The sequence below is a fragment of the Brevundimonas sp. genome, from assembly GCF_051858995.1.
Taxonomy (GTDB): domain Bacteria; phylum Pseudomonadota; class Alphaproteobacteria; order Caulobacterales; family Caulobacteraceae; genus Brevundimonas.
Genome location: NZ_JBHYGN010000014.1, coordinates 1 through 54705, shown reverse-complemented (window position 1 = coordinate 54705; position 54705 = coordinate 1). Strand labels below are relative to the sequence as shown.

Genomic DNA, 54705 nt, shown 5'->3' with positions numbered 1-54705 from the left:
CGCGTACATCAGATAGCCGCCGACCATGAAGGCCACGAACCAGGCCAGCAGGCCGCCCTGCCACAGCAGATCGGCCACCATGACCGCGTATTTCGGCTGGAAGGCCGCCAGGGCGCCCACGCCCAGCCCGCCCCACGCCACCAGCATGGTCAGGGTCAGCAGGGCCACGCCCAGCACCTTGCCGGTCAGGATTTCCGTCGTCGACGCCGAGGACAGCAGGACCTCGAGGATCTTGTTCGACTTCTCCTCCATCACGCTGTTCAGCAGGATCGAGGCGCCGGTGATGATGAGCGACCACAGCAGGAAGCCCCCGCCCAGCCCGATCAGCATCGGCAGCTTGTCACGGAACGAGACCGCCCCATCGCCGGTCGATTGGGGCGAGAAGGCCTTCACCTCGGGGCGGAACTTCTCGGCCGCCTCGACAACGGCGCCGTCGATGCCGGCGCCCTCGAACACCGTCTTGCGGTTGGCCGAGCGCAGCGCGTCGCGAACGAAGTCCTCGACCGTGTCGTCGGTGGCGCGGGCGCTCCACACCCGGGCGGCGGGCTTGCCATTCTGATCGCGGGTCAGGAAGACCACGGCGTCCAGTCGCTGGTCCTTGGGCGTCTCGTCGGTCAGGTGACGACGCACGGCGGCGTCCTGCGCCTGTCCCGGCGCGGCCGAGGCGATGTCGGCGGGCGTCGGCACGATCTTCAGAGTCGGACGCGACAGCGAGGCCATGGCCCCCTGCGCCGCCGCCGGATTGGCCGCGCCGCCGCTGGCGGCCGAGGCCTTCTTCAGGGCCTCTTCGGTCCGTTCGCGCTGGCGTTCGGCGTCACGGCGCAGCGAATCCTGGATGGAGGCGGCCAGGCCGGCGGCCTGCGCCCCATCCTCGATCACCACCACCTCGCGCACGGGCTCGGACGACTTGATCAGCGCCGGGACGACGCCGCCCAGCACCGCGAAGATCGGGAAGGCCAGCATCGAAAGCCAGAAGCCGACGGTCATGGCGTATGCGGCGTACTCACGCCGCGCGATCAGGAACATACGGCTCATCGGGCGGCCTCCACGGCGGTCGGCTTCACGGACTGGTCGACATCGGGGCGATCCCCGGTCAGGTCGATGAAGGCGTCATGCAGGGTCGGCTCACGCAGTTCGAAACGGCGCACGTCCAGACCGGTCAGGAAGGCGGCCTTCAGGGCCTCCTGCCCATGCGCGCCTGGGGCCATCGCGGCCTTCAGCACCCGCACCCCATCCTGATCGGAGACGACCTCCACCGTCGTCACCCCCGGCAGGCGCTCGGCCTGATCCGGAGCGATCTCGCCTTCCAGCTCAAGGAAGCGCCGCGAGGTCGCGCGCGCCTCGGCGATGGTGCCCTCGAAGGCCTTCCGGCCCCGCGCCAGCAGCACGACCTTGTCGCACAGCCGCTCGGCGTGCTGCATCACATGGGTTGAGAACAGGACGGTGGCGCCGTCGGCGGCCAGCCCGCGGATCATCTGCTCCAGCCCCTGCTGGTTCACCGGGTCCAGCCCGGAGAAGGGCTCGTCCAGGATCACGAACTCGGGCCGGTGCACGACAGATGAAATAAGCTGGACCTTCTGGGCCATACCCTTGGACAGCTCCTTCATCTTCTTGCGCTTGGAGGCGCCCAGCCCTTGGGCATCCAGCATCTCCTTGGCGCGTTTGCGGCCCTCGCTGAGCGGCAGGCCCTTCAGCGAGCCGAAGAAGGCGATGGCGTCCACCGGCGTCATCTTCTTGTAGAGGCCGCGCTCCTCCGGGAGGAAGCCGATCCGGTCACGCACCTTTCGCCCGTCATCGGCGCCCAGAATGGTGATCCGCCCCGCCGTCGCCGGCTGCAGGCCCAGGATCATGCGCAGGGTCGAGGTCTTGCCCGCTCCGTTCGGCCCCAGGAACCCGCAGATCGAGCCCTTGGGCACCTCGAAGCTGAGATCGCGCACGGCCTGAAACTCGCCGTATCGCTTGCTCACGCCTTCCAGCGTCAATGCCGTTGTCATCAAGCCCCCTCCAACAAACAGAAGGGAATCCTAGAAGTGTAAAGGACGTTTGACAACCCGAGTCCGTGCCTTTCGCGGATCGATTGTCATGAATTCCATGTCATGGTCGTGCATAGCGAGTCGCCCCCGAGCGCACGCTCCAGTGGAAGCGCTATGCCTTACGAAGCCGCCCAGTCTCCCGTCGCCCCGTCCGCGGCCTCCCGCCTCTGGACGGTGGGCGCCAGCGCGGGCGTGTCGGCGGTCGTGCTGCTGACGCTGGCGGTCTTCCATCAGGAGATCGCGCATTGGCTGATCGGCGCCGCGCTTCTGGTGGGGGTCTTCACCTGGGCCGTGAACCGTCGCCCTCGTCCGACCCTCAGCACCGAGGCCGCCCAGGCGGCCGAACCCCTGCCCTGGCCCGCCGCCGACCAGCGGCTGCTCGACAGCGCTTTCGAAGCCCTGGCCGATCCGGTGCTGGTCGTCTCGGGCGGCGAGGCTGACGACATCGCGGGCCGCCGCGTCGTCCTGGCCAACGGCGCCGCGCGTGAGCTGTTCCGCATCCAGCGCGAGGGCGCCCTCCTGGTCTCCGCCGTGCGTGAACCCACGGTGCTGGAGGCGGTGGACGAGGCCCTGTTCGGCGGCGTCGCCCGCACCACCGACTATTCCGGCGTCGGCGCCCAGACCCGTCACTGGCGCGCCCTGACCCGCCCCCTGCCCACGCCCGGTGAAGGCGCCACCCTGGCCCTGCTGGTCCTGCGCGACGAGACCGATGTCCGCCGCATGGAGCTGATGCGCGTCGACTTCCTGGCCAACGCCTCGCACGAGCTGAAGACGCCGCTGGCCTCGCTGGCCGGCTTCATCGAGACGCTCAAGGGCCACGCCAAGGACGATCCCAAGGCGCGCGATCGCTTCCTCGACATCATGGCCGTGCAGGCCGACCGCATGAGCCGTCTGGTCGCCGACCTGCTGTCGCTCAGCCGCATCGAGCTGAACGAGCACGTCCCGCCGTCCGGCCGCGTCGATCTGGCCCGCGCCACCGTGGACGTCATGGACGCCGTCAGCATCCTGTCCGCAGAGCGGTCGGTGACCGTGCGTCTGGACGACCGCGACCTCTCCGCCCCCGTTCACGGCGACCGCGACGAGATCGTTCAGGTGGTCCAGAACCTCGTCGACAACGCCATCAAATACTCCCCCTCCGGCGACACGGTGGACATCGTCATCCGCCCGGACGTCTCCCTGGACGAAGCCGCAGCCCCCTGGTCGGGCGGCAATCGCGAGGGCGGGATCACCCGCCTGCCACTGGTCACGCCTGATCGAGAGCCGGGCAACCGCTACGCCGCCATCACCGTGCGCGACCACGGCCCCGGCATGGCCCGCGAACACCTGCCCCGCCTGACCGAGCGCTTCTATCGGGTCGAGGGCCAGAAGAGCGGCGAACGGCAGGGCACGGGCCTGGGCCTCGCCATCGTCAAACACATCGTCAATCGCCACCGCGGCGGCCTGACGGTTGAAAGCGCGCCGGGACAGGGCGCCGTCTTCACGGCCTACTTCCCCATCGCCCGGAAGGTCGAGAAAACGGCGGCGTGACGCCCCCGCGACAATGGGCCTTGCGACGTAACAGAACTGTCACGTAGCCGTCGTAATCCGCTGACCATTCCGGGGCAGTTTCCGGCGCGGGCGAACCGGGTGACCGGGAACGTTCCGATTCTCCCTCCCGGATCCCCATGACCTGGCTCTTTCTGCCGATCCTGATCGCCGCAGCCGTCGCCGCCTATTTTGGCGCGCGCAAGCTGGCGGCTCGTCGCGCGCAGGGCGCCAAGGCCCATTCGCGCCCGGCCCAGCACGGGGCCTACGCCCTGATCTGGACCGCCATTCCGGCGCTCGTCGTCCTGCTCGCCGCCTCCATCTTCGCCGGCCCCGTCCAGCACCAGCTGATGGCCTCGGGCGCGCCGGAGGCCGTGCAGCAGCTTGAGCCCTTCCGTCGCCAGGCCTTCTACGCCGACGCCCATGCCGTCGGCGCGGGCCAGCCGACCATGCAGATCTGGGCTGCCCCCTACGCCGAGCTCCTCCCCGCCGAGGGCCGTCGCGCCGCCCGCATCGAGACCATGCTGAGCCTCGCCGGCATCGTCGGCGCCGCCCTGGCCGCCCTGCTCGGCGCCCTGTTCGTCTTCAGCCAGATCCGCCCCCAGATGCGCGCCCGCAACCGGGTCGAAGGCTGGATCGTCGGCGCCCTGTTCGCCTGTTCGGCCGTGGCCGTCCTGACCACCGTCGGCATCGTCGCCTCGCTGGTCTACGACTCCTTCCGCTTCTTCTCCTCGGTGCCGGTCACCGAGTTCCTGTTCGGAACCCAATGGAGTCCGCAGACGGCCATCCGCGCCGATCAGGTCGGGTCCTCCGGCGCCTTCGGGGCCCTGCCGCTCTTCGCCGGCACCTTCCTGATCATGATCATCGCCATGGCGGTCGCCGCCCCGGTCGGTCTGTTCTCGGCCATCTACCTGTCCGAGTACGCCGGGCCGACCTTCCGCGCGACGGTCAAGCCGATCCTCGAAATCCTCGCGGGCGTCCCGACCGTCGTCTACGGCTTCTTCGCCGCCCTGACCGTCGGCCCCTTCATGCGGGTCTTCTTCAACACCATCGGCAGCTGGTTCGTCGGCGGACCGCTGGATGGCCTCGGCCAGTATCTGATGCTGGTCCAGAACCAGATGGCCCTCGTCGCCGGCGGCGTCATGGGCATCATGCTGATCCCATTCGTCAGCTCCCTGTCGGACGACATCATCAACGCCGTGCCCCAGACGCTGCGCGACGGCTCCTACGCCATGGGCGCGACCAAGTCCGAGACGGTGAAGCGCGTGCTGCTGCCCGCCGCCCTGCCCGGCGTCGCCGGCGCCATGCTGCTGGCCATGTCGCGGGCCATCGGCGAGACCATGATCGTCACCATGGCCGCCGGCCTTGCCGCCCGCCTGACGCTCAACCCGCTCGAGACCGTGACCACCGTCACCGTCCAGATCGTCACCCTTCTGACCGGCGACCAGGAGTTCAACAGCCCCAAGACGCTGTCGGCCTTCGGTCTCGGTCTGACCCTGTTCCTCGTGACCCTGCTGCTGAACATCGTCGCTCAGCGCATCGTCCAGACTTACCGGCAGCAATATGACTGACGCCGCCGAGCCCACCCCCGTGGCCGCCGCTAACGCCGCCACCGCCGACGCCCAGCGTGTCGACCGCCTGCGCGCGGGCCTGAAGAAGCGCTATGCGCGCGAGAACCGCTTCCGCCTGTACGGCCTGCTGGCCATCGGCATCGCGGTCGGCTTCCTGCTGCTGCTGCTGGGCCGGATCATCGATCAGGGCCACACGGCCTTCTACACCCACACGGTCACCACCCCGGTCTACATGGACCCGGCCCGCGTCGACCGCGCCTATCCGCAGGGCACCAATTTCGAACAGCTGGTCGCCGAGCAGCAGCTGCGCCGCATGGGCATCCAGGACGACGCCAACGGTACGCTCTCCACCCAGATGCGCGGCCTGTTCTCGTCGGAGCTGAAGTTCACCGCCGCCGAGCGCATCCAGAAGCAGCCCGGCCTGATCGGCCAGACGGTGATGATCGCCGCCCCGGCCTCGGATGACGCCGACCTCTATTTCAAGGGCGAGATCTCCCGCGAGACGCCGTCCGACCAGCGCCGCCTGTCGGACCAGCAGATCGCCTGGCTGGACCAGATGAAGGCCGACGGCCACGTCTCGGCCCACTTCAACACCGCCCTGTTCACCAAGGGCGACTCGACCGAGCCGGAACTGGCCGGCGTCCTGGGCGCCGTCATCGGCTCGGCCCTGATGCTGCTGGTCACCGCCCTGATCGCCATCCCGCTGGGCGTCGGCGCGGCCCTGTACCTCGAGGAGTTCGCGCCCAAGAACCGGCTGACGGACATCATCGAGGTCAACATCAACAACCTCGCCGCCGTGCCGTCGATCATCTACGGCCTGCTGGGTCTGGCCCTGTTCATCAACTGGCTCCACCTGCCCCGCGCCAGCCCGCTGGTCGGCGGTCTGGTCCTGGCCCTGATGGCCCTGCCGACCATCATCATCGCCACCCGCTCCTCGCTGAAGGCGGTGCCGCCGTCGATCCGCGAGGCCGCCCTGGCCATGGGCGCGTCCAAGACCCAGACGGTCTTCCAGCACACCCTGCCGCTGGCCATGCCCGGCGTGATGACCGGCGCCATCATCTCGATGGCCCACGCGCTCGGCGAGACCGCCCCCCTGCTGCTGATCGGCATGGTCAGCTTCGTGCCGGGCCTGCCGCACAGCGTCGTCGAGCCGGCGGGCGCCATGCCCTCGCTCATCTACATCTGGGAGAACGCGTCGGAGCGCGCCTTCCACGAGCGGACCGCCGCCGCGATCCTGGTCCTGCTCGCCTTCATGATCGTCATGAACGCCGCCGCCATCCTGCTGCGCCGGCGCTTCGAACGCCGGTGGTAATCCCCATGTTCTCGAAAATCTTCCGCGCCGCGGACGGCTCTGAAGGCGGCGCGACCGCCGACGCCGGCGCCGTCATCGCCGCCCCGACCGTCACCCCCAGCACCGGCCCCATCGGTCCGACCAAGATCGCCGCGCGCGACGTCTCGGTCTTCTATGGCGGCAAGCAGGCCCTGTACGACGTCTCGCTGGACATCCCGGACAAGACCGTCACCGCCTTCATTGGCCCGTCGGGCTGCGGCAAGTCGACCTTCCTGCGGACCATGAACCGCATGAACGACACCATCTCCGGCGCCCGCGTGACCGGCAAGATCGAGATGGACGGCGAGGATATCAACGCCCGCGCCGTCGATCCCGTGCTGCTGCGCGCCCGCGTCGGCATGGTGTTCCAGAAGCCGAACCCCTTCCCCAAGTCGATCTACGAGAACGTCGCCTACGGCCCGCGCATCCACGGCCTGGCCGCCACCAAGGCCGACCTGGACGTCGTCGTCGAGGCCTCGCTGAAGCGCGCCGGTCTGTGGGACGAGGTCGCCGACCGCCTGCACGCCCCGGGCACCGGCCTGTCGGGCGGCCAGCAGCAGCGTCTGGTCATCGCCCGCGCCATCGCGGTCGAGCCGGAAGTCATCCTGATGGACGAGCCCTGCTCGGCCCTGGACCCGATCGCCACCGCCAAGATCGAGGAACTGATCGACGAACTGCGCGAGCGCTACTGCATCGTCATCGTCACCCACTCGATGGCCCAGGCCGCCCGCGTCTCGCAACGCACCGCCTTCTTCCACCTCGGCCGTCTGGTCGAGACCGGCCCGACCGAGGAAATCTTCACGAATCCCCGCGAACGCCGCACCCTCGACTACATCACGGGGCGCTTCGGCTGATGAACCAGCACACCGTCAAGGCCTACGGCGACGAACTGAACCAGCTGACCGCCGAAGTCGCCCGCATGGGCGGCCTCGCCGAGGCTCAGGTGGCGGACGCCGTCGATTCTGTCGCTCGCCGCGATGTGGCGCTGGCGAAAGCGGTCGTCGAGCGTGACGTCCGTTTGGACGCCATGCACCGCGAGATCGAGAAGAAGGCGATCCGCCTGATCGCCCTGCGCCAGCCGGTCGCCTCCGACCTGCGCAAGACCCTGTCGGCGATGAAGCTGGCGGTGGATCTCGAGCGGACCGGCGACCTGGCCAAGAACATCGCCAAGCGCGCGCTGATCCTGGCCGAGGGCGAGCCCATGCAGCCCCTCACCCGCTCCATCGAGCGGATGGGCAAGCTGGTCTCCATGCGCCTGCGTGACGTGCTCGACGCCTATGCGGTCGGTGAAGTCGATCGCGCCATCGCCGTCTGGAACACCGACGACGAGGTCGACGAGCACTACAACGCCCTGTTCCGTGAACTGCTGACCTACATGATGGGCGACCCGCGCACGATCAGCGCCTGCACCCACCTGCTGTTCATGGCCAAGAACCTGGAACGCATCGGCGACCACGCGACCAACATCGCCGAGACCATCCACTATGAGATCACCGGTCTGGAGTTCACGGGCGAACGTCCGCGCTGGAACCCCGAGACCGACGCCGAACTGCCCACCGTCTGAGACTGATGAAGACCGGAGCCTGACGTGCAGCCCTATATTCTGGTGATGGAAGACGAGGACGCGCTGGCGACGCTGCTGTCCTACAATCTCGAAAAAGAGGGCTACAAGGTCGTCGTCGCCTCGGACGGCGAGGAAGGCATGCTCCAGGTCGACGAGCGCCTGCCCGATCTGGTCCTGCTCGACTGGATGCTGCCCAAGCTGTCGGGCATCGAAGTCTGCCGCCGCATCCGCGGCCGCTCCGAGACCCGCAACCTGCCGATCATCATGCTCACGGCGCGGGGCGAGGAAACCGACCGCGTCCGCGGCCTCGACACCGGCGCCGACGACTATCTGACCAAGCCCTTCTCGATGACCGAGCTGACGGCCCGCATCCGCGCCGTCCTGCGCCGCATCCGTCCGGGCCTGGCCGACGACCGCATCAACCACGGCGACATCGTCATCGACCGCGTCGCCCACCGCGTCCGCCGCGCCGGCCTCGAAATCCACCTCGGACCGACCGAATTCCGCCTGCTCGACCACTTCATGCAGCACCCTGGCCGGGTGTTCAGCCGCGAACAACTGCTGGACGCCGTCTGGGGCTCGGACGTCTACGTCGAGGCCCGCACCGTCGACGTCCACGTCGGCCGCCTCCGCAAGGCCCTGAACGTCGAAGGCACCGTCAACCCGATCCGCACCGTGCGTTCCGCCGGCTATTCGCTGGATCTGGGGGGCTGAACTTCAGCCTCAACGATTCCGCCGCGCCTTGATGCCCGACAGCGCCAGCGAAGTGTCCTGATCCACCGGCTCCGCCGAAAGCTGCTTGACCACGTCCAGCAGGAAGGTCCGGTGCCGCTTCCCGGCGTCGACGGGATCGACGCCCTTCTGCAACAGGCGCGGGTTGAACCGCTCCGCCTCATCTCGCAGCCGGGCGATGACGACGACAAGATGATCGGCGCCCTTGCGGATGCGCATCAGGTCAGAGTGGCGCCGCACCTCGGCCGGCGCTGCAGGGGCTCTTCCACGCCTTGGCCGATCTCGCTGCGCCAGGCCAGTGGACGAAGTCCCTGGCATACAGCCGGACGAAATTCTCTTCGACCATAGGAATCTCCAGGTCGATGGAGGGTTCATTGCATGGCCGCCGAGCGTCGGGCCTGCTCCTCGGTCGTGCGCCTGGCGTGGGCCTGATCGATGGCCTCGGCCTGCACCTCGTAGCGCAGGGTGTGTTCCGCCAAAGCGGCCCGCGCCGCCCGGTCCTTGTGCACGATCCCCCCGATCAGGGCGACGACCAGCACCAGCATCGGGACCAGAACCAGCCAGACGGCGATCGGACGCTGCAGCAGAGGCAGAACGCTCGCCTGATCGTGACGGGTCGTCATGACCACGTCCCCGCGCGCGGAGTCGAGCCGCCGACAGACGCCGGCTTGAGGTTCATGGGCGACATTGTCAGGCTTCCAGTGAAGAACGCCGGCGCGGAATCGTGCACGGTCGGCTTCGGGTCGGATCGCAGATGATCTCCGGCACGAAGCGAAGGAAACCAGAGCGTTAGCAGCAGGATGACGACGATCACCCTGCGCTCCAAGGGCGGCCAAAGCAAGGCGGATCCCCGTCTCCCGCCGACGGACAACCTTCACACCCGCGTTAGACCCGCTAGGGTCCCCGCACATTTCGTGGAGTTTGCCGATGCGTCGTCGCACCTTCCTGTCCTCCCTGCCCGCCGGGGCCCTGCTGGCCGGGAGCGGCATCGCTTCGGCCCAGACGCCGGGCCAGACGCCGCAGCAGGCTCCCGCCGGCGCCCCGCCCCGGCCCGCGCCGCGCCCTGATCCCTATGCCGGCATCGGCATGGGCGACCGCATCACCGGGCCGAAATTCGTTGGACGCTCGACCGTCTGGGGCGCCAACGGCGCCGCCGCCACGGCTCATCCGCGCGCCACCCTGATCGGCATCGACACCCTGCGGCGCGGCGGCTCGGCCGTCGACGCCGCCATCGCCATCAACGCCGCGCTCGGCTTCCTCGAGCCCGTCGCCAACGGCATCGGCGGCGACGCCTTCTGCATGCTTTGGGACCCGGCCCAGCGGAAGGTCGTCGGCTTCAACGGTTCGGGCAACAGCCCCCGTGGCCTGTCGCTGGAGACCGCCCGCACCAAGGCCAAGGCCGACGGCCACCTGCCCTCCTATGGCGCGGTCACGGTCAACGTTCCCGGCACGGTGGACGCCTGGTGGAGCGCCCACCAGCGCTATGGCAAGCTGCCGTGGAAGGACGTCCTGCTGCCCGTCGCCGAGCTGTGCGAGGAGGGCGTGCCGATGCCACAGGTCATCGCCTACTACCTCGAACGCAACATGGCGGGCTTCGACCGTTCGGCGCAGATCATCGAGGAGAACGACAACCGCAAGAAGGTCTACGCCCCCGGCGGCGCCACGCCCAAGGTCGGCCAGATGTTCGCCAACCCCGATCTGGGCCGCACCTATCGCCTGATCGCAGAGCACGGGCGCGACGCCTTCTATGACGGCCCCATCGCCGATGCGATCGCCGCCTATTTCCGTCGCATCGGCGGCTGGATGACCCGCGCCGACCTCGCCGCCCACCGCACCGAATGGGTCGAGCCGATCCGCACCGACTATCGCGGGGTTCAGGTCTACGGCCTCGGGCCGAATACGCAGGGCCTGTCGACCAACCAGATCCTCAACGTCTGCGAACAGTTCGACCTGAAGTCCATGGGCTTCCAGTCCGCCGCCTCGATCCACCATCAGGCCGAGGCCAAACGTCTGGCCTTCGAGGACCGGGCCAAATGGTTCGCCGACGACCGCTTCAGCCGCACCCCGGTCGAGTGGCTGAACTCCAAGGAGTACGCCCGCCAGCGCGCCGACCTGATCCGCCCCGACCGGGTCATGGATCGCGTCTTCCCCGGCGACGCCCCGACCCAAGGCGACACCACCTATTTCAGCGTCGCCGACAAGGACGGCATGATGGTCAGCTGGATCCAGTCCAACTACCGCGGCATGGGCTCCGGCCTCGTGGCGGATGACGGCGCGGGCAATACCCTGGGCTTCATGTTCCAGGATCGCGGCGAGCTGTTCGCCCTGACCGACGGCCACCCGAACGTCTACGCCCCCGGCAAGCGGCCCTTCCACACCATCATCCCGGGCTTCGCGGTCAAGGACGGCCGCCCGTGGATGGCCATGGGCGTCATGGGCGGCGGCATGCAGCCTCAGGGACAGGCCCAGATCATCATCAACATGGTCGACTACGGCCTCGACCCGCAGGAGGCCGGCGACGCCCCGCGCTGGCAGCACGAGGGCTCGTCCGAACCCACCGGCGAACGGGCGGAAGGCGTCGGCCTGCTCTATCTGGAGACCGGCGTCCCGGCGGCGTCCAAGGCCCAACTCGAGGCCATGGGCTGGGTCCTGCGCGGCCCCAACGGCGGCTTCGGCGGCTACCAGAACGTGGTCATGCAGCAGAATCCCGGCGGTCGCTGGACCTACGGCGCGGCCACCGAAATGCGCAAGGACGGCATCGCGCTGGCGTACTAGGGGCCGCCGCCTTACCGCGATTTCATCTTCCGCCGCGCATCCACGGCGCCGCTTCGCCGCCTCTCCCCCGAACAACGTCGGAGGGGGTGACACATGCCGGATGCGATCATGGTGCTGGGCGGATGGATCGGGGCGACCGCGGCCATGGGGCTGGTCGCGGCCGTCGCCTTGCGCGGCAAGGTGAAGTGGGGCTGGTTCCTCGGCGCCCTTGCGCTCATGGCCGCCTATGACGCCCTGCTGACGCGCGGCTACGGCCACATCCCCCTGCAGTTCTGGCCCTCGGACTGGAACTGGGAGGGCAAGGTCATGGCCCTGGCCCTGTCGCTGGTCGTCGCCCTGTTCTTCGGCGCCGAGCGCGTCGGCCTGACGCTGAAACAGGACCGCAAGGGGCTGAAGGGCGCCCTGATCCTGTCCGGCGCCCTGATCGCCCTCTTCCTCGGCCTGGCCCTCTGGTTCCCCGGTCAGGGGACCGACGCCGACACCCTCGCCTTCCAGCTGACCATGCCCGGGCTGGACGAGGAGCTCTTCTATCGCGGCGTCCTGCTGCTGATGCTGAACGAAGCCTTCGCCCGGCCCCTGCGCCTCCTCGGCGCCCCGATGGGTTGGGGCGCGCTGATCAGCTCGGTCGCCTTCGGCCTGGCCCATGCGCTGGGCTACAGCGACGGCGCCTTCACCTTCGACGCCATGACCATGGCCCTCACCGGAGGCCCCGCCCTGCTGCTGGTCTGGCTGCGCGAAAAGACCGGCAGCCTGCTGCTGCCGGTCCTCCTGCACAATTTCGCCAACGCCATCTTCCTGGTCGTCTGAGGTCGGTCAGGATCCCGTCGCCAATGCCCGGGCGATCAGGCGGTCCGCCGTCTCGCCGTCCGGTCCGAAGGCGCGGGCGGGCCAGTCGGGCGTCAACCGGTCCAGCGCCAGCATGACGCCCAGCCCCTCGTCCTGGCTCCAGAACCGGCGTCCGCCGCGCACGAAGGCCGTCGCCGCTTCCGGCGTCAGCGCCCCGCCGCGCGGGTCGACCAGCCAGGCCCAGGCCGCCCAGTTGCCCGACCCTTCCAGCGTCAGAAACACATCGTCCGCCGTCGCCAGCAGGGCGTCGTCGCCGACCAGCCATCGCGCGCGCCGGGCCGCCATCATTTCCGCCGCCCGCGCCAGCATACGGCGCGCCTCCGCCGCGTCCGGCGCCGTCGCCGCCGCATGGAACAGGTCCCGCTCCGCCTCGAAGGCGGTCACATAGTCGGCCTGATCGCGGAAGCGCGTCTGGACGATGTCGTCATCGATCTCGGGCGGCAGGCCCTGGGCGACCAAGGCATCGATCCGCCGGCCCAGCCCCTCGCCCTGCTGGGTGTGAGCGAACTCATGCATGAAGACGACCATGGCCAGCCGGCCCGGGTCGCGCGCCTCCGACGCATCCGCCCGCCAGATCGCCGGCAGGGCCATGACGAAATTCATCCCGCCGTCGTCAGTCGGAAAGGCGAAGGACAGTTTGCGCGCGGGGACCTCGCCCCCGCCCGGCAAGGCCACGGTCCCGTCATGCGCCTGGCCGGTCACCGCATAGGTGCGGCCGCCCACGGCGAAGTCGCCGCCCGCATCCGCCGTCAGGGTGAAGACACAGTCCTGATCGAATAGCACCAGTCTCGGCGTCACCGGCCGGGGCGTATGCAGCCGCTCCCGGTCCAGCCGATCCCAGGCCTCGAGAGCGCCGGCGGTCCAGCTTCGCGACTCGCCTTCAAGCCGACATCGCCCGCCGTCGTCGGCGACCAGCAGGCTGAGGGCGAGCGTCAGGGCGGTGATCATGCGCGCAGGATTGATCCTCCAGCGCCCATTGGCCAGTGAACTCGCGTTCAGGTTCGGACGTCAGTCCGCCGGGCTGATCGCCTCCGGCTCCAGCTCATAGACCGTCGCGCAATATTCGCAGGTCACGCGGATCTTGCCGTCGTCCTCGATCATCTCGGCTCGCTCGGCCGGGCTGAACGAGGTCAGCACGGCGCTGATCCGGTCCTTCGAACAGCGGCACTGGGCCGTCAGCGGACGCGCATCCTCCAGCCGCACCCCGTCCTCGTGAAACAGGCGGAACAGCAGGGTCTCCGGCGTGATCGTCGGGTCGATCAGCTCGTCGTCGGCCAGGGTCTGGAACAGGACCCGCGAGCGATCCCACACCTCCTCGGTCGAGCCGCGCGCGTCATCCGCCGCGATCAGCTGGATCAGCGCCCCACCGGCGCGCCATTGCGAGCCCTCGGCGGTCTCCACCGAGCCCACGGCCAGACGCACCTTGGTCGGGATCTGCTCTGACTGCTGGAAGTAATGCTCGGCGGCCAGCGACAGGCTCTCGCCCTCGATCGGGGTGATGCCCTGCGTCCGTTCGAAGTCCGGACCGCGATCCAGCGTCATCACGAACACGCCCTGGCCCAGCAGCGTCTTGGCGCCGGGACGCGCGAAGCCCTGCGACACCGCCGCGACCTCGTCCGGATCGAACCGGCAATAGCCGCGCAGATGACCCTCGGTGTCGTAGTCGGCCACGACATAGCGCACCGGCCCGTCGCCCTGGGCCTGCACGATCAGGCGGCCCTCGAACTTCAGCGTCGAGCCCAGGATGGCGGCCAGCACGCAGGCCTCGCCCAGCAGGGCCGCGACCGGCTCCGGATAGGCGTGGGCCGACAGAATGGCGTCGATGGTCTCGCCCAGACGCACCAGACGTCCCCGCACCGGCCAGCCCTCGATCTGGAAGGCGGCGGCGAGGTTGTCGGCCAAATCCTTGGGCGTCGCGGCATGGGTATGCGCGTGATCGGTCACGGGCGGTCCTCGGTCAGAAATACGAAGGCGGCTAGATAGGGGCCCGAAGGGGCAATGATAAGGCCCCCTCATCACCGCTCTGCATCACCCTTCTCCCTCAAGGGGAGAACGACGCCCAACACCCCACACCCCACACCCACGCCCTTGCCCTCCCCCGGCAGAACAGGCGTAAGATGCCCCATCGCTTTCCGGTCGGTGATTTCATGTCCAGAGCCCACCTCAAGCCCCTGAACAAGCAGGTGATCGTCATCACCGGCGCCACCTCGGGAATCGGTCTGGCGGTGGCGCGGCGCGCGGCCAAGGCCGGGGCGCACGTCTTCCTCATCGCCCGCGGCCAGAAGGACCTCCAGGCCCTCTGCGAGGAGCTTCAGGCCACCGGCGCCCGCGCCGCCTGGGCCGTGGCCGATGTCGCCGACCATGACGCCCTGATCGAGGCCGCCGACAAATGCCAGCGCCTGTTCGGCGGCTTCGACACCTGGATCAACAATGCCGGCGTCTCGATCTTCGGTCCGATCCGCGACACCACCCTGGCCGACCAGCGCCGTCTGTTCGAGACCAACTACTGGGGCGTGGTGAACGGCTCTCTCGTCGCCGCCGAGCGCCTGCGCGACCGTCCGTGGGGCGGGGCCATCATCAACGTCGGCTCCATCCTGTCTGACGCGCCCCTGCCGGTGCAGGGTGTCTATTCGGCCTCCAAGCACGCGGTGAAGGGCTTCACCAACGCCCTGCGCATGGAGATCATGCGCGACAACGCCCCGATCAGCCTGTCGCTGGTCAAGCCCGCCGCCCTCGACACCCCTTACAGCAAGCACGCCCGCAATCTGACCGGCTACGCCGTCCATAACCCCCAGCCGGTCTATGCGACGCGGGTGGCCGCGGACACCATCCTGTATTGCGCCGCCCATCCGATCCGCGAAATCACCGTCGGCGGCGGCGGGCGTCTGATCGCCAGCCTCTACAACGCCCTGCCCGGCGTGGCGGAACCTCTTCTGGCCAAGTTCGCTCCTTCACTGATGCGGGACAAGGGTTCCGCCTATGCGCCGGACGACGACGGGCTCTACGACCCGACCGAAGACGGCCTCGATGAAGAGGTTCACTATCCGATGGTTCGCCAGTTCTCCGCCCTCGCCGAAGTCCGCAAACACCCCGGCATCGCCACCGGCGTCGTCGCGGTGCTGGCCGGCGTCGGCCTCGCCACCCTGCTGTTGAACCAGCGCACCGGCCCCACCCGCTACCAGGCCCTGCGCGGTCGCCTCAACCCGCGCGGATGGGTTGATACTGACGGCCTGCGCGGCCGCTTCGAGGATCTCGCTGAAACCGTCCGCCACAGCCTCAGCGAGGCGGGCGAGCGCGCCCATGACCTCACCGACGACGCCCGCGATCGTGGCTCGCGCTGGTGGAAGAAGACCGAGAAATCCTCGCGCAAGGCCCTGAAGAAGCACGGCAAGGCGGCCCGCCGCTACGCCGAGGACGCCGGTGACTACGCCAGGACCCACGCCAAGGAGGGCGGCGCCCTCCTGGCCCTGGCCACCGTCGCCGCCGCCATCGGCGCCGCCGCCCTCGACGCCCGCCGCCCCGACAGCCGCCTTCGCAACATCGGACGGTTCTGAGGCGCCCAACTCCCCCCTACGTCCAATCTTGACGCATCGGGCTGTTAGACTGATCGCCGGTCGTTCCTCGCGGAGCGACCGGCGTTTTCGTTGGGGGCGATAGACGGGATAGACGGTTTAGACGGTGTATTTTGACCGTCTCTCCAAAGTGGACGATCTGCACCAATTACACTGTTCACACCCTGTTTTTCGCCAACAGCCCTCCCGTCCGTTGCTGCAACTGCGAAGGTGAGCCAAGGTCCTGACATGGCTGACGCGACCTATGTTTTCGACTTCGATTCGACCCTCGTCCGCGTGGAGACGCTCGAGGCCCTGGCCGACATCGCGCTGGAAGGCTCGCCGGACGCCGCCGCCGTCCGGGCCGAGATCGCCGCCCTGACCGATCAGGCCATGGCCGGAGACCTGCCGTTCGGCGAGGCCCTGCGTCGCCGTCTGGCCCTGCTGCCCCTCACACATGCCCATGTGCAGGCCCTGGCCGACCGCATCCTCGACGAGGGCACGCCCTCGGTCCGCAAGAACCTCGCCTTCTTCAAGGCCAACGCCCACCGCGTCGTCATCCTGTCCGGCGGCTTCCGCGAGATCATCGCCCCGGTCGCCGAACGCCTCGGCGTCGCCCCCGACCGGGTCCTGTGCAACGACCTGATCTATGACGCCGACGGCCGCGTCACCGGCGTCGACGACGCCAATCCCCTGTCGCACGAGGGCGGCAAGCCCGTGGTCATCAAGGCCCTGAACCTGCCCTCGCCCGTGGTCATGGTCGGCGACGGCTGGAACGACGCCGAGGTCAAGCTGGCCGGCGCCGCCGACCGCTTCTACGCCTTCACCGAGATCGTCCGCCGCCCCACCGTGGTCGCCGCCGCCGACGCCGAGGCCCATTCCATCGACGAACTGCTCCACGCCGAGGGCGAGACCGGTCGCTGGTCCTACCCTCGCAGCCGCATGCGCATCCTGCTGCTGGAGAACATCCACCCCGCCGCCGTCGAGCGGCTGGAGGACGCGGGCTACACCGTCGAGACCGCCAAGGGCGCGCTCGGCGAGGACGAGCTGATCGAGCGGATCAAGGGCGTCCACGTCCTCGGCATCCGTTCCAAGACCATGGTCACCGAGCGGGTTCTGGCCGCCGCCGACCGCCTGATGGCCGTCGCCGCCTTCTGCATCGGCACCAACCAGATCGACCTCGCCGCCGCCTCCGACCACGGCGTCGCCGTCTTCAACGCCCCCTACTCCAACACCCGTTCCGTCGTGGAGTTGGCCGTCGGCGTGATGATCAACCTGATGCGCGACGTGCCGGACAAGTCCGCCGCCATGCACCGGGGCGAATGGAACAAGTCGGCCACCGGCTCGCGCGAGCTGCGCGGCAAGACCCTCGGCATCGTCGGCTACGGCGCCATCGGCAGCCAGCTGTCGGTGCTGGCCGAGGGGCTGGGCATGCGGGTCATCTTCCACGACCTGACCGAGCGGCTGGCGCTGGGCAACGCCCGCCGCATGTCCTCGCTCGACGCCCTGCTGGCCGAAAGCGACGTGGTCACCCTCCATGTCGATGGACGCGGCGACAACGCCAATGTCATCGGCGCCGCCCAGTTCGCGAAGATGAAACCCGGCGCCCTGCTGCTGAACCTGTCGCGCGGCCACATCGTCGATGTCGGCGCGTTGGCGCAGGCGCTGGGCTCGGGCCGCATCGGCGGCGCGGCGGTGGACGTCTTCCCCGAGGAGCCCGCCACCAACGCCGACCCGTTCGACAGCCCCCTGCGGGGCCTGAAGAACGTCATCCTGACGCCCCACATCGGCGGCTCCACCGAAGAGGCCCAGGAAGCCATCGGCGAGTTCGCCGCCGAACGCCTGCTGGCCTACCTCAACCGGGGCGACACCACCTTCTGCGTCAACCTGCCGAATGTGCAGCTGGCCGAGGTCTCGGGCGCCCACCGCATCCTGCACATCCACCGGAATCAGCCGGGCGTGCTCGCCGACCTGAACCGCGCCGTCGCCGAGGCCGGTCTGAACATCCTCGGACAACATCTGAAGACGGACGAAAGGACCGGCTACGTCATCACCGACGTCGACCGGAACTATGATCCGGACGCGGTGCAAACCCTGCGGGGCGTGGCCGGGACGCTGCGTTTCCGCATGCTCTACTGAAAACAGAGGAGAAAGCTTCCCTCGGGGCATCTTGCGTACGCGCGAAACGAGCGCACAGTGCGGTTAACGGTCGCACCATGACGACCGATGGGAGGAACATCGATGTCTCGTTTTCTGCGTAACGCGGCCGCCGCTGCGTTGACGGTCGCCGCCATGGGGGCCATCGCCTCGACGGCCAGCGCCCAGACCTACAACCGCCTTGTCGTCTTCGGCGACAGCCTCAGCGACAACGGCAACCTCTACGCCGCCAGCGGGGGCGCCACCCCCACCTCGCCGCCCTACTTCCAGGGCCGCTTCTCCAACGGGCCGGTGTTCACCGAACTGCTGGGCTTCAACGCCGGTCGCTTCGCCGCCGGCGCACCGGTGACGGGCAGCATCAACTACGCCTTCGGGGGCGCCCGCACGGACACCGCGCTCAGCCCTCCGGGCATGCGCAACCAGCTGGCCGCCTACACCGGCGCGGGCGGCACCTTCGGGCGCAATGACCTCGTCAGCGTCCTGGGCGGCGCCAACAACATCTTCCAGGCCTTCCCGACCGCCGCCGCCTCGGCCAACCCGACCGGCGCCATGCAGACGGTCATCAACGCCGCCGCCACCGACGTGAACTTCATCGTCAACGACATCGCCACCCGCGGCGCCGGGACAATCCTCGTCTCCAACCTGCCGCGGCTGGGCATCACGCCCCAGTTCTCGGCCCTCGGCGCCAACGCCGCCGCCCTCGCCGACTTCTCGGGCCAGCAGTTCAACAGCGCCCTGCTCAGCCGGCTGATGACCACCGCGGCGGGCCAGCCGAACACCAACATCATCCTTATGGACCTGTACAAGATCAGCGACCCGCTCGCGGCCAACCCGGCCCGCTTCGGCCTGACCAACGTCACCCAGTCCTGCTTCAATGGGGTCACCGTCTGCTCCAACCCGGACGGCTATCTGTACTGGGACGGCGTCCACCCGACGGCGGCCGGTCACCGCATGATCGCCCAGCTGGCCAACGACTACCTCTACTATGGCGACCTCGGCGCCCAGGCGACGGTGCAGGGCGAAACCGCCTTCCGCCAGCGCGAGGACCTGCTCGACCTCGCCACCGAGACCTTCGCCGGGCGCGGTGCGTGGGAGCCCGGCACCCACATGACGTTCGGCGTCCTCGCCGACAGCGTCGAGAGTGACGCACGCGGCGCCGTCGCCTCGTCCAAGGCCACCGGCTGGGGCGGACGCGTCGGTCTGGATCACGTCATCTCGGACAGCCTGCGCTTCGGCGTCTCCGGGACCTTCCGCACCGCCGACGTCGAGGCGGGCGCCATGAAGCTCGACGTCCAGACCTACGCCGTCGACGCTTGGGTCGGCTGGCGTTCGGGCAACATGTTCCTCGGCGCCGCCGCCGGCGGCGGGGTCGACAAGTATGACGACATCACCCGCCAGACCGCGCTCGCCCCGGTCATCCACACCGGCGACACCAGCGGCGGCAGCATCGGCGCCCGGGTCCAGGGCGGTCTGTGGTTCGACATGGGCGGCATCGCCCTTTCGCCTCGCGCCGCCATCGCCTGGGGGACGACCGACGTCGACGGCTACAACGAGCAGGGCATCGCCGCCCAGTACGCCTATCAGGACCGCACCGTGCAATCGGCCAGCGCCGAAATCACCCTGCGGGCCGAGGGCGGCGGCGACGGCATGAACTTCTTCGTCGAGGGCGGCTACCGCGACAGCTTCGCCGACAGCAGCGACGGCGTTCGCGTCGGCATCCTGGGCAACCCGGCCCAGATCCTCGAGCGCGAGATCGAGGACCCGTTCGGCGGCTCCATCCTGGCATCGGCCGGGGTCGAGGCCGACATGGGCCCCGGCAAGCTGACCTTCGGTTACCGCGGCCGCTTCGGCGACCATGCCGACAGCCACGTGGGCGCGCTGACCTACAGCATCTCGCTGCAGTAGGGACTTCGCCAGACCGACTACCGGGGCGCGTGGCCTGCCAAGGCCGCGCGCCCCTTTTCGTTGCCGCCCTGCGACGTCCTGCCGCCCCCGGCGCCCCAAAGTCGCCCCGCCCTGCCCCTATCAGCCCGTCTTCCCGAGGCGCGGAGCCCGGTCGCGCCCTGGATGCGGCGCTGCCGCCGCGCCCTCACTCCCGCTCTCCCGAGCCGAAGACGGAGCCGACGCCGCCCATGCGACGCCTGTTGCCGACCGCCCGGTCGTTCCTCCTCCATTCCGGCCAGGCCGCCGTCCTCGGCGCCGTGGCCATCCTCGCCATGGCCGCCGCCCCGCTGACGCCCGCCGCCGCCACCGACGAAGGCTTCGCCGTGCCGGAAGCCCCGCCCGTCACCGCCGTGGCCACCGCCGCCGGTCCGGTCATGCGCATGATCACCTTCCAGGAGCCCGTGCGCGGCTACGGGGTCAACTCGGCCTTCGGCATGCGCCGCCTGCCCGGCAGCGCCGCCCGCCACCATGATGGCGTCGACATCGCCGCTCCCACCGGCACCGGCGTCCGCGTCGCCGCCGAGGGGCGCGTCCTGCGCACCGGCTACGACGCCGGCGGCTATGGCCGCTTCATCGAGGTCCAGCATCCCAACGGCATGAGCAGCCTCTACGGCCACCTCAGCCGCATCGACGTCGCCAGCGGCGACGCCGTGACCAGCGGCCAGCGCATCGGCCTTGTCGGCTCCACAGGCCGTTCGACCGGCCCCCACCTGCATTTCGAGGTCCGCCGCGGCGACCGGCAGGTCAATCCCGTAAAGGTTATGGGCCACGAGTTCGCGATGGCGGTCGCCGACGCGGGCTGATCCTTTCGGTTAGCGTACATATGCCCACGCTTTCTTCACCCCTTTCCGGGATAGTGCGGTTCGAAGGGGGGCGTCTTGGACCGCATACTGTATTGCATCGCATTCCAGCATGACTGGCGCTGGACGCTGGCCGCCGGTGTGATCTGCGTCTTTGGCGTGGGCACCGCGTACCAGTTGCTGGGCCGCGCCCGCGCCGCCATCGGCGCACGCCGTCGCAATACGATGCTTCTGGCCGCCTTCACCGGTGGTCTGGCGGTCTTCTCGACCCACTTCCTGGCCATGCAGGGCTACGACGCGGGCGCCGAGGTCCGCTACGCCGTCTGGTCGACCATCGCATCCTTCTTCATGGCCTTCGCCAGCATCGGCCTGGCCTCCATGACGGCCCTGTACCGCCCCTCGCCGGTCTATCGCGGCCTCGGCGCCGCCCTGGCCATCTCGGGCGTCGGCGCCATGCACTTCCTCGGCGTGGCGGCGATGGAGCTGCCGGGCCTGATCGTCTGGGACCCGAGGCTGGTCGCCCTGTCGGTGCTGACCGCTGTCCTGCTGGCCTCCCTGACGTCCGCCTTCCTCTACGGCCGCGCCGGCTGGCGCCGGTTCATCTCGGGCGCCTCGGGGGCTCTCGCGGTCGTCATCCTGCATTTCGGCGCCATGAGCGCGATGACGCTGGAGCCGCAAACCGCCGTCGAGAGCACCGTCTGGTCCCTGTCCGGCGGCGTGATGATCGCCGTCATTTCCGCCATGGTGCTGGGCATCAGCATCATCGCCGGCGCGGCCATCTGGATGTGGTGGCTGTCCCGCGCCAGCGCCCTGGGCCAGCTGCGTCAGGCCATCGAGGCCCTGCCCGACGGCCTGGCCTTCTACGACGCCGAAGACCGGCTGATGCTGTGGAACACCCGCTACGCCCTGGTGAATCCGGGCCTGGAGAGCACCCTGCAGAAGGGCATGACCTTCCGCGAGGTCATCCAGATCGGGCTGGACGGCGGCCTCTACGCCGACGCCATCGGCCGCGAGGAGGCGTGGATCAACGAGCGCATGGTCACCCGCGCCGCCCTGTCGACCACGATGGAGCAGCACATCAGCGGCGACCGCTGGCTGCGCGTCTCGGACCGCCGCACCGTGGCGGGCGGCATCGTCACCATTTGCACCGACATCACCGAGTTGAAGCATCAGGCCCGTGTGCTGGCCGAGGCCCGCGACGCCGCCGAGGCCGCCAACGGCGCCAAGAGCCAGTTCCTGGCCAATATGAGCCACGAGATCCGCACGCCCCTGAACGGCGTCATCGGCGTGGCCCAGGCTCTGGCCAACACCGACCTGTCGGGTCAGCAGAAGGAAATGCTGGACCTGATCCAGTCCTCCAGCCGCACCCTTCAGGTCCTGCTGAGCGACATCCTCGATCTGGCCCGCGTCGAATCCGGGCGTCTGGAGCTGAACGAGGAAGCCTTCGACCTGGGCCGCGCCGTCCGCGAAGCCGCCCAGTTGTACGAAACCTCGGCCCGCGAGAAGGGTCTGCAGTTCTTCGTCGAGATCGCCCCCGAGGTCGACCGCTGGATCCAGGGCGACGTCGTGCGCCTGAAGCAGATCCTGACCAACCTCGTCTCCAACTCGGTCAAGTTCACCGAGCAGGGCTTCGTCTGCCTGACCGCCCTGCCCGGCCCGATGCGCAAGGGTCAGCCGACCCTGCGATTCTCCATTGACGACACCGGCATCGGCTTCGACAGCGACACGCGCAACCGCCTGTTCAGCCGGTTCGAGCAGGCGGACGGCGGGATCACCCGCAAGTTCGGCGGTTCGGGGCTGGGTCTGTCCATCTCGCGTCAGCTCGCCGAGATGATGGGCGGGGAGCTGGACTGCGAGAGCGAGCCCGGCGGCGGCTCCTGCTTCATGCTGACCATCCCGCTGCACCTGGCCGAGGCGCCCGCCGCCGTTACCAGCGCGGACTCGGCCCTGGCCGCGGGCGACGACCGTCGCCTGCGCGTCCTGCTGGCCGACGACCATCCGGTGAACCGCAAGGTGGTGGAGATGATCCTGGCCCAGGCCGAGATCGACCTGACCTCGGTCGAGGACGGCGCCCTGGCCCTGAACGCCGTGCGCGACGGCGACTACGACCTGATCCTGATGGATATGCAGATGCCGGTCATGGACGGGCTGACCGCGACCCGCGAGATCCGGACGCACGAACTGGCCATGGGCCTGCAGCGCACGCCGATCGTAATGCTGACCGCCAACGCCCTGCCCGAGCACATCGCCTCTGCGGAGGCGGCGGGCGCCGACCGTCACCTGGCCAAGCCCTTCGACGCGGGCGAGCTGCTGGAGCTGGTCATTTCCCTGCCCCGCGCCGCTCAGGCCGCGATCGCCGCCTGATCCCAGACGGCGACCGCTTCCTTATCCTCCCGAGGGACTATTCGTAGCCGTGGGCGGCTTCGTTGATCACCTGTGACGGCATGGACGAGAAGTCGACGCTAACCGGCTGGGTCGCCTTGGCCCGGAACGTCTTGATTACATGCTCGAGCCGACGCCGGACCTCGCGCTCGGCCTCCGTCTGGCTGTCGAGGTTCAGCGGGGCCAGGCAGAAGTCGATGATGGCCGAGGTGGTTTGCAGCGGTTCCATTCTCACTCTCCTTGTCTATTCAGCCGCGACGAACTGCGCGGTTTCGGTGGAGTCCTTCAGGGCGGTGGTGGACGACTGGCCGTTCGAGATGACGGTCGCGACCTGATCGAAGTAGCCGGTGCCGACCTCGCGCTGGTGGCGGGTGGCGGTGTAACCTCGGGCCTCGTTGGCGAACTCGCGCTGTTGAAGCTCGGAATAGGCCGCCATGCCGCGATCGCGGTAGCCGTCGGCCAGCTCGAACATGCCGTTGTTCAGGCTGTGGAAGCCGGCCAGCGTCACGAACTGGAACTTGTAACCCATGGCCCCCAGCTCGCGCTGGAACTTGGCGATGGTGGCGTCGTCCAGCTTGGCCTTCCAATTGAAGGACGGCGAGCAGTTGTAGGCCATCAGCTTGCCGGGGTGCTCCTTCTGGATCGCCTCGGCGAATTTGCGGGCGTCGTCGAGGTCGGGGTGCGAGGTCTCCCACCACAGGACGTCGGCGATCCTGGCGTAGCTCAGGCCGCGCGCGATGCAGTGTTCCAGTCCAGTCCCTTCCTTCAGGCGGAAGAAGCCTTCCGGCGTGCGGTTGTCGCGGTCGATGAAGGGCTGGTCGCGCTCGTCGATGTCCGAGGTGATCAGTTGGGCGCTTTCGGCGTCCGTGCGGGCGACCGTGATGGTCGGCGTGCCCATGACGTCGGCGGCCAGACGGGCGGCGATCAGGTTGCGCTCATGCGCCTGGGTCGGGATCAGGACCTTGCCGCCCAGGTGGCCGCACTTCTTCTCGGAGGCCAGCTGGTCTTCGAAGTGGACGCCCGAGGCGCCCGCCTCGATGAAGGCCTTCATGATCTCGAAGCTGTTCAGCGGCCCGCCGAAGCCGGCCTCGGCGTCAGCGACGATGGGCACGAACCAGTCGCGCTTGGCGCCGCCCTCGGCGTGCTCGATCTGGTCGGCACGTTGCAGGGTGCGGTTGATGCGGCGACACAGCTCGGGCGCTGCGTTGGCCGGGTACAGCGACTGGTCCGGATACATGGCGCCGGCGGTGTTGGCGTCAGCGGCGACCTGCCAGCCCGACAGATAGATGGCCTTCAGGCCGGCGCGGACCATCTGCATGGCCTGGTTCCCGGTGACGGCGCCGAGGGCGTTGATGAACGGCTCGGTGTGCAGCAGTTCCCACAGCCGGTTGGCGCCGCGCTCGGCCAGCGTATGGGTGATCGGCACCGAACCGCGCAGACGCAGGACGTCTTCCGGGGTGTAGGGGCGCTCGATGCCGTCAAAGCGGCCTTTGGGCGACGGAACCAGATCGGCGAAGGTGGTCATGGCGGGTCTCTGTCCTGTGGGCCGTCGATGCGCGGCGGGTCACGGGAAGGAAACACGCCACAGTCACAAAAGACACAGATCGAGGCGGACCTATCGCGTCATTCAGTCACAACATGACACTTGCTGTTAAGTCATTTTGTGACATCGTGCAGTCATGGACACCGCCGACCGAAAGCTGTTCCTCGGCGGCCGCCTGAAGCGGCTGCGCAGGGATCTGGGCCTGACCCAGACGGCCATGGCCGGCGATCTGGGCGTGTCCCCCAGCTATCTGAACCATATCGAGCGCAACCAGCGGCCCGTCTCGGCCCAATTGCTGCTGCGTCTGGCCGAGACCTATGACGTGGACCTGCGGGCGCTGGGCCAGTCCGGCGGCCCGGCGTCAGAGGCCACCCTGTCCGAGGCCTTCGCCGATCCGGTGTTTCAGGGTCTGGCCGTGCCCCGGCACGAGATCGTCCAGTTGGCCGAGGACCAGCCCGCCGTCGCCGACGCCGTCCTGCGCCTGTATCGCGCCTTCAGCGACCGGCGCGCCCGTGAGCGGGCCGAGGCCGACATCGCGGGTGGCGGAGGCGACGAAACGCCCGCCGACCGCGTCCGCGACTTCGTGCAGGCGCGCCAGAACCACTTCCCCGAACTGGATGCGCTGGGCGAGCGACTGGCCGCCGAGCTGGAGACGGAAACGCCCGGCGAGACCTTCGAGACCCGCGCCCGCGCACGGCTGCAGGCCCGCCATGGGCTGACGGTCCGCACCCTGCCCGACGATGTGATGGTCGAGTGGACGCGCCGCTACGATCCGCATCGCAGGCGCCTGCACCTGTCCGAGACGCTGGGCCCCTCCTCCCGCGCCTTCGCCGTCGCCTTCCAGCTGGCCTTAGCCGAGCATGATACCGAACTGACCGCGCTGACGGCCTCAGCCGACATGCCGGACGATGCGACGCGACGTGTGCTGAAGGTCGCGCTGACCAATACGCTCGCGGCCGCCATTCTGATGCCCTACGGCGCCTTCCACGCGGCGGCCGAAGCCAACGGCTATGACCTGACGCGGCTGGAGGCCCGGTTCGGGGTCAGCTTCGAACAGGCGGCGCACCGGCTGACCACCCTGTCGCGCCCGACCGCACGGGGCGTGCCCTTCTTCCTGATGCGCGTCGATCAGGCGGGGAACATCTCCAAGCGCTTCGCCTCCGGCGCCTTTCCCTTCTCCCGCTTCGGCGGCGCCTGCCCGCGCTGGCGGCTGCACAGCGCCTTCCGCACGCCCGGCCGGATCGTCACCCAGATCATCGAGACGCCGGATGGTGGCCGCTGGTTCACCCTGGCCCGGACGGTCGAACGTCAGGGCCGCGACGCCTTCACCGAGGGCCACGACCTGGCCATCGGCCTGGGGTGCGAGCTGAAGCACGCCCGCCGCCTGATCCACGCCCGAGGGCTCGATCTGGCCGCGCCGGAGGTCACCCCCATCGGCCCCGCCTGTCGCCTGTGCCACCGCCATCCCTGCGCCGAACGCGCCGCCCCGCCGGTGGATCGGGCGCCGGCGGTGGACGACTGGTCGAAGTCGGTGAGTCCGTGGCCATTCGTGCAGGCCGCTCCACTTGAGGAGGCCCTCAGCGAGTTCCGGGGCCATGTCGAAGCAGGACTGCGCGGGCGCCGATAGGGGCCGCTCAGACCAGCTTTACCTTCCCGCCCTCCATCCGGTAGGCGACGCCCGTCCGGTCGAACAGGCGGGCGATCAGCTCCGCCGGGTTCTGCGCCCCCTCATCCAGCAGCGTGTCGATCTCGCGCCGGACGTCCGGATCACCGGTGACCTGAAGCAGGGCCTCCAGCCATTCGGCGCGGCTCAGCTTGCCGTCCTCGCGGTTGGCGTCGATCAACGGCTTGAGGAAGTCGAACCAGTCGCCGCCCGTGGCCCGCTTCTGCGCCGCTTCGGCGGCGAGGGCGAAGACGGCGCCGCAGGCGTAGTAGGCGCGGTGCTCGCTGCGCTGGTTGGCGGAGGCGACCGGTTTGACCGCCAAGGTCGTGCAGTCGTCCACCTCCTCCTGCAGGGCCGCCAAGACATCATAGGTAGGGCTCAGCACGGCCTGCGCCCGCATGGCCATCAGGTCCGCCCCGCCCTCGGTGATCCAGGCGTCGCGCGAGAACTCATAGGCCACCGTCTGGCCCAGCCAGAAATGCGCGCTCTCGTGGCCGATAAACCAGCGGGCATGGTCGCGCATCTCGGTGGACAGGGCGACGACATTGTCCCCCTCGAAGGCCATGATGATCAGGCCCGGCAGGACGCTGCCGCCCATGCTGCGCCGTTGGGGCGTCGGGCCGTTCCAGCTGACCATGATGGTCGGCTTGTCGGTCTGCCCTGGTCCCAGCCGCTCGGCGTAGTAGGCGGCGATGCGCGGGGCGAAGGTCTTGATCTCATCGCCCAGCCAGCTAGGCAGGCCCGGATCGATGACCGTCGCCAGACGCGGGCTGTCGACCAGCGCGGCCTGACCGAACAGCACATAGGTGTTGCTGCGCTCGGACACCGGCGCGGCCTGACGCTCGCCCTCCAACAGGACTGGACCGGCGGCGTCGCGCCAGGTGATGCGCGAGTTGTCGGCGTCGATATCGGCCTCGTTCAGGTCCATCGGCAGGGCCTCCGCCGCTTCGGGCGAGGCGATGGGGAAGACGGTGAAATGCCCAGCGTAGAGCGCCGCCGAACCGTCGGTGAACATCAGGGCCGGATCATAGTCGGCGTTCAGATCCTCAGCCTTGGGCGTCATGCGGATGCGCAGGTTGCGCGGGACCGGACCACCGTCGGCGACGCGCAGGATGTCGAAATGGCCGCGCCGTTCCAGGATGACGCCCGGCGTCTCGACCGCCCACTGCCCTTCCCGCCACGGCTTGCCCGTCTCGCGCGCCAGGGCCGAGCGCATGAAGACCCAGGTCGGCGAGTCGGACGGCAGGGTGAAGTCGGCGGTCCAGCGTTCGCCGTCACGGCTGACGGTCACCAGCGGAACCCGCTTTTCAGCCTCCACCGAAGCGGAGGCGGTGGCGCATCCGGTCAGCAGGGCGGCGGTCGCGCAGACGGCGAGAAGAACGGAACGCATGGAGGACTCCCCTGTACAGCCCGAAGCGTAGCCATGGGGCGTCGGAGGCGTCAGCTTAAGCTTTCGTCACGCTTGCGACCGCGCGAGGGCGCGGGAGGCGGCGGCCAGTTCCTCCGCCATGACGGTCTTCAGCCGCTCGGGCGCGACGATCTCGACCTGCTCACCCCAGGTGAACAGGTGCCAGGCCAGTTCACGCATGCCCGAGGCGCGGAAGCGGACCGTGACGCCGCCGTCGGCCAGATCCTCGACGGTCTGGGTCGGGTGCCAACGCCAGCCACGCGCCTCGGCGGCGCCGTCGGGCGTGATCCTCAGCTCCACATCCTCGATGGCGTCCTGATAGATGCCGAACGACTGGCCCGCGAAGACCTGCAGGTCGAAGCCGGCGGGCGGCACGGCCACGCCCGGCTCGGCCTTGACGGCGCTCATCCGGTCCAGACGGAAGGTCTTGATCGCCCCGCCCTCCGGCTCGGCGGCGACCAGATAGTTGGCGCGCCCGAACATCAGGCCGCAGGGCGTCATGACCCGACGCCGCGCCTCTGCCCCCGGGCGGCTGTAGATGAAGCCCAGCGGCTGACCCGCCAGCACCGCCTGACGCACCTCGGCCAGCACCAGTTCGTCGGCGGAGGCGCGCGGCCCTGCCTGCACGGCCAGGGTCTCGGCCCGGACCAGCGCCTCCAGATCGGGAGCCAGCCTATTCAGGGTGGTCGAGCGGACGGCCGACTTCAGCTTGCGCTCCAGCCCCTCCAGCGCCTCGGCCCGGGCCGGCTCCCCGGTCGCCCGCAGCCCCTGCGCCGCCCGGGTCAGCTCGATAAGCTCCTCGGCGGTCGGCGCCTGTTCGAAGGCCGACAGGCCGCCACGGATGCGCCAGCGCTTGAACGGCGGGTCGGACACCTCCTCCGCCTGCGGGAACAGGACCACGACCGCATCGCGGATGCGCTCGGCGGTGCGCCGGGCCGTGCCCGTCTCGCGCATCATGTCTTCCATGGTCAGGCCCTCGGCGCTGGCCGCCATGCGCCGCGCGAGATCCAGAACCAGAGCTGCCTTGTCAAATCTCATGCCCGGACCAGAGCATACGACCAAAAATGACGCAACGCTGTTTTAGAGTTCAATTCATCGACAGCGACACACGCTTCACGGAGTTCACAGATGGCCCGCTTCCAACCCGCCGCCCAGGTCGCCGCCAGCCGCTACCTGATCGTTCCCTGCGACACCGAAACCGGTCTGGCCGTGATCTGGGATCGTCTGGAGGAACAGGTGATCGACGTGATCGACGCCCGCCAGTCGGCCCGCTACGCCGATGAAGACGCCCTGTGGGACGAGGCCCGTCCGGCCTTCGATCCGGCCGCGGACTTCCGGATGGCGGCTTAAGCCGCTTTCGGCTTGGTCCAGCGGTCGATCATCCGCTGGGCCGGTTGCTCGACGAATTTGTGCGCCAGCACGGCCAGGACGACGATCAGGCCGAACAGGCCGACGCCGAACAGGTCGTTCAGCCAGACCGAGCCGAAGTCGATCCGACGCGCGGGCATCCAGTCCAGCTTGCGGGCGATGATGATGGTCACCACCAGGACGAACATGTGCACCATGTAGATGGCGAACGACCAGCGCCCGAGGGTGACCAGCGGCTTGGCGTCCAGCAGGCGCGACAGGGCCCCGTCCTCGCCCGCGAAGACCCAGACCGCCGCGACGAACAACAGGGTCACCAGAATGGTCGTCGCCCCGGTCGCATAGCCGATGAAGACGCAGACGCCGATCACGGCGGCGATCTCCAGCGCCGTCGCCGCATGCCCCTTCAGGCGCGGGATGCGGGTCCAGCAGCCCTGCAGCAGGCTGCCCAGGAAGAAGCCGTAGACCGCGCGCGGGAAGGCGAAGTCATAGGTGGTGTTCATATAGCCCTTCTGGGTCAGGACGATCACCGCCCCGACCACCGCCAGCGCCGCCCCGATCCAGCGCCACACCTTGGGCGTCGCTAGCAGCAGCAGGGCGAAGACCACATAGCAGCCGACCTCGACGCTAAGGGTCCACGACGGCCCGTTCCAGGTCAGGGACGGATGGATATTGTAGGCCTGGATCAGCAGCAGGTTGGAGAAGATCGCCTCCACCGACCGGTCGCGCGTGAACGGCGTCACGCTGTCGAAGTGGAACCACAGGCGGCAAAGCTCCAGCCCGATGTAGGCCGCCAGCACCAGCACGTGCAGCGGCCAGACCCGGCCCAGACGCCGCACCATGAACCGCCCCGCGTCGGTCGGCGTCTTCAGCCGCTGCGAATAGGCGTGGGCGATGACGAAGCCGGACAGGACGAAGAAGTAGTCGACGAACAGATAGCTGTGCTGGATCAGCCCCCAGTCCCGCCAGTGGCTGGCCACCGGCATGTGGAACATGACCACCAGGATGGCGCAGACCCCGCGCAGGGAATCCAGCGCCTCAAAGCGGCGATGAGCAGGATTCACGGGGGGCGCTGTCGGGTTCACGGCGGCGTGATAGCGCCGGTCGAGGACGCGCGATAGGGGGGCTTTTCAGCAACCCGACGCGCCGGGGTTTGCGGCCCGCATACGCGCCACCGACCGCTCGACCAGTTCGCGCAGGACGGCGGGATCGAGATCGTCCAACCGGTTCACATACAGGCAGCCCACGGACGTTTTGTGCTTGCCCAGTCGGGCCAGCAGGTCGTCCGCCCCGTCGAAGTCGCGCCAGACATAGAGAACCAGATTGGCCTTGCGCGGCGAGAAGCCGATGATCGGCCAGTCTCCAGTGGGTCCGCGATAGCTGCCGTAGCCGATGATCGACGGCCCCCACAGCACGGCGGGCTCACCCGACACCTCGGTCATCAGGGCGTTGATCGCCTCCGCGTCGGCGCGCCGACGCGTGTTCTCCACCGCCGCGATGAAGTCCGGCACGGAGGCGTCGGTGGGACGGGTCTTGGGTTCAGCGGGCATGGTCCTGCTCAGAACGTCCGGCCGCGCGGTTCGGCGACCACCTGATGCTCATCCTGCCAGACGATCACGCCGGGGTCGCGGGTCGTCAGCACCTCGACGTGGATGCCGCAGGCCTCCAGCGCGATCTTCAGCGCGTGCATGCGGCGGATATGCTCCGTCGCGGACGGCTTGAACCATGACAGCCCCGGCTGGCCGTATCCCTTTTGCCCGCCGGTCGAAAAGCTCTCGGGAAGCGCCAGACTGGCGTTGAACCAACTGCTCTGGCTCCGCGCCTCAACGATGGCCCAGCTTTCGGCGTGCTCGCTTTCGACCGCCTCATGGATCGCCGCGAACAGGCCCAGCCGACTGCGCTGACGCCCAACTGTCTTGAAGCAGACGAACCGGATGTAGGTCTTTTCGGAAACAGCCATCCGTCAGACGCTCAATGCGACGAGGCCGTATCGCGGCTCCACGCCTCATGCGGCTCGGCGTAATAGCGGGCGAGGTCGGCTTCCGTAATGCCCAGCATGCGCCGGGCCGCCGTGAAATCCGGCTCGCCGAGTTCGCGTCTCAGAGCCCGGATGCAGCCGACGTCATGCCCGGCGGAGCCGGCAGACTGGTGTGGAAGCGCGGACAGAACCTCACGATCCAGCGCCTCGATTTTGTGGAACCAAATCCGCGCGGTGTCCCGCGAAACGCTGCCCAGCCCGGGCCGCAGGGAAACGCTCCGGTCCGGGAAGTGGATGGCGTAATCCAGGGTCGCGACATCGGCCTTCCGCTTGCGCCTGATGACATCGCACCAGACGCCGACGCCGGTCGCGCTCGCCATGGGGACGGTCTCCCGGGCGCCGTGCTCGTCCGAAATGACGATCCGGTCGGCATAGACCCGCACCTCGGCTCGAGCCGAGGCCGCCACCGCCGCCAGCATGACGAGCACCGTCACCGCCCACGACCAGCGTCCCACCTTCCACCACGCCATGTTGCGGCGTGCCAGCACCATGATACCGGTCCCCAGGCCCACGACGATGGAGGCCGAAATGGCGAAGGCGATCAGGGTCGTCATCTCCTCGGGCCACCACAGCAGCACCGAAGGGTCGCGCGGCCCGAACGACCGCCGCAGGCTGCCGACGGCTAAGGCCAGCAGCAAGGGAAGGATCACGGTCAGGGCCGCGGCCAGTCCGGCATTCCGCCAGCGTTCCTTTTCAGCCTCCCACTTCACGCACCGTCCCCCTCAGCATCGATCTCGTACTCCCCCGGGCGTAGCTCCGACCGGTGCACACCGAACAGGGGTGAGATCACCGGCGGCGGGATCGTCAGAGTGTCCGCCAGACGCTCGATGCAGCCGACGTCGCCGATCAGGGTTCCGTCCGGTTTGCGCTGCGGCGCGCGCAGCGCACCGACCCGGACCACCTCGGCGTCCGCCGCCTGGACGACAGCGAACCGCTCGGCCGCGCTGCCTCTGGTCCCTGAATAGCTCCCGCGCCAGATATCCACCCGGTGGCCGTTGGCGAACTCAAGAATATACGACGGATCAGCGCCTCCGCCGCCCCGCCCCCTCATCACGACACACCCGGTCTCGACCCGGCGGACATCAGCGAACCGGTCGATGTGCAGGGGCTGGCCGAACCCTGCCGCCCGATGCGCCACGCGGTCGCTGTACAGGGCCACGCCGTAGCTCGAGTCCCAGGCCACCCCACCGATGAAGAAACCGACCCCAAGCGCCACCAGCGTCACGCTTAGCCTAATCGACCAGTCCGAAACGGGGACCAGCCACATCGCCAGAAAGCCGAACAGCAGCGGCGACAAGGTCAGGACGAGGCCGACGAAGGATATCTCCGGCCACCACATCAGGGGCGCCTCTGCCAAGCCGGCGCGGAACATGGACACCGCGCCGGCGCCCCAAAGCATGTAGACGCCGCCCACCGCCATCCAGCCGTAGACGAGCACCATCGCGGCCCAGTTGACCGGCTTCTGCCCCAGATACCGGACCATGTCAGAGCGCCTTGACGATCCCCTCGACCATCTTCTTGGCGTCGGCGAACAGCATCATGGTGTTGTCGCGGAAGAAGAGCTCGTTCTCGACGCCGGCATAGCCCGCCGCCATGCCGCGCTTGATGAACAGCACGGTCCCGGCCTTCTCGACGTCGAGGATGGGCATGCCGAAGATCGGCGACTGCGGATCGGTCTTGGCCGCCGGGTTGGTGACGTCGTTGGCGCCGATGACGAAGGCGACGTCGCAGGTGCCGAATTCGGAGTTGATGTCCTCCAGTTCGAACACCTCGTCATAGGGGACGTTGGCCTCGGCCAGCAGGACGTTCATGTGGCCCGGCATCCGGCCCGCCACGGGGTGGATGGCGTATTTCACCTCGACGCCCTCCTCTTTCAGCTTGTCGGCCATTTCGCGCAGCGCATGCTGAGCCTGGGCCACCGCCATGCCGTAGCCGGGCACGATGATGACCTTGGAGGCGTTCTTCATGATGAAGGCGGCGTCCTCGGCGGAGCCCTGCTTGACCGGGCGCGTCTCGACCGCGCCCCCGCCGCCCGCAGCGGCGTCACCACCGCCGAAACCGCCAAGGATTACAGAGATGAAGCTGCGGTTCATGCCCTTGCACATGATGTAGCTCAGGATCGCGCCCGAACTGCCGACGAGGGCACCGGTGATGATCAGGGCGATGTTTTCGAGGGTGAAGCCCAGCGCCGCCGCGGCCCAGCCCGAGTAGGAGTTGAGCATCGAGACGACCACCGGCATGTCCGCCCCGCCGATGGGGATGATCAGGGTCGCGCCCAGGATCAGGGCGATGACGAACACGCCCCAGAAGGCCCAGGTCGCCGTGCCGCCCGAGCCGATCATCAGCCCGATCAGGGCGAACAGGGCGAAGCCCAGGGCGATGTTGATCAGGTGCCGCGCGGGCAGGATGATCGGCGCGCCCGACATATTGCCGTTCAGCTTGGCGAAGGCGATCACCGAGCCGGTGAAGGTGACGGCGCCGATGGCGACGCCCAGGCTCAGTTCGATGATCGACAGGGTCTTGATGCCGCCCGCCGCCGTGGCGATGCCGAAGCTGTCCGGCGCATAGACGGCGCCCACGGCCACCAGACAGGCGGCCATGCCGACCAGGGAGTGGAAGGCGGCGACCAGCTGGGGCATCTGGGTCATCTGCACCCGACCCGCGATCAGCGCCCCGGCCCCGCCGCCGACGACCACGCCGCCGACGATCAGCCCGGCGGTCAGCAGGTCCAGCGCGCCCGAGGTCCAGAGGGTCAGCACCGTCACGCCCACGGCAAGGGCCATGCCGATCATGCCGAAGGTGTTGCCCCGACGGCTGGTCTCGGGGCTGGAGAGCCCGCGCAGTGACAGGATGAACAGGACGCCCGCGACCAGATAGGCCAGCGCCGCGATGGATGCGTTCATGCCGTTCCCCCCTTGTTATGTTTCATCGGCCCCTTCGCCGGACAGGCCGTCCGGGTCAGCCGCCACAGCGCCGCCGCCACGAACAGGGGCGACAGCAGGGCCAGCGCCCACTCGATCACGCTCAGCGACTTCCCCTGCCCGACGAAGCGCAGGAGGATCGACGAGAAGACCAGCACGGTCCCGCAATCCATCTGGCGCAGACGACGGATCGGATGCGCCTCGATGAAGGACCACGCCCACAGCCCGGCGCCGACCACCAGACCGGTGATCGAGACCCAGAAGACGGCGGTGGGGATATCGAAGCTCACGAGGCGGCGGGCTCCGCGACCTTGGGCTTCTCCTTCTTGCGGTACATGGCCAGCATGCGCCGCGTGACCATGAAGCCGCCGAAGATGTTGACGCTGGCCAGGGTCACGGCGGCCACGCCCGCCCCCTTGGCGATCCAGCCGTCCCCGCCCGAGGCGGTCGCGGCGGCGGCGATCAGGCCCCCGACGATGATCACGGACGAGATGGCGTTGGTCACGGCCATCAACGGCGTGTGCAGGGCCGGCGTGACGCTCCAGACCACGTAGTAGCCGACGAAGATCGCCAGCACGAAGATGGCCAGCCGGAAGATGGTGGGATCGACGTGTTCCATTCACTGGCCCCGGTTCTGAATGCGCTCGTCAATGCTCAGGAGGACCAGCAGAATTCCTCCCTGAACAAGGCTGCCAGCCGCAGAGGCCGCCAGCGACACTCCGGTGAAGATGGGATTGCCATTCACATTGATGATCGGCGGCGAGATCACGCCGAACTGCCGCAACCCCGACAGGATCGCCAGCAGCACTCCAGCCGCCATTAAGATCCACGCCGCAGCCCGAAGAAAATCGCGCAAATTATCCGACAACATTTACCTCACCCCCTCATGCACCACCGCGCCGCCGCTGGTGACCACGGATGCCTTGAGGATTTCGTCCTCCAGATCCACCGCCAGCGCGCCGTCCTTCACGAACAGGCCGACGAAGGCGACCAGGTTGCGGGCGTAGAGCGCCGAGGCGTCCGCCGCGACCCGACCCGGCAGGTTGGACCAGCCGACGATCTGGACGCCGTTCGGGGTGGTGACCACCTCGCCCAGCTTCGCCCCTTCGACATTGCCGCCGTTGTCGATGGCCAGATCGACCAGCACCGAGCCGGGCTTCATCAAGGCCACATGCGCCGCAGTGACCAGACGCGGCGCCGGACGCCCCGGGATCAGGGCGGTGGTGATGACGATGTCCTGCTTGACGATGTGCGACGCCGTCAGCTCGGCCTGCTTGGCCTGATATTCGGCCGACATGGGCTTGGCGTAGCCGGCGGCGGTCTCGGCGGCCTTGAACTCCTCGTCCTCGACGGCGACGAATTTCGCGCCCAGCGACTCGACCTGCTCCTTCGACGCCGGGCGCACGTCGGTGGCGGTAACCACCGCGCCCAGACGCCGGGCGGTGGCGATGGCCTGCAGCCCCGCGACGCCCGCGCCCATGACGAAGACCTTGGCCGCGGCGACCGTGCCCGCCGCCGTCATCATCATCGGGAAGCCCTTGCCGTAGGCGTATGCCGCCTCGATCACCGCGCGGTAGCCCGCGAGGTTGGCCTGCGAGGACAGCACGTCCATGACCTGCGCGCGGGTGATGCGCGGCACGAACTCCATGGCGAAGGCGGTCGTCCCAGCCCCGGCCAGGGCCTGCACCGTGTCCTTCTCGCGATAGGCGTCCAGCATGGCGGCCACGATGGCGCCGGGCTTGAGCGCGCTGATTTCCTGCGCGGTCGGGCCTCGCACCTTCAGCAGGATATCCGCCCCGGTCAGGACCGCCTTGGTGTCCTTGGCCACGGTCGCGCCCGCGGCCTCATAGTCAGCGTCAGGGATGGAGGAGCCCGACCCCGTTCCAGCCTCGACCGTCACGGTCGCGCCCAGCGCGATCAGCTTTTTCACGGTCTCGGGAGTGACGGCGCAGCGAGTCTCGCCCTCACGGCGCTCGCGGGTCACGGCGATGGCGACGGCCAAGCGAATCCCTCCCTCATTCTTTTATGGAGCGACGTTAGGCTGTTCTTCGACAGCGCGTCAAAACGGACCGCATGGACAGGCGGCCCGCGCTCGACCATAGACGCCCGCGTGTCAGCTCCCCCCGCCCCGAGTGCGCGTCGCAACGACCTGGACTGGATCCGGGTCGCCGCGTTCGGCCTGCTGATCCTCTACCATGTGGCCCTGGTCTATGCGCCGTACGACTGGCACATCCACAGCACCCATACCTTCAGTTGGCTGCACGAAGCCCTGCTGCTGACCAATCCGTGGCGACTGACCCTGCTGTTCCTGGTCTCCGGCGCGGCCCTGCGCTTCATGACCGCCCGACGCAGCCCGGCCCAGACCCTGCGCGCCCGCGTCGAGCGACTGATTCCGCCGCTACTGTTCGGCGCCCTGGCGCTGGTGCCGATCCAGTCCTTCGTCGAGGCGATCGACAAGGGCGGCTTCACCGGCAATTTCGCCGACTGGCTGTGGCATGAGTTCAGCCCGTCGGGCCTGGCCAACGGGGTGCCGGTCAATCACCTGTGGTTCATCGTCTACATCACGGTCTACAGCCTGATCACCATCGGCCTGACGACGCGTCCGGGCCTGATGGCGAAGGCCGAGGCCTGGCTGGTGAAGCACACGGCCGGCTGGCGCGTGCTGGTCGTGCCGCTGGTCTATCTGATCGTGATCCGGATCGTGCTGTTCCCGATCTTCGGCATCACCAACAAGCTGACCTGGGACTTCTACAACCACTTCCTGTCGCTGGGGGCCTTCCTGTTCGGCTTCCTGATGGTTCGGCACGAGGCGCTGTGGGCCGAGCTGGAGCGTCGCCGCCACCAGTCCCTGATCGTCGCCCTGATCGCCCTGCCGATCATGATGGTGCAGGCGTGGCACCCCGGCGGCGGGACGTGGTTCGGGATTCCGCGCGCCATCGTCTTCGCTATCGATCAGTGGGCCGTGATCGCCGCGATCCTCGGCTACGGCAGCCGTTATCTGCGCAACACCCGTGGCCCGGCCCTACCCTATCTGGTGGACGCCACCTTCCCCCTCTATCTGGCGCACCAGACGGTCCTGGTGGCGGCGGTCTGGTTCATCCGCCCGGCCAACCTGCCCGCGCCCGCCGAGGCCCTGACGCTGGTCGGCATCACCTTCGGGGTCAGCCTGCTGATCTATGAGATCGTGCGGCGTATCCCCCTGATCCGTCCGATCTGGGGGCTGAAGCCCTTCCCGCCCCCCGAGGGCCGTCCCCGCTACCATCGCCGTCGCCGCCTGCTGTGGATCGGCATGGCCGCCCCGGTGCTGGCCGCCGTGGCGGTCGTGATCGCGGTGGCGACCTGGCCCGGCTTCAATCATGCGCGCCAGTACCTCAGCGAACTGGGCGGGGCCTCGGCGCCCATCCCCCTGATCTTCAACGGCGGCGTCTTTCTGGCCGGCGCCATGTGCATGGCTGCGGGCGTCGGCTTCGGCCTGGCCATCCACGCCCTGACCCGGCGCTGGTTCGTGGCCGGGCTGACGGCCATCGTCTTCATCCTGGCCGGGATCGGCCTGTCGGCCTCCAGCCTCTTCCCCTGGCCGGACCCGCGCCACATGGCCATCAACCTGGGCCTCGGCATCCAGCTGGCGCCCCTGCTGCTGCTCTGGGGCCTGTGGAGTCACGTCGACATGAAGCGGCTCAAGCTGTTCCTCGTCGTGGTTTTCGTGGCCATGGCCGTGCTGACCCTGTTCACCTACCATCTGGTCCTGCCGGGAACGGTGAATGACGCCAATGTCGGCTGGTGGGAGCGCGGCTATGCCGTTATCCTGGTCGGGTGGGTCGGAGTCGCCGCCTGGGTGCTGGATCGCCGTCTGAAGGCCCACGCCGAGCGCGACTGACGCTGCGTCCCGGTTCAGGGCGCCCCGCAAACGCCCTGACCGCCGCCTGATCCAAAAAAACTTCGCCTCTTCACCATTGCGTGATTGAAAATCGCGCGGAAGTGATCGACATTGCAGGTGTGTTGCAATGCAGCAAATCCCGTCCGGCGCCCCGGCCGGTGGCGGGATCAGAGGCCTGAACCGAGAATGAGCAATCAAGCGATCCGGATCGACGTCGCCAACGCCGCGTCGAGCCAGAATGACCGCCCGGCATGGACCTGGCTGCCGGACGAAGCGCCGATGGCGATGCCGCGCCAGTCCCTGAACAGCTGGGATGCGACGCCTGACGTCCCGACTCCGGCGACCTCGCCTGTGAACGTCGGCGGCCGTCGTCTGGCGCTGGCCGTTCTGACCGCGCTTGTTACCGCCCTAGCCCTGATCGCGCCGGTGGCCCTGTTCGCCCGCAACGGCTTCGATTCGCTGGAAGTGACCTCGCTGGTCATCTTCGGCGTGCTGATCACCGCCATCGGCTGTTGGTTCTCCAGCGCCGCCATCGGCTTCTGGGTCCTGATGACCGGCCGTGAGCAGGATGATCTGGCCTTCGCCCCGCATCCGGCCGAGCCGACCCAGCGCACCGCCCTGCTGATGCCGCTGTACAACGAGGACGCCCGCGCCGCCTTCGCGCGCCTGGCTGTCATCGACAATTCGCTGGCCCGCCTCGGCGTCTCGGACGCCTTCGACATCTTCGTCCTGAGCGACTCGACCAAGCCGGAAGCGGCTGATCAGGAGCATCAGGCCTATCTGGGCTTCCGCGCCCACGCCCACAGCCGCGTCTTCTATCGCCGTCGCGAGAAGAACATCGAGCGCAAGTGCGGCAACCTGTCGGAATGGACCCAGCGTTTCGGCGGCGCCTATCCGTTCATGCTGGTGCTGGACGCCGACTCGACCATGGCTGGTGAGACCATCCTGCGCATGGTCGACTGCATGGAGCGCAATCCGGGCATCGGCCTGCTGCAGACCACCCCCACCATCATCAAGGGCCAGACCCTGTTCGCCCGCGTGTCGCAGTTCAGTGTGCGCCTTTACGGTCGCGTCGCCGCCGCCGGCCTGGCCTGGTGGGCCGGCTCGGAAGCCAGCTACTGGGGCCACAACGCCATCCTGCGCACCGAGGCCTTCGCCTCGACCGCTCACCTGCCGATCCTGCCGGGGCGCGAGCCGTTCGGCGGCGCCATCCTGAGCCACGATACGGTCGAGGCCGCCCTGCTGCGCCGCGCCGGCTGGGCTGTGCACGTCACCGCCGCCCTTGACGGCAGCTGCGAGGAAACCCCGGCTACCATGCTGGACTTCATCCAGCGCGATCACCGTTGGTGCCAGGGCAACATGCAGCACCTGGGCCTGCTGAAGACCCGCAGCATGACCGTGATGAACCGTGTCCAGATGGCCATGGGCTTCATGGCCTACTTCTCGTCGCCCCTGTGGCTGGCCTCGCTGATCGCCGGGATGGTGATCCAGCTGCAGTACCCGATCGACTGGTCGTCGTTCGCCTACCTGCTTCACCCCGAGTTCTCGCCCTTCATGCTGGCCACCCTGCTGTCGGGCATGCTGCTGATCGGTCCGAAGATCATGGGCGGCCTTCTGGTCCTCAGCCGTCCGCGCGAGCGTCGCGCCTTCGGCGGCGGCAAGCGCATCGCCAAGGGCATGGCCATGGAAATCTTCCTGTCCGCCCTGATCGCCCCGATCATGATGGTCGCCAACACCAAGGCCATCATCCAGATCGCCTCGGGCCACGACGCCGGCTGGAAGGCCCAGGACCGCGACGCTGACGGCGTCAGCTGGCGCGACGCCTTCCGCGCCATGCGCTGGCAGATGGGCGTGGGCCTGCTGTTCTGCGCCGGCCTGTGCGTCCGCCCGGACCTGATCACCTGGTTCGCCCCGGTGGTCCTGCCCCTGCTGTTCTCGGCCCCGCTGGTGGTCCTGACCTCGCGCCGCCGCCTGGGCGACGCCGCGGCCAAGGCCGGCTACCTGGCCGTCCCGGACGAGGCGGGCGTCAGCGTCAGCACCATCCCGAGCGGCTCGAACGCCCACTCGGCCCTGCGCGCGGTCGCCGGGGTCTGATCGACCCACGGCGGCCCGTGGCGTGGTGCATCCACGCAACACCGTTCCCGATTATGCTGCGGCGCAGCATAATTTCCAACGCAGCCTCTGGCGCTGCAGCGGCTCGCTGATACGCTGAACAGGCTTCAGAAGGCGGGAAACGGCCCAACGGCCTCGGCGTGATCCTCGGATTCGCCAGAGAGTTGGGCCGTGGACCCGTTTCGCAGACGCGAAGAAGCCCTCCCCTCACATCTGACCTGACGCCCGGACGCGAAAAAACCGGACTGTCTGAACAGCCCGGCCCTTCCTCATTCGGATTGTCTGTGGTCCGCCGCTCTCGCGGCCGGGCCTCAGTGGGCCTTCTTCGGCGAGCGCAGGAAGAAGACGCCCGCGACCAGCAGGACGATCGCCGCGCCAAAGCCGACCAGCAGGCTGCCGTCGTACATGAAGCCGATAGTCAAGAAGGTCAGCAGGGCCACGATGGCCAGCGAACCGTATTTCGACAGCGCCATGAACAGATCGTAGGTCGACTTCTGCTCGCTGATTTCCATCGAGCCGCGAACATAGTCGTCGTGGGCGTGAGGGTCGGCCATGGGGTCGGATCCGGATTCGGGAATAAACGTTCGCCGCCCTTATAGCGGGGCCGCGCTCAGGCTCAAGCGGGGCGCGCCATTTCAGCTCAGTCCAGGGCCGCCAGCACGTCGCGGGTGAAGGCGATGGGATCGAACCGCTTGCCCGTCGGGTCCTCGCCCCGGCGGACGATGACGATGTTCCGGCTGGGCACGATGATGACGTACTGGCCTCGGTTGCCGTTGGCCGAGATGGTGTCGGCCGGAACGCCTTCCGACCGGTTCATTAGCCAGAAGGTCGCGCCATAGCCCTGCTCGCCATTGGGCTGCGGGCCCGACGGCGTGGAGACATATTCCAGCCAGTTCTCCGGCAGGATGCGCTCGCCGTTCCAGACGCCGTCGTTTGCGTAGAGCTGGCCGAAGCGAGCAAGGTCGTGGGCGGTGCTCCAGACCTGGCTGGAGAGGACGTAGTTCATCCGCCAGTCGACTTCCGCGACTGTATCGGTCATCCCCAGACGCCGGAACAACTCCGCGGGAGGATGGGCGTAGAAGGTCCGATCCATCGCCAGCATGGCCAGCAGAATGTCGTTGTTGGCGTAGCGGAAGCGCGATCCGGGCCGGGCGATCAGGGGCCAGTTCGTGACCTGCTCATCCACCCCCACGCCGCCGAAATAGATGGCGTCTGTCCGATTCCCCGACGTGTCGCTGGTCAGGCCGGACGACATCCGCAGCAGTTGGTCCAGCGTGATCGCCGCCCGAGGGTCGCGCTCGCCAAGGTCCTGGCCGCCCAGACCGGTCGAGGCCGCCCAGTCGAGGATATCGGCCGGCGCATTCACATCGACTTCGCCACGCTGGACCGCGGCCCCGACGATCGTGCCGGCCAGACTCTTCGCCACCGACCAGGTCCGCTGCGGGGTGTCCGGGCCAAAGCCCTCGGCGTAGCGCTCCGCGACCATCCGACCGCCCTGGAGCACGACCACCGCCGTGGTGTTCACCCCCTCGCCGAACTCACCGCCAAAGGCGCCGTTGACCGCCTCCTCCAGACGCACCGTGTCTCCACGGGGCTCCGCCGCCTGCAGAGGCTGTTCGGGGACACGGCCACCGTAGGGCATGATCTGTCGGCGCGATCCGGTCGCGCCCACGGGCAGGATCCGGCAGCCCCATGAGCGGGTGTAGGCGGCGATGCGCGGCGGCATGGCCTGGTCCCAGGCGACCGAGACCCCATCCCGGCCAATCTCCACCGGCATCTCGCGCACCAGCCCGTCCAGCTCCGGATAGATGCCGACCAGTTCGTTGGCCTCGACGCTTTCCAGCGTCCGCGTTCCCCCAGCCTCCTGAGCCGTCTTCAATGCACTACACACCGTCAGCGCCTTGTACCCCGCCGCCATGGCGCGGACGCTCGCCGAGGGCGCGGGCGTCGGCGTCTGGGCGGCCGAGGGCAGGGCGAGGAGGGCGGCAGCCGCGAGGATCAGGATACGCATGGCCGGGACGGTCGCCCGCCCCCGCCGTCGGGTCAACTCAGACCATGGTCTCGAACTGATCGATCAGCCGTTCCAGACGCTTGGTGCCGATGGTCCAGAAGGCCGGGTCGCGCGGGTTCAGCCCGAACGGCGCCAAGGCCTCGACATAGCCCTTGGACCCGCCGCCCGCGAGCAGTCGGCGATACAGGGGCGTGAAGCCGTCCGGGTCCTTCGCCCGCGTCTCCATCAGCGCCGCCACCAGCAGGTCGCCGAAGGCGTAGGCGTAGACGTAGAAGGGCGAGTGGACGAAGTGGCTGACATAGCTCCACCAGTGCTCATAGCCCGGGTTCAGGGTGATGGCCGGGCCCAGCGAGCCGCCCATCTCCTCCAGCCAGATCTCACCGATCCGCTCGACGGGAACCTCGCCCCTGGCCCGCTCGTCGTGGAAACGGGTCTCGAAGCGGTGGAAGGCGATCTGGCGCACCACGGTGTTCAGCCCGTCCTCGATCCGCCCGGCCAGCAGGCCGCGCTTCTCGGCCTCCGGGGCGGTCTTCAGCAGACGGTCGAAGGTCAGGCCCTCGGCGAAGATCGAAGCCGTCTCGGCCAGCGTCAGCGGCGTATCGGCCAGCAGGCTGCCCTGCCCCGCCGCCAGCGTCTGGTGCACCCCATGGCCCAGCTCGTGCGCCAGCGTCAGCACATCGCGCCGCTCGCCCATCCAGTTCAGGAAGACATAGGGGTGGCGGTCCGAGGTCACCGGGTGGGCGTAGGCGCCCGACTGCTTGCCCGGCCGCGCCTTGCCGTCGATCCACGGCTTGTCGAAGAAGCCCTGCGCCCGTTCGGCGAAGTCGCCACCCAGATCGCTGAAGCTCTCCAGCACCAGTTCCTTGGCCTGGGCCCAGTCCCAGCCCCGCGGGGCCGTGGTCTCCAGCGGCGCATTGCGATCCCACTGGTCCAGCTTCGGCTTGCCCAGCACCCTGGCCTTCAGGGCATAGTAGCGGTGCGAAAGCACCGGATAGGCGGCGGTCACGGCCTCGGCCATGGCGTCCACGGATTCGCCGTCCACCTCGTTCGAGAGGTGGCGGCTGTCGGCGGGCCGTTTGAAGCCCCGCCACTTGTCTTCCAGCGCCTTGTCGGCGGCCACGGTGTTCAGCACCAGCGCCATGATCGAGGCCTTGGCGCCCAGCGCCTCGTCCAGCCCCTCGGCGGCGGCCTTGCGACGCGCGCCCTTCGGGTCCGACAGTCGGTTCAGCGCCTCGGCCAGCGTCAGTCCGTCCTTGCCCGCCTTCACCTTCAGCGCCGCCAGCGTCTCGTCGAACAGCCGCGGCCACTGGGCGCTGATCGGACCGCGCTCGGCCAGGAAGGTTTCGAGCTCCTGCGACAGCTCATGCGGCTTCATCGCCCGCGTCCGGCGCAACCAGGGCGACCAGCGCGCAGCGGCGGGATGGGCCTTCAGCGCGGCCTCGACGGCGGTGTCCTCCAGCTGGTTGATCTCCAGCGTGACCCAGATGGTCGGGGTGGCGATGGCGGTCAGCTTTTCGCGCACCGTCGCCTCGAAGCCCTGCGCGCCCGCGTCGTTGCGGTTGGTCGAGGCGGCGAGGAAGACATAGGCGCCCAGCGCGCCCAGCAGGTCCGACGCCTGCTCATACAGGGTGATCGCCCGATCCAGCCGCTGGCCCAGCACCGCCGGATCGCCCTGCGCCGCCGACAGCTGTCCCCGCAGGCCGTTCAGCTCGCCGACCAGGGCGCCGGCGCGCTCCAGATCAGCCTCGATACGGGCGTCCTCACGCGAGGCGTAGAGATCGGACAGGTCCCACAGCGGGGCGTCCAGCGGATCGGCGGGGGTCTTGAAGGGGGCGTTCATACCCTCCGTTGTGGGGATGCGGGCGCGTCCGCGCAACAGCCGAAACCCGCCAGACGCCCGCGCGACAAGGTCACAGCATCACCCCATGACCTTCCGCATCCATCCCCTGCCCCTGGCCCCGTTCCGCCCGCTGTTTGCGCTGGATGACGCCGCTCTGGAGGCTCTGGGCGCGCGCCGCATGGTCGCCGACGCCCCGCACAGCGCCCCCTGCCGGGTCAGCCTGATCGACGCCGCGCCGGGCGAGGCCCTGATCCTGCTCAATCACCGGCATCTGGACGTCCCGACCAGCCCCTATCGCTCGGCAGGCCCCATCTTTGTGCGTGAGGCCGCCGTGGAGGCCGCTCCGGCGCCCGACGCCGTGCCGGACATGCTGGCGCGCCGCCTGCTGTCCGCCCGGGCCTATGACGCCGCCGGAATGATGACGGACGCCGATGTGGTCAAGGGCGCCGATCTGGCCGGCCTGCTAGAGCTCTGGCTCGCCCATCCGGCGTTGGCGCGGGTGCAGATCCACACCGCCCGCCGGGGCTGCTTCATGGCCGAGGCCCGGCGGTCCTGAGCCCTACTTGCTGCGCGGCGCTGGCGGGGCGCCGGTCTCCATGCCCGCTTCCTCCCGCATGCTGCGACGCAGCTCCTGCAGCTCCGCGGGCGTGCAGCCGTAGTGCTGGCACATCCGGCTGGCCATCTTCTCCAGCATCTGCGGGACAACGGTCATGACGGCGCGGTTCGCCTCCGGCATCACCAGCACATTCTTCTCGGCGATGGACCGTCCCATCGGCGTATCGAAGAAGTCGACCAGGGCCTGCAGCTCTTCCTCGGTGAAGGTCGCGGCGTAGACCGTGACCATCTCGGTGATCATCAGCGGGACCATGTCGGTCGTCAGCTCGGTCGTCAGGCTGATCAGGAAGCGTCGATCCTCCTCCGGGATGTCCTGCATGGCCTGATCCGCGGCCATCTGTTCGCCGAGCATCTGATGGATCACGCCCTCGAACTGGTCGGTCATCATCAGGTCGAGATAGCGGCGGCTCAGCGCCAGCTGGCGCGCAGAAGGAGCGGCCGACTGCGGCAGACGAACCTGAACCTGCTCCCCCCGCTGCTGGGCCAGAGCCGGTGAGGCCGTCAGGCTGGTGACGGCCATAAGGGCCGCGGCGCAGGCCGAAATGAAACGCATGATGGTGCCCCCCGTTTGCGCCATTCTTCCGCGAGAAGGCCGGGGATACAATCAGCTACCCGCGAAAGTTCCGGATAATCTCGGCCAGATCGGGCTCGCCGACGCAGGCGGCGGCCTGTTCGACCGACATCCACATCCGCCGGCGCTCCTCCTGCTCCTTCCAGGCCCCATGCTGGATGAAGACCTCCAGCGGATAGACCGACACCACGCACCAGCGCGCGGCACGGCGCTTCAGCACCTTCAGATAGCGAAAGGTGCCCAGCGGCTCTTCGCCGACGTGGCCCTGCACGCCCGCCTCCTCCACCGCCTCGATGGCGGCGGCCTCGGCGTCGGTCTTGCCCGGCATGCGCCCCCCCTTGGGCACGACCCAGCGGCGCGTCTCGCGCGAGGTCACCAGCATGATTTCCAGCCCGTCGGCGCCGCGCCGCCAGGGCAGCGCCGCCACCTGACGCCGCTCGGCGCGCTCGGTCCGGATCGCGTCGCTGGCCATCAGGTCAGGAAGAAGCCGCCCAGCCAGAAGAAGGCCGCGCCAATGGCGGCCGCCGCAGGCATGGTGATGAACCAGGCGGTCACGATGCTGCGGGCCACGCCCCAGCGCACCGCGCTGGCCCGGCGCGCCGCGCCCACGCCTACGATGGCGCCGGTGATGGTGTGGGTGGTCGATACCGGGATGCCCAGACCGGTCGCGGCGAACAGGGTGATCGCCCCGCCCGTTTCGGCGCAGAAGCCCTGCTGGGGCGTCAGGCGGGTGATCCGCGAGCCCATGGTGTGCACGATGCGCCAGCCCCCGAACAGGGTGCCCAGGGCGATCGCCGCCTGACAGGTGATGACCACCCAGAAGGGCACGTGGAACTCGGTCCCCGCGGGGGCGCGCGACAGCAGGAGCACCGCGATGATGCCCATGGTCTTCTGCGCGTCATTGCCCCCGTGGCCCAGCGAATAGGCCGAGGCCGAGACGAACTGCAGCTTGCGGAAGACCTTGTCCGCGAACGACGGATTGGCCTTCACGAAGGCCCAGGACACCACGAACACCAGGATCAGGGCCAGGGCGAAGCCGACGGCGGGCGACAGGAAGATGGCCGCCACGGTCTTGCTGACGCCCGCGAAGACGATGGCCCCGGCGCCGGCCTTGGCCACGCCCGCGCCCAGCAGGCCACCGACCAGGGCGTGCGAACTGGAGGACGGGATGCCGCCCAGCCATGTGATGACGTTCCAGCTGATCGCCCCCATCAGGGCGCCGAAGATCACCTGATCCGAGATCACCGCGGGATCGATGATCCCCTTCCCGATCGTGTTGGCCACGTGCAGGCCGAAGAACAGGAAGGCGATAAAGTTGAAGAAGGCCGCCCAGCCGACCGCGAACACCGGCGGCAACACGCGGGTGGCGACGATGGTGGCGATGGAATTGGCCGCGTCGTGCAGGCCGTTCAGGAAGTCGAACAGCAGGGCGACGGCGATCAGGAAAATCAGGATCAGCAGAGCGTGGTCCATCAGGGCCGCTCCTTACAGGTGTTCGACCAGAACGCCGTTGATCCGGTTGGCCACGTCCTCGAAGCGATCCACCACCTTCTCCAGGTGGTCGTAGACTTCCGCGCCGGTGATGAAGGCCATGGCGTTCCCTGCCTTGTTCTGTTCGTACAGCGCCTTCATGCCCGCGTCGTACAGGGCGTCGCTGTCGCTCTCCAGCCGGGCGATCTTCTCGGTCAACTCGTTCAGACGGCCGCTGTTGCGACGCATGGCGGGCAGCAGGCTGACCGCCTCGACCGTCAGGATCGCGGACTCGACCGCCACATCGCCCAGCTGACGCATGTGCGGGGCGAACTCGCGCATCTCGTACAGGGTGATGACCTTGGCGGTCTTCTGCATCTGGTCGATCGAGTCATCCAGAGAGTTGGTCAGGCCGCGGATGTCGGAACGATCGAACGGAGTGATGAAGCTGCGGCGCACCGCGAAGAGCACCTCGCGGGCCACGGCGTCGGCCTCATGCTCGTGGTCGACGATCCGCTGGCACCAGCGCGGCACCTCGTCGCCGCCGTCCAGCACCTTGCGAAGCGCCTCGGCGCCTTGGATCAGGGTCAGCGCATGGGCGTCGAACAGTCGGAAGAAATTCTCTTCCTTGGGCAGCAGCGCCTGAAACCAGCCCAGCATCGAAGACTCTCCCGAGATCGCGGTCGCGATATTGCGCGCTCTCTCCTTCGCGGCGCGCCCGGCGTCAATCCTCAGGGGGCGGATAATTCGTCACAAACTTCACCAGCCCGACTTGGCCGCCGCCTCGCCCGCCTCGCCGCAGTCGAAGCGCTGGCAGAATTTCTCGCCCATGCTCTCCACCCGGGTCATCAGGGCAGGCATCATCGCTTCCTGCATGGCGAGGCTCATCTGGATCTCCTTGCGGGCGATCGAGCGGCCCATGGGGGTCTCATAGAAGGCCACGGCGGCTTCCAACTCGGTCGTGGTGAAGCTGTCCGCCACATCGTCCCGCACCTCGGCGATGGCGACCTCCAGCACATCCTGGAACATCGAGGTCATCTGGTCGGTCAGCCAGGCCCGCTGGTCGGCGGGCATCTCCATCTCGCCGTAGCTGTTCTCGATCTGCTCGCGCACGACCTTCATCGTGTCCGCGCCCTGGGTCAGTTCCAGATAGCGGCCCGCGAGATCCAGTTGACGCTGCCGCCCGGCGTCAGGCGCATCCTGAGCCAGGGCCGGACCGGCGCACACCGCGAACAGGACGGCGAAAAGAACGAAAACCCGCATGATGCTCCCCCCTCGGAGGCGATCATGATCACCGGGCGATCCCTCACCCGCAAATGGAATCGCTCTGCACGCGGACAGCGAGGCGCGATTTGCGCGGACCTGTGGTTCAGACCACGCGGGCGTCGTAGGCGCGGCGCGCGGCCTCGACGTCGCCCATCCGGGTCTCGGCCCAGTCGATCATCGGCGTCAGGGCCGCCACCAGCGTCCGGCCCAGCGGCGTGATCTCATAGGTCACGCTGACGGGCACCGTCGCCTCGACGTGTCGCAGCACCAGCCCGTCCCTCTCCATCTGGCGAAGGGTCTGGCTCAGCATCTTCTGCGACACCCCCTCGATCCGTCGCTTCAGGGCGTTGAAGCGCATTTCACCGCCATCCAGCGTGGTCAGCAGCAGGGTCGTCCACTTGTCCGCGATGCGGTCCAGCAGTTGCCGCGTCGGGCATTCGGCGGCGTAGACGTCGCCCCGCTCAAACGTGGGGGCGGTTTCCCGCGGGTGACCAGATGAGGTTTCAGTGCCTTCTTGCATGACCGATTTCCATATCGCACTTGGTCTCCATTGGAAACCACGAAGGGCTCCCCTCCCATGAAGATCGTCGTACTGGGCGCCAGCGGCCGCGCCGGCTCGGAAATCACCAAGGAAGCCGCCGCGCGCGGCCACGCCGTCACCGCCGTCGCCCGCAAGCCCGAGGCCATCCCCACCGCCGAAGGGGTCACCCCGATCGCCGGCGACGCCTCGGACGCCGCGGCCTTGGCGCCGCTGCTGACGGGCGCCGACGCGGTCATCAGCGCCCTGCATTTCGACATCCCCATGGAGACCCTGCTGACCGCCGTGCGCGAGGCGGGCGTGCCGCGCCTGCTGATCACCGGCGGCGCGGCCAGCTTGGAAGCCGCGCCTGGCGTCCGGGTCATCGACACGCCCGAGTTCCCCGAGGAGTGGAAGCAATTCGCCCTTGGCGGCATCGTCGCCCTCGACACCTTGCGCGGCGTCGCGGACGTGGACTGGACCTTCTTCTCGCCCGCCGCCTTCATCGAGGCAGGTCCGCGTCTGGGCCGCTACCGCACAGGCGGCGACCAGTTGGTCACGGACGCCAATGGCGACAGCAAGATCAGCTTCGCCGACTACGCCATCGCCATGGTCGACGAGCTGGAGCAGCCGAAGCACAGCCGCGCCCGCTTCACCGCCGCCTATTGAGGCCTTCCGTGAAGATCATGCTCACCGCCGCGCTCGCGGCCCTGACGCTGGCGGTGTCTCCCCTCCCCGCCTCGGCCCAGACTCCGCCCCCGGCGGCGTCTGGCAGCCGCACCGCGACCGAGGCGGAGAACGCCCGGATCGTCACCGCCTTCTACGAACTGGCCTTCAACCAGCATCGCCCGACAGAGGCCGCGCGCCTCTACATCGGCGACCGCTACATCCAGCACAATCCGCACGTTCCGAACGGTGCGGAGGCCTTCTACGGCTATTTCGAGGGCTTCTTCCGCGAAAACCCGCAGTCGCGCGTCACCATCCACCGCGTCATCGTCGACGGCGATCTGGTCGTCCTGCACCTGCACTCGCAAGAAACGCCGGACGATCCCGGCCGCGCCATCGTGGACATCTTCCGCGTCGAGGCCGGCAAGATCGTCGAGCATTTCGACGTCATCCAGGAGGTCCCGGCCACGACCGCCAACGGCAACACCATGTTCGAAGGCGACAAGGCGGACTGACCTGCCCCTCGGCCTCAAGTCGCCGACAGGCGGGAGGCCAAAGACCGGGCCTCAAGTAGCCCGAAGGGCGATAGGCTAAACAGAAAAAGCCCCGGAAGATCGCTCTTCCGGGGCTTTCCTTGTATCAGCGCTTGGAGCCTATCAGGCGCCCAACGAAGCCGGGTCGATCTTGAAGCCCGGGCCCATCGTCGACGACAGGCTGATCTTCTTGACGTAGGTGCCCTTGGCGCCCGACGGCTTCGAACGGACCAGAGCGTCCACGAAAGCCTTCACGTTGGCTTCCAGGGCTTCCTGGGTGAACGAGGCCTTGCCGATGCCGCCGTGGGCGATACCGGCCTTCTCGACGCGGAACTCGACCGCGCCGCCCTTGGCGTCCTTGACGGCCTGGGCGACGTTCGGGGTCACGGTGCCGACCTTCGGGTTCGGCATCAGGCCGCGCGGGCCCAGCACCTTACCCAGACGGCCGACGAGGGCCATCATGTCCGGCGACGCGATCACGCGGTCGAAGTCCATCAGACCGCCGTTGATCTGCTCGTACAGATCCTCGGCGCCGACGTATTCAGCGCCGGCGGCGCGGGCTTCATCAGCCTTGGCGTCCTTGGCGAAGACGGCGACGCGAACGTCACGGCCGGTGCCCGACGGCAGGTTGACGACGCCACGGACCTGCTGGTCGGCGTGACGCGGATCGACGCCCAGGTTGACGGCGATTTCGATCGACTCGTCGAACTTGGCCTTGGCGTTGTCCTTGACCAGCTTGATCGCGTCGGTGAACGGGATCAGGTCTTCGGTGACGCCGGTGCGGGCTTTTTGAGCTTTGGTCAGCTTGGCCATGTGCTTAGCCCTCCACCACTTCGAGGCCCATCGCGCGGGCCGAGCCTTCGATGATCTTCGCCGCGGCGTCGAGATCGTTGGCGTTAAGATCCTTCATCTTCTTCTCGGCGATCTCGCGCAGTTGCGACTGCTTGATCTTGCCGGCGACTTCACGGCCGACCAGCTTGGCGCCCGACTTCAGGCCGGTGGCCTGCTTCAGGTACCAGGTCGCCGGCGGCGTCTTGGTGATGAAGGTGAACGACTTGTCCTGGTAGACGGTGATGACGGTCGGAAGCGGGGTGCCCTTGGCTTCCTTCTCGGTCCGAGCATTGAACTCCTTGCAGAAGCCCATGATGTTGACGCCGCGTTGACCCAGAGCCGGCCCGATCGGGGGCGAAGGCGTGGCGGAGCCCGCGGGCACCTGCAGCTTGATGTAGCCGAGAATCTTCTTGGCCATTGGTCTCTCCTAAACGGTGATCCCGAACTCAATCGGGACCGGTGAGCCGTGGTAGGGCATGGCTGCCTCCCACGGATTTACGCAATTGCTTGCGCCGCCCTGTTCAGAGCGAGGCGCGCATATAGCGGAGAGCCCCTGCAAAAGCAAACGGCGGCCCCGAAGAGCCGCCGCGCCCAATCCGGTCGATCAGCCGATGCCGGGCCAGCGATCCCACACCCAGTTCGGCAGGTCGTAGTCGATACCGTTGTAACAGCGGTGCCGATACGTCTCCGTATAGGCCGTAACCACGCCCTCGCTGGCGCGGCGGCCCGAGCAGTTCTCGACCCAGATGCCCACCGGCTCCTGGTGAGTGGCGTCGCTATAGTACTCGATGATGGTCATATCCCGGGGCAAGGCCACCGCAGCGGTCGCAGCGACGGCTGCCACCGCCAAGGTCAAAGCCAAGGCCATTTTCTTCAGCATGTTCAGTCTCCCCGCAGCCCAGATGGCTGCAGAGGAAGTAAGAGCAAGCCCGGGCCAGCTATCAACCCAAGGTAGCCAAAATAAGCACGCTCTCGCGACGCAATGCTGTGGATACAAAGCAAAACGGCGGCCCGAAGGCCGCCGCTGCGAAAACCATGGATCGGATCGAAGCTTACGCCGCGACCTTCTCGACCTGATTGTATTCCAGATCCACCGGGGTCGGACGGCCGAAGATCGACACGGCCACGCGCAGGCGGGCGTGTTCCTCGTCGACGCTCTCGACCTGGCCGTCGAAGCTGGCGAACGGGCCGTCGATGACCTTGACGGTTTCGCCGATGTCGAAGCGGATGGTCGGCTTCGGACGCTCAACGCCTTCTTCCACCTGGCCGACGATCTGCTGGACCTCACGCTCCGAGACCGGCAGCGGCTTGGTGCCGCCCGCGGCGCCCAGGAAGCCGGTCACCTTCGGCGTGTTCTTGACCAGGTGATAGGCGTTGTCGGTCATCTCCATCTTCACCAGGACATAGCCCGGGAAGAATTTGCGTTCCGAGTTCACCTTGCGGCCGCGACGGACCTCAACGACCTCTTCGGTCGGGACCAGAATCTCGGAGAAATTGTCCTCCAGCCCCTGCTGCTTGGCCTGCTCGCGCAGTTGCTCGGCCACCTTCTTCTCGAAGTTCGAGTAGGCGTGGACGATGTACCACTTGTGGCGCGGGTTGGCGGGCTTGGCGACGTCGGTCATTGGAAGTCGGTCTCTCTTACTGGCCGATCGCGAGGACGACCTGGGACAGGCGCGTCAGGCCGAAGTCGACGATGGCGAAGAAGACGGTCGCGATCACCACCATGATGAAGACCATCACCGAGGTGATCCAGGTCTCCTTCCAGCTCGGCCAGACGATCTTGCGCGCTTCGGCGCGGACCTGACCGGCGAACTGGGGGATCGACGTGCGCTTCTTCGGGGCCGGGGCGTCAGCCGCGACGGCGCTGCCGGCGATGGCCGGTTGCGCGGTCTGGGGGCGGCGTCCCGAAGGAGTCTTGGCCTTGGCCATGCGGCGTCTCTTCAAACAATCAAACCTGTCGCAACCAGATGGGAAGTCCCATCCGGTTGCGACAGGGGGAAAATGGCAGGAGTTGGGGGACTCGAACCCACGACCCCCGGTTTTGGAGACCGGTGCTCTACCAGCTGAGCTAAACTCCTGGAGCAGAAAGCCGTCCGCTGAGGGACTCGCCTTCGCCAGACGCGGGGCTATGCCCGACCCCGACGGGGTTTTCAAGCGCCGTTACGGTTTGTGTGACCATATCGACGCCGGAACCTGTCGTTATTCCTCCAGATGGGAGGCGACAGCCTGGGCTTCGTCATCCTTCGCCACCACCTGACGGAACAGCAGTTTGTCGATGCGGCGGTCGTCCATGTCGATCACCTCGACCTCGAAACGCCCCAGTTGCAGCACCTCGCCCTCGTCCGGGACGCGCGACAGCTGGTGCAGCACCAGCCCCGCCACGGTGTGGAAACCCTCGGTCTGGCCGAAGTCCTCGCCCAGCTCGTCGGACAGCTCCTCGAGGTCGGTCTGGCCGTCCACCAGCCAGCTGCCGTCTTCGCGCTGGCGGATATAGCCTTCCGATTCGTCGTGGCTCTCATCGAAGTCGCCGGCGATCATCTCCAGCAGGTCGGTGGCCGTGACCACGCCCTCGAAGGCGCCGAACTCGTCGACCAGAAAGGCCATGTGGACCTTGGACGCCTTCAGGATCTCCAGCGCCTTCAGCACCGAGGTCGACTGCGGGATGAAGGCCGGGGTCTGCACCAGCGATTCGACGTCGAACTTGCCGTTGGTCAGCAGGCTGTCCAGCAGGTCCTTCTTGTGGACCACGCCCAGCGGGTTATCGACGTCGTTCTCCTTGGCGACCACGATCCGCGAATAGGGGCAGGTGCGGATTTCCTCGCGGATCTGCTTGTCGGTGTCGTCCAGGGCGATCCAGAAGACCTCGTGCCGCGGGGTCATGGCCACCCGGATCGGACGGTCGCCCAGCGTCAGGATTTCCTCGATCATCGTCTGTTCTTCAGGCTCGATCAGACCGGCCGAGGTGCCCTCGGCGATCATCGTCTCCACCTCTTCCTGGGTCACGTCCGAGCCGTCGCGATCCTTGATGCCCAGCGCCTTCAGGATGCCGGAGGTCGACAGGGTCAGCAGCAGCACGAACGGCTTCAACACCAGCGCCAGGCTCGAGATCGGGGCGGCCATCTTGGACGCCACCGCTTCGGGGAAGATCAGGGCGATCCGCTTGGGCACCAGTTCGCCGACGATCAGCGAGACATAGGTGATCAGCACGACGACGATGCCGGTGGCGATCGCTTCGGACCAGCGGGCAACCGCCGGGAAGGTCGCTTCCAGAATGTGATTCAGTTCGCCGGCGATGGCGGCCTGGCCATAGGCGCCCGCCAGAATCCCGATCAGGGTGATGCCCACCTGGACGGCGGACAGGAAGTGGGTCGGCTCCTCAGCCAGTTTCAGGGCCGCGCGAGCACCCCGATCCCCCCTCTCCGCCCGGCTCTGGAGCTTCGATTTGCGAGAAGAGACGACCGCGAGTTCGGTCATGGCGAAGACGCCGTTGAGCACCACGAGGAGCAGAACGACGACGATGGCGATGGCTAACATCTAGGGGGAGGAGGACCAGCGCGGCGCGACAAACGGCGTCCGCAAAAGCCATGATAGGGGCGTTTCGCCCAAACCGCCACGTTTTTCCGGAAGGATCAGCCCCGACGGCCGACGTCGATTGATCCGTAAGCCCCGCGCCCGTCGCTGTTGTCGGCCGGGATCGCGGCGCAGGCGCACATCCCGATCAGGGTGCCGATGAACAGACCTATGTGGATCGCGCGACGCATGCGGTTAACAAAGCCCTAACAACCTTGACCAAACAAGGCCCAGGGATTCGGGTTCCCGCAACGCCGCGCCCCTCCGGGTTGCGCGGTTAACCGCACGAGGTCTCCTCAAGGGGGAATTTAGATCGCCCCTTCCCGTCCCCTCGGCGCTCCGTGCCGACCAGCGCCCTGACGCCGCTCTGCCCACGGCGCGTCGGAGTGGTGGTTCATACGATCACAACGATGGCACAACGAACACGACGGGGCCGGTGCGCAGCGCCCTTCAGTCCGAATAGCCTCATGATAAAGGCGCTTCGCGCGTCGCCGAGCCCTGATCGCGCAGCGATCCATCAGATCGTCATCCACCGTCAGGCGTCAGGACCAGCCCGGAGCCGTCGTGTCCGTTGTGCCATCGTTGTGTCCGGTGTGATGAACCCACAGACCCGCCCAAAAGAAGACGGCCCCCGGATCGCTCCGGGGGCCGTCTCTGTCTTTGGTGCTTGGCGGTCTCG

General features: G+C 68.1%; 56 protein-coding genes and 1 tRNA gene (1 of these 57 only partly in view). 20 read left to right on the top strand and 37 right to left on the bottom strand.

Going from position 1 to position 54705, the window contains the following annotated elements; translation table 11 throughout:
* Positions 1-1035, bottom strand: the 5' portion of a protein-coding gene (locus ACTIEF_RS16250) for an ABC transporter permease (protein ID WP_439473178.1). Its footprint begins 360 nt before the window's first position; 1035 of the gene's 1395 nt are visible here — the first part of the coding sequence; it begins with the start codon at positions 1033-1035; its stop codon lies off the left edge, out of view.
* Positions 1032-1994 (bottom strand): ABC transporter ATP-binding protein, encoded by a 963-nt coding sequence (locus tag ACTIEF_RS16245; RefSeq protein ID WP_439473177.1) that lies wholly within the window; start codon positions 1992-1994, stop codon positions 1032-1034. Before ACTIEF_RS16245 ends, ACTIEF_RS16250 begins: the two co-directional genes overlap by 4 nt.
* Before the next feature lie 153 nt (positions 1995-2147).
* Between ACTIEF_RS16245 and ACTIEF_RS16240 the strand changes: the two genes are divergently transcribed.
* The 6 genes from ACTIEF_RS16240 (at position 2148) to phoB (ending at position 8736) form a co-directional block, all read left to right on the top strand.
* Positions 2148-3560 carry a sensor histidine kinase gene (locus ACTIEF_RS16240; RefSeq protein WP_439473176.1) on the top strand — a complete coding sequence of 471 codons (1413 nt, stop codon included), beginning with the start codon at positions 2148-2150 and terminating at the stop codon, positions 3558-3560.
* Positions 3561-3697: 137 nt separating this feature from the next.
* Complete coding sequence (gene pstC / locus ACTIEF_RS16235) at positions 3698-5128, top strand: phosphate ABC transporter permease subunit PstC (RefSeq protein ID WP_439473175.1); 1431 nt, start codon at positions 3698-3700, stop codon at positions 5126-5128.
* Entirely contained in the window at positions 5121-6440 is a 1320-nt protein-coding gene (gene pstA / locus ACTIEF_RS16230) for a phosphate ABC transporter permease PstA (RefSeq protein WP_439473174.1), read from the top strand. Before pstC ends, pstA begins: the two co-directional genes overlap by 8 nt.
* Positions 6441-6445: 5 nt before the next feature.
* Positions 6446-7312 (top strand): phosphate ABC transporter ATP-binding protein PstB, encoded by an 867-nt coding sequence (gene pstB / locus ACTIEF_RS16225; protein ID WP_439473173.1) that lies wholly within the window; start codon positions 6446-6448, stop codon positions 7310-7312.
* On the top strand, positions 7312-8022 hold the full coding sequence (gene phoU, locus ACTIEF_RS16220) for a phosphate signaling complex protein PhoU (RefSeq protein WP_439473172.1): 711 nt from the start codon (positions 7312-7314) through the stop codon (positions 8020-8022). Before pstB ends, phoU begins: the two co-directional genes overlap by 1 nt.
* Before the next feature lie 24 nt (positions 8023-8046).
* Positions 8047-8736 carry a phosphate regulon transcriptional regulator PhoB gene (phoB, locus tag ACTIEF_RS16215; protein ID WP_439473171.1) on the top strand — a complete coding sequence of 230 codons (690 nt, stop codon included), beginning with the start codon at positions 8047-8049 and terminating at the stop codon, positions 8734-8736.
* A gap of 9 nt (positions 8737-8745) precedes the next feature.
* On the opposite strand, the gene ACTIEF_RS16210 is transcribed toward phoB, so the two are convergent.
* Entirely contained in the window at positions 8746-8973 is a 228-nt protein-coding gene (locus ACTIEF_RS16210; RefSeq protein WP_439473170.1) for a hypothetical protein, read from the bottom strand.
* A gap of 152 nt (positions 8974-9125) precedes the next feature.
* A complete protein-coding gene (locus ACTIEF_RS16205) occupies positions 9126-9377 on the bottom strand; it encodes a hypothetical protein (RefSeq protein WP_439473169.1) in 252 nt (83 codons plus the stop codon).
* A gap of 304 nt (positions 9378-9681) precedes the next feature.
* On the opposite strand from ACTIEF_RS16205, the gene ACTIEF_RS16200 reads away from it, so the two are divergent.
* Together ACTIEF_RS16200 and ACTIEF_RS16195 are read left to right on the top strand one after the other, a co-directional pair.
* Complete coding sequence (locus tag ACTIEF_RS16200) at positions 9682-11529, top strand: gamma-glutamyltransferase family protein (RefSeq protein ID WP_439473168.1); 1848 nt, start codon at positions 9682-9684, stop codon at positions 11527-11529.
* 93 nt (positions 11530-11622) lie between these two features.
* On the top strand, positions 11623-12336 hold the full coding sequence (locus tag ACTIEF_RS16195) for a CPBP family intramembrane glutamic endopeptidase, BDIM_20840 family (RefSeq protein ID WP_439473167.1): 714 nt from the start codon (positions 11623-11625) through the stop codon (positions 12334-12336).
* Positions 12337-12342: 6 nt separating this feature from the next.
* Here ACTIEF_RS16195 and ACTIEF_RS16190 read toward each other — a convergent pair whose 3' ends face one another.
* Both ACTIEF_RS16190 and ACTIEF_RS16185 read right to left on the bottom strand, forming a co-directional pair.
* Positions 12343-13323, bottom strand: coding sequence for a hypothetical protein (locus ACTIEF_RS16190; protein ID WP_439473166.1), 981 nt, complete (start codon positions 13321-13323; stop codon positions 12343-12345).
* Positions 13324-13383: 60 nt separating this feature from the next.
* Positions 13384-14319, bottom strand: a complete 936-nt coding sequence (locus tag ACTIEF_RS16185; protein ID WP_439473165.1) for an Hsp33 family molecular chaperone — start codon at positions 14317-14319, stop codon at positions 13384-13386.
* Positions 14320-14522: 203 nt separating this feature from the next.
* Between ACTIEF_RS16185 and ACTIEF_RS16180 the strand changes: the two genes are divergently transcribed.
* The 5 genes from ACTIEF_RS16180 to ACTIEF_RS16160 all read left to right on the top strand — a co-directional run bounded on the left by ACTIEF_RS16180 (position 14523) and on the right by ACTIEF_RS16160 (position 23191).
* Positions 14523-15929: an SDR family oxidoreductase gene (locus ACTIEF_RS16180; protein ID WP_439473164.1), complete on the top strand. Its 1407-nt coding sequence runs from the start codon at positions 14523-14525 to the stop codon at positions 15927-15929.
* A gap of 246 nt (positions 15930-16175) precedes the next feature.
* Positions 16176-18065 (top strand): phosphoglycerate dehydrogenase, encoded by a 1890-nt coding sequence (gene serA / locus ACTIEF_RS16175; protein ID WP_439473163.1) that lies wholly within the window; start codon positions 16176-16178, stop codon positions 18063-18065.
* 102 nt (positions 18066-18167) lie between these two features.
* On the top strand, positions 18168-19988 hold the full coding sequence (locus ACTIEF_RS16170) for an autotransporter domain-containing protein (RefSeq protein WP_439473162.1): 1821 nt from the start codon (positions 18168-18170) through the stop codon (positions 19986-19988).
* Positions 19989-20215: 227 nt separating this feature from the next.
* The gene (locus tag ACTIEF_RS16165; RefSeq protein ID WP_439473161.1) at positions 20216-20830 is read left to right on the top strand and encodes a M23 family metallopeptidase; all 615 of its coding nucleotides are present in this window, start codon (positions 20216-20218) and stop codon (positions 20828-20830) included.
* Positions 20831-20905: 75 nt separating this feature from the next.
* Entirely contained in the window at positions 20906-23191 is a 2286-nt protein-coding gene (locus ACTIEF_RS16160; RefSeq protein ID WP_439473160.1) for a response regulator, read from the top strand.
* A 37-nt stretch (positions 23192-23228) separates the two neighbouring features.
* Here the strand turns inward: ACTIEF_RS16160 and ACTIEF_RS16155 are convergent, their stop codons facing one another.
* Together ACTIEF_RS16155 and aceA are read right to left on the bottom strand one after the other, a co-directional pair.
* Positions 23229-23438: a hypothetical protein gene (locus tag ACTIEF_RS16155; protein WP_439473159.1), complete on the bottom strand. Its 210-nt coding sequence runs from the start codon at positions 23436-23438 to the stop codon at positions 23229-23231.
* Positions 23439-23453: 15 nt separating this feature from the next.
* Positions 23454-24734, bottom strand: coding sequence for an isocitrate lyase (aceA, locus tag ACTIEF_RS16150; RefSeq protein ID WP_439473158.1), 1281 nt, complete (start codon positions 24732-24734; stop codon positions 23454-23456).
* Between the two features lie 154 nt (positions 24735-24888).
* Here aceA and ACTIEF_RS16145 point away from each other — a divergent pair, with 154 nt between their 5' ends.
* Positions 24889-26379, top strand: coding sequence for a helix-turn-helix domain-containing protein (locus ACTIEF_RS16145; protein ID WP_439473157.1), 1491 nt, complete (start codon positions 24889-24891; stop codon positions 26377-26379).
* Positions 26380-26386: 7 nt separating this feature from the next.
* On the opposite strand, the gene ACTIEF_RS16140 is transcribed toward ACTIEF_RS16145, so the two are convergent.
* Both ACTIEF_RS16140 and ACTIEF_RS16135 read right to left on the bottom strand, forming a co-directional pair.
* Positions 26387-27805 (bottom strand): hypothetical protein, encoded by a 1419-nt coding sequence (locus tag ACTIEF_RS16140; RefSeq protein ID WP_439473156.1) that lies wholly within the window; start codon positions 27803-27805, stop codon positions 26387-26389.
* Between the two features lie 66 nt (positions 27806-27871).
* Entirely contained in the window at positions 27872-28861 is a 990-nt protein-coding gene (locus ACTIEF_RS16135; protein WP_439473155.1) for a helix-turn-helix transcriptional regulator, read from the bottom strand.
* A 90-nt stretch (positions 28862-28951) separates the two neighbouring features.
* On the opposite strand from ACTIEF_RS16135, the gene ACTIEF_RS16130 reads away from it, so the two are divergent.
* Entirely contained in the window at positions 28952-29173 is a 222-nt protein-coding gene (locus tag ACTIEF_RS16130; protein ID WP_439473154.1) for a hypothetical protein, read from the top strand.
* Here ACTIEF_RS16130 and ACTIEF_RS16125 read toward each other — a convergent pair.
* From ACTIEF_RS16125 to ACTIEF_RS16080, 10 genes are all read right to left on the bottom strand, one after another.
* A complete protein-coding gene (locus ACTIEF_RS16125; protein ID WP_439473153.1) occupies positions 29170-30252 on the bottom strand; it encodes an acyltransferase family protein in 1083 nt (360 codons plus the stop codon). The two genes, ACTIEF_RS16130 and ACTIEF_RS16125, sit on opposite strands and share 4 nt — an antisense overlap.
* Before the next feature lie 66 nt (positions 30253-30318).
* Complete coding sequence (locus ACTIEF_RS16120; protein ID WP_439473152.1) at positions 30319-30738, bottom strand: DUF1801 domain-containing protein; 420 nt, start codon at positions 30736-30738, stop codon at positions 30319-30321.
* Between the two features lie 8 nt (positions 30739-30746).
* A complete protein-coding gene (locus ACTIEF_RS16115; protein ID WP_439473151.1) occupies positions 30747-31148 on the bottom strand; it encodes a hypothetical protein in 402 nt (133 codons plus the stop codon).
* 11 nt (positions 31149-31159) lie between these two features.
* Positions 31160-31936, bottom strand: a complete 777-nt coding sequence (locus ACTIEF_RS16110; protein WP_439473150.1) for a hypothetical protein — start codon at positions 31934-31936, stop codon at positions 31160-31162.
* Positions 31933-32709 (bottom strand): hypothetical protein, encoded by a 777-nt coding sequence (locus ACTIEF_RS16105; RefSeq protein WP_439473149.1) that lies wholly within the window; start codon positions 32707-32709, stop codon positions 31933-31935. Before ACTIEF_RS16105 ends, ACTIEF_RS16110 begins: the two co-directional genes overlap by 4 nt.
* A gap of 1 nt (position 32710) precedes the next feature.
* The gene (locus ACTIEF_RS16100; RefSeq protein WP_439473148.1) at positions 32711-34129 is read right to left on the bottom strand and encodes an NAD(P)(+) transhydrogenase (Re/Si-specific) subunit beta; all 1419 of its coding nucleotides are present in this window, start codon (positions 34127-34129) and stop codon (positions 32711-32713) included.
* Positions 34126-34437: a hypothetical protein gene (locus ACTIEF_RS16095; protein ID WP_439473147.1), complete on the bottom strand. Its 312-nt coding sequence runs from the start codon at positions 34435-34437 to the stop codon at positions 34126-34128. Before ACTIEF_RS16095 ends, ACTIEF_RS16100 begins: the two co-directional genes overlap by 4 nt.
* Positions 34434-34766, bottom strand: coding sequence for an NAD(P) transhydrogenase subunit alpha (locus ACTIEF_RS16090; RefSeq protein WP_439473146.1), 333 nt, complete (start codon positions 34764-34766; stop codon positions 34434-34436). Before ACTIEF_RS16090 ends, ACTIEF_RS16095 begins: the two co-directional genes overlap by 4 nt.
* Positions 34767-35018: a hypothetical protein gene (locus ACTIEF_RS16085; protein ID WP_439473145.1), complete on the bottom strand. Its 252-nt coding sequence runs from the start codon at positions 35016-35018 to the stop codon at positions 34767-34769.
* A complete protein-coding gene (locus tag ACTIEF_RS16080; protein WP_439473144.1) occupies positions 35019-36149 on the bottom strand; it encodes a Re/Si-specific NAD(P)(+) transhydrogenase subunit alpha in 1131 nt (376 codons plus the stop codon).
* 108 nt (positions 36150-36257) lie between these two features.
* Between ACTIEF_RS16080 and ACTIEF_RS16075 the strand changes: the two genes are divergently transcribed.
* Together ACTIEF_RS16075 and mdoH are read left to right on the top strand one after the other, a co-directional pair.
* On the top strand, positions 36258-38024 hold the full coding sequence (locus tag ACTIEF_RS16075; RefSeq protein WP_439473143.1) for an acyltransferase family protein: 1767 nt from the start codon (positions 36258-36260) through the stop codon (positions 38022-38024).
* A 186-nt stretch (positions 38025-38210) separates the two neighbouring features.
* Positions 38211-40118, top strand: coding sequence for a glucans biosynthesis glucosyltransferase MdoH (gene mdoH / locus ACTIEF_RS16070; protein ID WP_439473142.1), 1908 nt, complete (start codon positions 38211-38213; stop codon positions 40116-40118).
* Positions 40119-40447: 329 nt separating this feature from the next.
* On the opposite strand, the gene ACTIEF_RS16065 is transcribed toward mdoH, so the two are convergent.
* The 3 genes from ACTIEF_RS16065 to ACTIEF_RS16055 all read right to left on the bottom strand — a co-directional run bounded on the left by ACTIEF_RS16065 (position 40448) and on the right by ACTIEF_RS16055 (position 43987).
* Positions 40448-40690 (bottom strand): aa3-type cytochrome c oxidase subunit IV, encoded by a 243-nt coding sequence (locus ACTIEF_RS16065; protein ID WP_439473141.1) that lies wholly within the window; start codon positions 40688-40690, stop codon positions 40448-40450.
* An 86-nt stretch (positions 40691-40776) separates the two neighbouring features.
* Positions 40777-42147 carry a serine hydrolase domain-containing protein gene (locus ACTIEF_RS16060; RefSeq protein WP_439473140.1) on the bottom strand — a complete coding sequence of 457 codons (1371 nt, stop codon included), beginning with the start codon at positions 42145-42147 and terminating at the stop codon, positions 40777-40779.
* A gap of 37 nt (positions 42148-42184) precedes the next feature.
* Positions 42185-43987, bottom strand: coding sequence for a M3 family oligoendopeptidase (locus tag ACTIEF_RS16055; RefSeq protein ID WP_439473139.1), 1803 nt, complete (start codon positions 43985-43987; stop codon positions 42185-42187).
* Positions 43988-44072: 85 nt separating this feature from the next.
* On the opposite strand from ACTIEF_RS16055, the gene ACTIEF_RS16050 reads away from it, so the two are divergent.
* Positions 44073-44543 (top strand): DUF1203 domain-containing protein, encoded by a 471-nt coding sequence (locus tag ACTIEF_RS16050; protein ID WP_439473138.1) that lies wholly within the window; start codon positions 44073-44075, stop codon positions 44541-44543.
* A gap of 3 nt (positions 44544-44546) precedes the next feature.
* Here the strand turns inward: ACTIEF_RS16050 and ACTIEF_RS16045 are convergent, their stop codons facing one another.
* The 6 genes from ACTIEF_RS16045 to ACTIEF_RS16020 all read right to left on the bottom strand — a co-directional run bounded on the left by ACTIEF_RS16045 (position 44547) and on the right by ACTIEF_RS16020 (position 48429).
* On the bottom strand, positions 44547-45155 hold the full coding sequence (locus ACTIEF_RS16045; RefSeq protein ID WP_439473137.1) for a DUF2059 domain-containing protein: 609 nt from the start codon (positions 45153-45155) through the stop codon (positions 44547-44549).
* A 55-nt stretch (positions 45156-45210) separates the two neighbouring features.
* Entirely contained in the window at positions 45211-45645 is a 435-nt protein-coding gene (locus tag ACTIEF_RS16040) for an NUDIX hydrolase (RefSeq protein ID WP_439473136.1), read from the bottom strand.
* A complete protein-coding gene (locus ACTIEF_RS16035; protein ID WP_439473135.1) occupies positions 45645-46646 on the bottom strand; it encodes an inorganic phosphate transporter in 1002 nt (333 codons plus the stop codon). The genes ACTIEF_RS16040 and ACTIEF_RS16035 overlap by 1 nt, the downstream gene beginning before the upstream one ends.
* 12 nt (positions 46647-46658) lie before the next feature.
* Positions 46659-47303 (bottom strand): DUF47 domain-containing protein, encoded by a 645-nt coding sequence (locus ACTIEF_RS16030; RefSeq protein ID WP_439473134.1) that lies wholly within the window; start codon positions 47301-47303, stop codon positions 46659-46661.
* Positions 47304-47402: 99 nt separating this feature from the next.
* Positions 47403-47906, bottom strand: coding sequence for a DUF2059 domain-containing protein (locus tag ACTIEF_RS16025; protein WP_439473133.1), 504 nt, complete (start codon positions 47904-47906; stop codon positions 47403-47405).
* A 106-nt stretch (positions 47907-48012) separates the two neighbouring features.
* Positions 48013-48429: a winged helix-turn-helix transcriptional regulator gene (locus ACTIEF_RS16020; RefSeq protein WP_439473132.1), complete on the bottom strand. Its 417-nt coding sequence runs from the start codon at positions 48427-48429 to the stop codon at positions 48013-48015.
* 57 nt (positions 48430-48486) lie between these two features.
* Here ACTIEF_RS16020 and ACTIEF_RS16015 point away from each other — a divergent pair, with 57 nt between their 5' ends.
* Positions 48487-49095 carry an NAD(P)-dependent oxidoreductase gene (locus ACTIEF_RS16015; protein WP_439473131.1) on the top strand — a complete coding sequence of 203 codons (609 nt, stop codon included), beginning with the start codon at positions 48487-48489 and terminating at the stop codon, positions 49093-49095.
* Between the two features lie 17 nt (positions 49096-49112).
* Complete coding sequence (locus ACTIEF_RS16010) at positions 49113-49607, top strand: nuclear transport factor 2 family protein (RefSeq protein ID WP_439473280.1); 495 nt, start codon at positions 49113-49115, stop codon at positions 49605-49607.
* A 141-nt stretch (positions 49608-49748) separates the two neighbouring features.
* Here the strand turns inward: ACTIEF_RS16010 and rplA are convergent, their stop codons facing one another.
* The 8 genes from rplA to ACTIEF_RS15970 form a co-directional block, all read right to left on the bottom strand.
* Positions 49749-50438: a 50S ribosomal protein L1 gene (gene rplA, locus ACTIEF_RS16005; RefSeq protein ID WP_439473130.1), complete on the bottom strand. Its 690-nt coding sequence runs from the start codon at positions 50436-50438 to the stop codon at positions 49749-49751.
* A 4-nt stretch (positions 50439-50442) separates the two neighbouring features.
* Entirely contained in the window at positions 50443-50874 is a 432-nt protein-coding gene (gene rplK, locus ACTIEF_RS16000; protein ID WP_439473129.1) for a 50S ribosomal protein L11, read from the bottom strand.
* Positions 50875-51060: 186 nt separating this feature from the next.
* Positions 51061-51336: a DUF6289 family protein gene (locus ACTIEF_RS15995; RefSeq protein ID WP_439473128.1), complete on the bottom strand. Its 276-nt coding sequence runs from the start codon at positions 51334-51336 to the stop codon at positions 51061-51063.
* 172 nt (positions 51337-51508) lie between these two features.
* On the bottom strand, positions 51509-52078 hold the full coding sequence (nusG, locus tag ACTIEF_RS15990; RefSeq protein ID WP_376863757.1) for a transcription termination/antitermination protein NusG: 570 nt from the start codon (positions 52076-52078) through the stop codon (positions 51509-51511).
* Between the two features lie 16 nt (positions 52079-52094).
* Positions 52095-52385: a preprotein translocase subunit SecE gene (gene secE, locus ACTIEF_RS15985; RefSeq protein ID WP_439473127.1), complete on the bottom strand. Its 291-nt coding sequence runs from the start codon at positions 52383-52385 to the stop codon at positions 52095-52097.
* A gap of 73 nt (positions 52386-52458) precedes the next feature.
* A tRNA-Trp gene (locus ACTIEF_RS15980) sits at positions 52459-52534 on the bottom strand.
* Between the two features lie 121 nt (positions 52535-52655).
* Positions 52656-53990, bottom strand: a complete 1335-nt coding sequence (locus ACTIEF_RS15975; protein ID WP_439473126.1) for a hemolysin family protein — start codon at positions 53988-53990, stop codon at positions 52656-52658.
* Positions 53991-54085: 95 nt separating this feature from the next.
* A complete protein-coding gene (locus ACTIEF_RS15970; protein ID WP_439473125.1) occupies positions 54086-54217 on the bottom strand; it encodes a hypothetical protein in 132 nt (43 codons plus the stop codon).
* Positions 54218-54705 lie beyond the last annotated feature (488 nt).

Bases quoted from the DNA above. Each gene is read 5' to 3' on its own strand.
- ACTIEF_RS15975 (WP_439473126.1), bottom strand. From the start codon at position 53,990: ATGTTAGCCATCGCCATCGTCGTCGTTCTGCTCCTCGTGGTGCTCAAC.
- ACTIEF_RS16065 (WP_439473141.1), bottom strand. From the start codon at position 40,690: ATGGCCGACCCTCACGCCCACGACGACTATGTTCGCGGCTCGATGGAA.
- pstA (WP_439473174.1), top strand. From the start codon at position 5,121: ATGACTGACGCCGCCGAGCCCACCCCCGTGGCCGCCGCTAACGCCGCC.
- ACTIEF_RS16050 (WP_439473138.1), top strand. From the start codon at position 44,073: ATGACCTTCCGCATCCATCCCCTGCCCCTGGCCCCGTTCCGCCCGCTG.
- aceA (WP_439473158.1), bottom strand. From the start codon at position 24,734: ATGACCACCTTCGCCGATCTGGTTCCGTCGCCCAAAGGCCGCTTTGAC.
- ACTIEF_RS16190 (WP_439473166.1), bottom strand. From the start codon at position 13,323: ATGATCACCGCCCTGACGCTCGCCCTCAGCCTGCTGGTCGCCGACGAC.
- pstB (WP_439473173.1), top strand. From the start codon at position 6,446: ATGTTCTCGAAAATCTTCCGCGCCGCGGACGGCTCTGAAGGCGGCGCG.
- ACTIEF_RS15995 (WP_439473128.1), bottom strand. From the start codon at position 51,336: ATGCTGAAGAAAATGGCCTTGGCTTTGACCTTGGCGGTGGCAGCCGTC.
- ACTIEF_RS16210 (WP_439473170.1), bottom strand. From the start codon at position 8,973: ATGCGCATCCGCAAGGGCGCCGATCATCTTGTCGTCGTCATCGCCCGG.
- ACTIEF_RS16090 (WP_439473146.1), bottom strand. From the start codon at position 34,766: ATGGAACACGTCGATCCCACCATCTTCCGGCTGGCCATCTTCGTGCTG.
- ACTIEF_RS16040 (WP_439473136.1), bottom strand. From the start codon at position 45,645: ATGGCCAGCGACGCGATCCGGACCGAGCGCGCCGAGCGGCGTCAGGTG.
- pstC (WP_439473175.1), top strand. From the start codon at position 3,698: ATGACCTGGCTCTTTCTGCCGATCCTGATCGCCGCAGCCGTCGCCGCC.
- ACTIEF_RS16045 (WP_439473137.1), bottom strand. From the start codon at position 45,155: ATGCGTTTCATTTCGGCCTGCGCCGCGGCCCTTATGGCCGTCACCAGC.
- ACTIEF_RS16130 (WP_439473154.1), top strand. From the start codon at position 28,952: ATGGCCCGCTTCCAACCCGCCGCCCAGGTCGCCGCCAGCCGCTACCTG.
- ACTIEF_RS16195 (WP_439473167.1), top strand. From the start codon at position 11,623: ATGCCGGATGCGATCATGGTGCTGGGCGGATGGATCGGGGCGACCGCG.
- ACTIEF_RS16170 (WP_439473162.1), top strand. From the start codon at position 18,168: ATGTCTCGTTTTCTGCGTAACGCGGCCGCCGCTGCGTTGACGGTCGCC.
- ACTIEF_RS16200 (WP_439473168.1), top strand. From the start codon at position 9,682: ATGCGTCGTCGCACCTTCCTGTCCTCCCTGCCCGCCGGGGCCCTGCTG.
- ACTIEF_RS16100 (WP_439473148.1), bottom strand. From the start codon at position 34,129: ATGAACGCATCCATCGCGGCGCTGGCCTATCTGGTCGCGGGCGTCCTG.
- ACTIEF_RS16205 (WP_439473169.1), bottom strand. From the start codon at position 9,377: ATGACGACCCGTCACGATCAGGCGAGCGTTCTGCCTCTGCTGCAGCGT.
- ACTIEF_RS16015 (WP_439473131.1), top strand. From the start codon at position 48,487: ATGAAGATCGTCGTACTGGGCGCCAGCGGCCGCGCCGGCTCGGAAATC.
- ACTIEF_RS15970 (WP_439473125.1), bottom strand. From the start codon at position 54,217: ATGCGTCGCGCGATCCACATAGGTCTGTTCATCGGCACCCTGATCGGG.
- ACTIEF_RS16140 (WP_439473156.1), bottom strand. From the start codon at position 27,805: ATGCGTTCCGTTCTTCTCGCCGTCTGCGCGACCGCCGCCCTGCTGACC.
- ACTIEF_RS16115 (WP_439473151.1), bottom strand. From the start codon at position 31,148: ATGGCTGTTTCCGAAAAGACCTACATCCGGTTCGTCTGCTTCAAGACA.
- ACTIEF_RS16120 (WP_439473152.1), bottom strand. From the start codon at position 30,738: ATGCCCGCTGAACCCAAGACCCGTCCCACCGACGCCTCCGTGCCGGAC.
- ACTIEF_RS16180 (WP_439473164.1), top strand. From the start codon at position 14,523: ATGTCCAGAGCCCACCTCAAGCCCCTGAACAAGCAGGTGATCGTCATC.
- ACTIEF_RS16085 (WP_439473145.1), bottom strand. From the start codon at position 35,018: ATGTTGTCGGATAATTTGCGCGATTTTCTTCGGGCTGCGGCGTGGATC.
- ACTIEF_RS16155 (WP_439473159.1), bottom strand. From the start codon at position 23,438: ATGGAACCGCTGCAAACCACCTCGGCCATCATCGACTTCTGCCTGGCC.
- ACTIEF_RS16145 (WP_439473157.1), top strand. From the start codon at position 24,889: ATGGACACCGCCGACCGAAAGCTGTTCCTCGGCGGCCGCCTGAAGCGG.
- rplK (WP_439473129.1), bottom strand. From the start codon at position 50,874: ATGGCCAAGAAGATTCTCGGCTACATCAAGCTGCAGGTGCCCGCGGGC.
- ACTIEF_RS16240 (WP_439473176.1), top strand. From the start codon at position 2,148: ATGCCTTACGAAGCCGCCCAGTCTCCCGTCGCCCCGTCCGCGGCCTCC.
- mdoH (WP_439473142.1), top strand. From the start codon at position 38,211: ATGAGCAATCAAGCGATCCGGATCGACGTCGCCAACGCCGCGTCGAGC.
- ACTIEF_RS16035 (WP_439473135.1), bottom strand. From the start codon at position 46,646: ATGGACCACGCTCTGCTGATCCTGATTTTCCTGATCGCCGTCGCCCTG.
- ACTIEF_RS16025 (WP_439473133.1), bottom strand. From the start codon at position 47,906: ATGCGGGTTTTCGTTCTTTTCGCCGTCCTGTTCGCGGTGTGCGCCGGT.
- serA (WP_439473163.1), top strand. From the start codon at position 16,176: ATGGCTGACGCGACCTATGTTTTCGACTTCGATTCGACCCTCGTCCGC.
- ACTIEF_RS16245 (WP_439473177.1), bottom strand. From the start codon at position 1,994: ATGACAACGGCATTGACGCTGGAAGGCGTGAGCAAGCGATACGGCGAG.
- ACTIEF_RS16060 (WP_439473140.1), bottom strand. From the start codon at position 42,147: ATGCGTATCCTGATCCTCGCGGCTGCCGCCCTCCTCGCCCTGCCCTCG.
- nusG (WP_376863757.1), bottom strand. From the start codon at position 52,078: ATGACCGACGTCGCCAAGCCCGCCAACCCGCGCCACAAGTGGTACATC.
- phoU (WP_439473172.1), top strand. From the start codon at position 7,312: ATGAACCAGCACACCGTCAAGGCCTACGGCGACGAACTGAACCAGCTG.
- ACTIEF_RS16055 (WP_439473139.1), bottom strand. From the start codon at position 43,987: ATGAACGCCCCCTTCAAGACCCCCGCCGATCCGCTGGACGCCCCGCTG.
- ACTIEF_RS16020 (WP_439473132.1), bottom strand. From the start codon at position 48,429: ATGCAAGAAGGCACTGAAACCTCATCTGGTCACCCGCGGGAAACCGCC.
- ACTIEF_RS16135 (WP_439473155.1), bottom strand. From the start codon at position 28,861: ATGAGATTTGACAAGGCAGCTCTGGTTCTGGATCTCGCGCGGCGCATG.
- secE (WP_439473127.1), bottom strand. From the start codon at position 52,385: ATGGCCAAGGCCAAGACTCCTTCGGGACGCCGCCCCCAGACCGCGCAA.
- rplA (WP_439473130.1), bottom strand. From the start codon at position 50,438: ATGGCCAAGCTGACCAAAGCTCAAAAAGCCCGCACCGGCGTCACCGAA.
- ACTIEF_RS16010 (WP_439473280.1), top strand. From the start codon at position 49,113: ATGCTCACCGCCGCGCTCGCGGCCCTGACGCTGGCGGTGTCTCCCCTC.
- ACTIEF_RS16165 (WP_439473161.1), top strand. From the start codon at position 20,216: ATGCGACGCCTGTTGCCGACCGCCCGGTCGTTCCTCCTCCATTCCGGC.
- ACTIEF_RS16030 (WP_439473134.1), bottom strand. From the start codon at position 47,303: ATGCTGGGCTGGTTTCAGGCGCTGCTGCCCAAGGAAGAGAATTTCTTC.
- ACTIEF_RS16105 (WP_439473149.1), bottom strand. From the start codon at position 32,709: ATGGTCCGGTATCTGGGGCAGAAGCCGGTCAACTGGGCCGCGATGGTG.